The sequence below is a fragment of the Serratia sp. ID 25-353 genome (assembly GCF_054792795.1).
Window position 1 is genome coordinate 2,947,170 of the sequence record NZ_CM139236.1, and the last position, 56,464, is coordinate 3,003,633.

The 56,464-nt window shown below is 60.0% G+C and carries 50 protein-coding genes, 6 tRNA genes and 3 other RNA genes (2 of these 59 only partly in view); 14 read left to right on the forward strand and 45 right to left on the reverse strand.

All coding sequences use genetic code 11. From position 1 onward, the window contains the following. Window positions 1-1,863, reverse strand: partial view of a TonB-dependent siderophore receptor gene (locus tag ACYF6X_RS14240; protein WP_107227301.1) — the 5' portion only. The gene continues 300 nt to the left of window position 1, outside the view; only the first 1,863 of its 2,163 coding nucleotides appear in the window; the start codon lies at window positions 1,861-1,863; the stop codon falls past the left edge of the window. Window positions 1,864-2,051: 188 nt separating this feature from the next. Here ACYF6X_RS14240 and modE point away from each other — a divergent pair, with 188 nt between their 5' ends. From modE to gpmA, 9 genes are all read left to right on the forward strand, one after another. Continuing rightward, window positions 2,052-2,843 (forward strand): molybdenum-dependent transcriptional regulator, encoded by a 792-nt coding sequence (gene modE, locus ACYF6X_RS14245; RefSeq protein WP_130018682.1) that lies wholly within the window; start codon window positions 2,052-2,054, stop codon window positions 2,841-2,843. 90 nt (window positions 2,844-2,933) lie between these two features. Further along, complete coding sequence (gene modF, locus ACYF6X_RS14250; protein WP_130018683.1) at window positions 2,934-4,421, forward strand: molybdate ABC transporter ATP-binding protein ModF; 1,488 nt, start codon at window positions 2,934-2,936, stop codon at window positions 4,419-4,421. A gap of 91 nt (window positions 4,422-4,512) precedes the next feature. After that, window positions 4,513-5,085 (forward strand): cysteine hydrolase family protein, encoded by a 573-nt coding sequence (locus ACYF6X_RS14255; protein ID WP_063991127.1) that lies wholly within the window; start codon window positions 4,513-4,515, stop codon window positions 5,083-5,085. Window positions 5,086-5,252: 167 nt separating this feature from the next. Next, window positions 5,253-6,074 carry a CPBP family intramembrane glutamic endopeptidase gene (locus ACYF6X_RS14260; protein ID WP_063991126.1) on the forward strand — a complete coding sequence of 274 codons (822 nt, stop codon included), beginning with the start codon at window positions 5,253-5,255 and terminating at the stop codon, window positions 6,072-6,074. 285 nt (window positions 6,075-6,359) lie between these two features. After that, complete coding sequence (gene galT, locus ACYF6X_RS14265) at window positions 6,360-7,412, forward strand: galactose-1-phosphate uridylyltransferase (RefSeq protein ID WP_107227299.1); 1,053 nt, start codon at window positions 6,360-6,362, stop codon at window positions 7,410-7,412. Beyond that, entirely contained in the window at window positions 7,409-8,560 is a 1,152-nt protein-coding gene (galK, locus tag ACYF6X_RS14270) for a galactokinase (protein WP_130018684.1), read from the forward strand. The genes galT and galK overlap by 4 nt, the downstream gene beginning before the upstream one ends. Beyond that, the gene (galM, locus tag ACYF6X_RS14275; protein ID WP_130018685.1) at window positions 8,554-9,588 is read left to right on the forward strand and encodes a galactose-1-epimerase; all 1,035 of its coding nucleotides are present in this window, start codon (window positions 8,554-8,556) and stop codon (window positions 9,586-9,588) included. The genes galK and galM overlap by 7 nt, the downstream gene beginning before the upstream one ends. 197 nt (window positions 9,589-9,785) lie before the next feature. Beyond that, on the forward strand, window positions 9,786-10,133 hold the full coding sequence (locus ACYF6X_RS14280) for a PsiF family protein (protein ID WP_063991122.1): 348 nt from the start codon (window positions 9,786-9,788) through the stop codon (window positions 10,131-10,133). Between the two features lie 215 nt (window positions 10,134-10,348). Then, window positions 10,349-11,101, forward strand: a complete 753-nt coding sequence (gene gpmA / locus ACYF6X_RS14285; protein WP_033647147.1) for a 2,3-diphosphoglycerate-dependent phosphoglycerate mutase — start codon at window positions 10,349-10,351, stop codon at window positions 11,099-11,101. Between the two features lie 49 nt (window positions 11,102-11,150). Here the strand turns inward: gpmA and ACYF6X_RS14290 are convergent, their stop codons facing one another. From ACYF6X_RS14290 to aroG, 3 genes are all read right to left on the reverse strand, one after another. Further along, window positions 11,151-12,185 carry a M48 family metallopeptidase gene (locus tag ACYF6X_RS14290; protein WP_107227295.1) on the reverse strand — a complete coding sequence of 345 codons (1,035 nt, stop codon included), beginning with the start codon at window positions 12,183-12,185 and terminating at the stop codon, window positions 11,151-11,153. A gap of 7 nt (window positions 12,186-12,192) precedes the next feature. Further along, entirely contained in the window at window positions 12,193-13,383 is a 1,191-nt protein-coding gene (locus ACYF6X_RS14295; RefSeq protein WP_130018686.1) for a YjgN family protein, read from the reverse strand. A 271-nt stretch (window positions 13,384-13,654) separates the two neighbouring features. After that, window positions 13,655-14,707, reverse strand: a complete 1,053-nt coding sequence (aroG, locus tag ACYF6X_RS14300) for a 3-deoxy-7-phosphoheptulonate synthase AroG (RefSeq protein WP_047568857.1) — start codon at window positions 14,705-14,707, stop codon at window positions 13,655-13,657. A gap of 212 nt (window positions 14,708-14,919) precedes the next feature. On the opposite strand from aroG, the gene ACYF6X_RS14305 reads away from it, so the two are divergent. The 3 genes from ACYF6X_RS14305 to zitB are packed head-to-tail and all read left to right on the forward strand — an operon-like array spanning window position 14,920 to window position 19,684. Next, entirely contained in the window at window positions 14,920-15,525 is a 606-nt protein-coding gene (locus tag ACYF6X_RS14305) for a response regulator (protein WP_063991120.1), read from the forward strand. Next, window positions 15,522-18,722 carry an ATP-binding protein gene (locus ACYF6X_RS14310; RefSeq protein WP_130018687.1) on the forward strand — a complete coding sequence of 1,067 codons (3,201 nt, stop codon included), beginning with the start codon at window positions 15,522-15,524 and terminating at the stop codon, window positions 18,720-18,722. The genes ACYF6X_RS14305 and ACYF6X_RS14310 overlap by 4 nt, the downstream gene beginning before the upstream one ends. Then, the gene (gene zitB, locus ACYF6X_RS14315; RefSeq protein WP_063991118.1) at window positions 18,722-19,684 is read left to right on the forward strand and encodes a CDF family zinc transporter ZitB; all 963 of its coding nucleotides are present in this window, start codon (window positions 18,722-18,724) and stop codon (window positions 19,682-19,684) included. The genes ACYF6X_RS14310 and zitB overlap by 1 nt, the downstream gene beginning before the upstream one ends. Before the next feature lie 35 nt (window positions 19,685-19,719). Here the strand turns inward: zitB and pnuC are convergent, their stop codons facing one another. The 22 genes from pnuC to cydA form a co-directional block, all read right to left on the reverse strand. Beyond that, window positions 19,720-20,445, reverse strand: a complete 726-nt coding sequence (gene pnuC, locus ACYF6X_RS14320) for a nicotinamide riboside transporter PnuC (RefSeq protein WP_048232945.1) — start codon at window positions 20,443-20,445, stop codon at window positions 19,720-19,722. A 20-nt stretch (window positions 20,446-20,465) separates the two neighbouring features. Beyond that, entirely contained in the window at window positions 20,466-21,527 is a 1,062-nt protein-coding gene (nadA, locus tag ACYF6X_RS14325; protein ID WP_033642201.1) for a quinolinate synthase NadA, read from the reverse strand. 324 nt (window positions 21,528-21,851) lie between these two features. Further along, a non-coding RNA gene (locus ACYF6X_RS14330) (RtT sRNA) lies at window positions 21,852-21,976 on the reverse strand. Between the two features lie 74 nt (window positions 21,977-22,050). Next, window positions 22,051-22,126 (reverse strand) — tRNA-Lys (locus ACYF6X_RS14335). Window positions 22,127-22,132: 6 nt separating this feature from the next. After that, window positions 22,133-22,208: transfer RNA gene (locus tag ACYF6X_RS14340), tRNA-Val, on the reverse strand. A gap of 36 nt (window positions 22,209-22,244) precedes the next feature. Then, window positions 22,245-22,368, reverse strand: a non-coding RNA gene (locus tag ACYF6X_RS14345) — RtT sRNA. 13 nt (window positions 22,369-22,381) lie between these two features. Further along, window positions 22,382-22,457: transfer RNA gene (locus ACYF6X_RS14350), tRNA-Lys, on the reverse strand. Between the two features lie 156 nt (window positions 22,458-22,613). Next, window positions 22,614-22,738: non-coding RNA, RtT sRNA (locus ACYF6X_RS14355), on the reverse strand. Window positions 22,739-22,753: 15 nt separating this feature from the next. Further along, window positions 22,754-22,829: transfer RNA gene (locus tag ACYF6X_RS14360), tRNA-Lys, on the reverse strand. 7 nt (window positions 22,830-22,836) lie between these two features. Beyond that, window positions 22,837-22,912 (reverse strand) — tRNA-Val (locus tag ACYF6X_RS14365). A 131-nt stretch (window positions 22,913-23,043) separates the two neighbouring features. Further along, window positions 23,044-23,119 (reverse strand) — tRNA-Lys (locus tag ACYF6X_RS14370). Window positions 23,120-23,297: 178 nt separating this feature from the next. Further along, window positions 23,298-24,092, reverse strand: coding sequence for a cell division protein CpoB (cpoB, locus tag ACYF6X_RS14375; RefSeq protein WP_033647153.1), 795 nt, complete (start codon window positions 24,090-24,092; stop codon window positions 23,298-23,300). Window positions 24,093-24,101: 9 nt separating this feature from the next. Next, window positions 24,102-24,611, reverse strand: coding sequence for a peptidoglycan-associated lipoprotein Pal (pal, locus tag ACYF6X_RS14380; RefSeq protein ID WP_025160033.1), 510 nt, complete (start codon window positions 24,609-24,611; stop codon window positions 24,102-24,104). 44 nt (window positions 24,612-24,655) lie between these two features. Next, entirely contained in the window at window positions 24,656-25,948 is a 1,293-nt protein-coding gene (tolB, locus tag ACYF6X_RS14385; protein WP_033655159.1) for a Tol-Pal system beta propeller repeat protein TolB, read from the reverse strand. 136 nt (window positions 25,949-26,084) lie between these two features. Further along, window positions 26,085-27,314 carry a cell envelope integrity protein TolA gene (tolA, locus tag ACYF6X_RS14390; protein ID WP_107227293.1) on the reverse strand — a complete coding sequence of 410 codons (1,230 nt, stop codon included), beginning with the start codon at window positions 27,312-27,314 and terminating at the stop codon, window positions 26,085-26,087. 81 nt (window positions 27,315-27,395) lie between these two features. Then, the gene (gene tolR / locus ACYF6X_RS14395; RefSeq protein ID WP_004939859.1) at window positions 27,396-27,824 is read right to left on the reverse strand and encodes a colicin uptake protein TolR; all 429 of its coding nucleotides are present in this window, start codon (window positions 27,822-27,824) and stop codon (window positions 27,396-27,398) included. Between the two features lie 12 nt (window positions 27,825-27,836). Continuing rightward, the gene (gene tolQ, locus ACYF6X_RS14400) at window positions 27,837-28,520 is read right to left on the reverse strand and encodes a Tol-Pal system protein TolQ (RefSeq protein WP_004939862.1); all 684 of its coding nucleotides are present in this window, start codon (window positions 28,518-28,520) and stop codon (window positions 27,837-27,839) included. After that, entirely contained in the window at window positions 28,517-28,921 is a 405-nt protein-coding gene (gene ybgC, locus ACYF6X_RS14405) for a tol-pal system-associated acyl-CoA thioesterase (protein ID WP_025160034.1), read from the reverse strand. Before ybgC ends, tolQ begins: the two co-directional genes overlap by 4 nt. Before the next feature lie 130 nt (window positions 28,922-29,051). Beyond that, a complete protein-coding gene (ybgE, locus tag ACYF6X_RS14410; protein ID WP_019454032.1) occupies window positions 29,052-29,348 on the reverse strand; it encodes a cyd operon protein YbgE in 297 nt (98 codons plus the stop codon). Next, window positions 29,348-29,461 (reverse strand): cytochrome bd-I oxidase subunit CydX, encoded by a 114-nt coding sequence (gene cydX / locus ACYF6X_RS14415; protein ID WP_004939868.1) that lies wholly within the window; start codon window positions 29,459-29,461, stop codon window positions 29,348-29,350. The genes ybgE and cydX overlap by 1 nt, the downstream gene beginning before the upstream one ends. A 17-nt stretch (window positions 29,462-29,478) precedes the next feature. Beyond that, a complete protein-coding gene (cydB, locus tag ACYF6X_RS14420; protein ID WP_130018778.1) occupies window positions 29,479-30,618 on the reverse strand; it encodes a cytochrome d ubiquinol oxidase subunit II in 1,140 nt (379 codons plus the stop codon). 14 nt (window positions 30,619-30,632) lie between these two features. Beyond that, window positions 30,633-32,201 (reverse strand): cytochrome ubiquinol oxidase subunit I, encoded by a 1,569-nt coding sequence (gene cydA / locus ACYF6X_RS14425; protein ID WP_019454034.1) that lies wholly within the window; start codon window positions 32,199-32,201, stop codon window positions 30,633-30,635. Window positions 32,202-32,884: 683 nt separating this feature from the next. Here cydA and ACYF6X_RS14430 point away from each other — a divergent pair. Beyond that, window positions 32,885-34,783, forward strand: a complete 1,899-nt coding sequence (locus ACYF6X_RS14430) for a bifunctional metallophosphatase/5'-nucleotidase (protein ID WP_130018777.1) — start codon at window positions 32,885-32,887, stop codon at window positions 34,781-34,783. A 72-nt stretch (window positions 34,784-34,855) separates the two neighbouring features. Here ACYF6X_RS14430 and sucD read toward each other — a convergent pair whose 3' ends face one another. The 8 genes from sucD to sdhC all read right to left on the reverse strand — a co-directional run bounded on the left by sucD (window position 34,856) and on the right by sdhC (window position 44,611). Next, window positions 34,856-35,728: a succinate--CoA ligase subunit alpha gene (gene sucD, locus ACYF6X_RS14435; RefSeq protein ID WP_004939878.1), complete on the reverse strand. Its 873-nt coding sequence runs from the start codon at window positions 35,726-35,728 to the stop codon at window positions 34,856-34,858. Then, window positions 35,728-36,894, reverse strand: a complete 1,167-nt coding sequence (gene sucC / locus ACYF6X_RS14440) for an ADP-forming succinate--CoA ligase subunit beta (RefSeq protein WP_025301883.1) — start codon at window positions 36,892-36,894, stop codon at window positions 35,728-35,730. Before sucC ends, sucD begins: the two co-directional genes overlap by 1 nt. Window positions 36,895-37,016: 122 nt before the next feature. After that, window positions 37,017-38,234 carry a 2-oxoglutarate dehydrogenase complex dihydrolipoyllysine-residue succinyltransferase gene (gene odhB / locus ACYF6X_RS14445; protein ID WP_033637469.1) on the reverse strand — a complete coding sequence of 406 codons (1,218 nt, stop codon included), beginning with the start codon at window positions 38,232-38,234 and terminating at the stop codon, window positions 37,017-37,019. Window positions 38,235-38,297: 63 nt separating this feature from the next. Then, the gene (gene sucA / locus ACYF6X_RS14450; protein ID WP_025301881.1) at window positions 38,298-41,105 is read right to left on the reverse strand and encodes a 2-oxoglutarate dehydrogenase E1 component; all 2,808 of its coding nucleotides are present in this window, start codon (window positions 41,103-41,105) and stop codon (window positions 38,298-38,300) included. A 275-nt stretch (window positions 41,106-41,380) separates the two neighbouring features. Continuing rightward, the gene (locus tag ACYF6X_RS14455) at window positions 41,381-42,097 is read right to left on the reverse strand and encodes a succinate dehydrogenase iron-sulfur subunit (RefSeq protein WP_004939885.1); all 717 of its coding nucleotides are present in this window, start codon (window positions 42,095-42,097) and stop codon (window positions 41,381-41,383) included. A 16-nt stretch (window positions 42,098-42,113) separates the two neighbouring features. Beyond that, the gene (sdhA, locus tag ACYF6X_RS14460; RefSeq protein WP_063991113.1) at window positions 42,114-43,880 is read right to left on the reverse strand and encodes a succinate dehydrogenase flavoprotein subunit; all 1,767 of its coding nucleotides are present in this window, start codon (window positions 43,878-43,880) and stop codon (window positions 42,114-42,116) included. After that, window positions 43,881-44,228, reverse strand: coding sequence for a succinate dehydrogenase membrane anchor subunit (gene sdhD / locus ACYF6X_RS14465; protein ID WP_004939891.1), 348 nt, complete (start codon window positions 44,226-44,228; stop codon window positions 43,881-43,883). Further along, a complete protein-coding gene (gene sdhC, locus ACYF6X_RS14470; protein ID WP_004939893.1) occupies window positions 44,222-44,611 on the reverse strand; it encodes a succinate dehydrogenase cytochrome b556 subunit in 390 nt (129 codons plus the stop codon). The genes sdhD and sdhC overlap by 7 nt, the downstream gene beginning before the upstream one ends. A 730-nt stretch (window positions 44,612-45,341) precedes the next feature. On the opposite strand from sdhC, the gene ACYF6X_RS14475 reads away from it, so the two are divergent. After that, window positions 45,342-46,634: a citrate synthase gene (locus tag ACYF6X_RS14475; RefSeq protein WP_016928730.1), complete on the forward strand. Its 1,293-nt coding sequence runs from the start codon at window positions 45,342-45,344 to the stop codon at window positions 46,632-46,634. Between the two features lie 58 nt (window positions 46,635-46,692). On the opposite strand, the gene nei is transcribed toward ACYF6X_RS14475, so the two are convergent. The 11 genes from nei to ACYF6X_RS14530 form a co-directional block, all read right to left on the reverse strand. After that, window positions 46,693-47,484 (reverse strand): endonuclease VIII, encoded by a 792-nt coding sequence (gene nei, locus ACYF6X_RS14480; protein ID WP_130018776.1) that lies wholly within the window; start codon window positions 47,482-47,484, stop codon window positions 46,693-46,695. Window positions 47,485-47,537: 53 nt separating this feature from the next. Next, on the reverse strand, window positions 47,538-48,182 hold the full coding sequence (pcp, locus tag ACYF6X_RS14485) for a pyroglutamyl-peptidase I (RefSeq protein ID WP_033655163.1): 645 nt from the start codon (window positions 48,180-48,182) through the stop codon (window positions 47,538-47,540). A gap of 8 nt (window positions 48,183-48,190) precedes the next feature. Then, complete coding sequence (locus ACYF6X_RS14490; protein ID WP_406880099.1) at window positions 48,191-49,210, reverse strand: DUF979 domain-containing protein; 1,020 nt, start codon at window positions 49,208-49,210, stop codon at window positions 48,191-48,193. Continuing rightward, a complete protein-coding gene (locus ACYF6X_RS14495; protein WP_063991110.1) occupies window positions 49,207-49,938 on the reverse strand; it encodes a DUF969 domain-containing protein in 732 nt (243 codons plus the stop codon). Before ACYF6X_RS14495 ends, ACYF6X_RS14490 begins: the two co-directional genes overlap by 4 nt. A 54-nt stretch (window positions 49,939-49,992) precedes the next feature. Continuing rightward, window positions 49,993-50,733, reverse strand: a complete 741-nt coding sequence (gene pxpA / locus ACYF6X_RS14500) for a 5-oxoprolinase subunit PxpA (RefSeq protein WP_025301876.1) — start codon at window positions 50,731-50,733, stop codon at window positions 49,993-49,995. After that, a complete protein-coding gene (gene pxpC, locus ACYF6X_RS14505; RefSeq protein WP_406880100.1) occupies window positions 50,723-51,655 on the reverse strand; it encodes a 5-oxoprolinase subunit PxpC in 933 nt (310 codons plus the stop codon). Before pxpC ends, pxpA begins: the two co-directional genes overlap by 11 nt. Next, window positions 51,649-52,305: a 5-oxoprolinase subunit PxpB gene (pxpB, locus tag ACYF6X_RS14510; protein WP_071845083.1), complete on the reverse strand. Its 657-nt coding sequence runs from the start codon at window positions 52,303-52,305 to the stop codon at window positions 51,649-51,651. The genes pxpC and pxpB overlap by 7 nt, the downstream gene beginning before the upstream one ends. 158 nt (window positions 52,306-52,463) lie before the next feature. Further along, a complete protein-coding gene (locus tag ACYF6X_RS14515; RefSeq protein WP_130018775.1) occupies window positions 52,464-53,207 on the reverse strand; it encodes a type 2 GTP cyclohydrolase I in 744 nt (247 codons plus the stop codon). An 18-nt stretch (window positions 53,208-53,225) separates the two neighbouring features. Then, complete coding sequence (locus ACYF6X_RS14520) at window positions 53,226-54,206, reverse strand: MBL fold metallo-hydrolase (protein WP_130018774.1); 981 nt, start codon at window positions 54,204-54,206, stop codon at window positions 53,226-53,228. 22 nt (window positions 54,207-54,228) lie between these two features. Further along, complete coding sequence (gene phrB, locus ACYF6X_RS14525) at window positions 54,229-55,659, reverse strand: deoxyribodipyrimidine photo-lyase (RefSeq protein ID WP_130018773.1); 1,431 nt, start codon at window positions 55,657-55,659, stop codon at window positions 54,229-54,231. Window positions 55,660-55,674: 15 nt separating this feature from the next. Beyond that, window positions 55,675-56,464: the 3' portion of a YbgA family protein gene (locus ACYF6X_RS14530; RefSeq protein WP_033647169.1), read on the reverse strand. The gene runs 167 nt beyond the window's last position; only the last 790 of its 957 coding nucleotides appear in the window; its start codon lies beyond the right edge, outside the window; its stop codon occupies window positions 55,675-55,677.

Sequence of the window (56,464 nt, forward strand, 5' to 3'; positions counted from 1 at the left end):
GGCCGGGCGATTGCCGTTATAGCTGCGCAGCGGGCTGCCGCCGCGATAGTCGTCGTAGCGGGCGTGCGTGTAGGCGGCGTTGCCGGCCAGCTCCCAGCGCTCGTCGGGACGCAGCACCACGCCAAGCTCGATGCCGCGCGACGTCTGCCGGCCTACCGCGTTCAACGCATCCGGCCGCTGCGCGTCGGGCACAAACAGGTTGTCCTTGCGCAGTTCGTACAGCGCCAGCGTCGCCTCGCCCTTGTTACCCCAAAACTGCCCTTTGGCGCCGGCCTCCCACTGGCGCGCTCGCGTCAGCGGCAGATCGGTCTGCGTTGGGCTGAGGAAGAACAGATCGTTGCCCGGCTCCTGGCCGGTGGTGTAGTTGGCGTAGAGCGTGAGGTTATCGGTCAATGCATAACTGGGGCCCAGGCTCCAGGTGCTGAAAACGTAGGTGTGCGCGCGGCTCTCTTCCTGCGGCCCCTGGAAGCGCCAGTCCATGTTCATATGGTTGTAGCGCAACTGGCCCAGCAGCGCTAAACGCTCGGTCAGGCTGAAGCGATCCTCGAGAAAGGCGGCGTACTGGTTCTGGGTGACGTGGCGCACCGGCGCGCGTTGCCGGTCGGTACCCTGGGCGAACGGCTCTCGGGGCGGCGCGCCAAGCGGAACGTCTTCCGAGCCGGGGAAGCCGTTGGAATAATACTGAAAATGCCGCTTGCTCAGATCGAGGCCGACCAGCAACCGGTTATCAAAACCGGCGATGGCGCGGTCGAATACCAGCGAACTGCGGTTGCCGATCAGATCGTCGTCGTGCGCCAGAGCGCCGAAGGAGTCACGGTTGACGTCGCCGGGCCGGGCCGCCGCCGCGACGCGGAAACGCTCGACGTTGCGCCATTCGCGAAAGCCGCTGTAGTAATAGAATTGGTTATGCCATTCCACTTCGGGCGTCATAAACCAGTCCAGGCTGGCCTGAAATGCGGTGGCGTTGCTCTGGATGCGGCTGTCGGTCAGGTTGTTGTAATTGATGTCGCGCAGCTCACCGGCAATGCGCCCGTCCAGCAGCGGCGTGCCGTAGTAAGGGTTGTTGGTGCGATTGAGCATGCGGTCCAGGCTCAGCGTCAACAGCGCATCGTCCGTCAGCTTAAACAGCAGCGAGCCGGAAACCCGCTTCTGCCGATCGCGTTCATACTGCACGTTGCTGCCGCTGTCGTTGCCGCTGACGTCCAACCGGTACGCCACCGCATCATCCACCAGCGCGCCGCCGGCCCCCAGATGCAGACGCTGGCTGCGGTAGCTGCCGAAGCCATAATCGAGCTCGAGCGGCTGGCGGCTGAAGGTCGGTCGCCGCGAGATCAGGTTGACGCTGCCGCCTGCGGCGCTCAGGCCGTTCAAGGCCGATCCCGGCCCGCGCAGTATTTCGATGCTGTCGTAATGCGCCGGATCGCCCAGCTGCAGCGTGCTGCCGGGCATCTCCACGCCGTTATACAGCCAGGCGATCGGCCGAAAACCGCGCGCGGAAAAGTTGTTGGACAACGTTGGCGAAGCGACGCCGGACAAGCCGGTGGCGTGCTCGACGGCGGCGGCCAGCGAGCGATCGCCCCGCTGTTGGATCGCCCTTGCGCTGATGATATCGACGCTGCGCGGCGTCTCCCGAGTGGTCAGCCCGAGCTGCGAAGCGCTGCGGCTCACGGCGCTCAACGCATCGTAGCGCCCAGCGGGGGCCGCCGCCTCCACGGTGAGCTGTTCTTCGCACCCCGTGGCATTGCGGGCTTTATCGCAGTCGGCGGCGAAAGCCAGCGGCGCCGTCAGTGCGCCGCCGACCCAGGCGGCGGCAAGGCATAAAGATTTTCTGGGCGTGACAAGACGCCGGCGTGTCGTACTCATGTGAAGCATCCCTGTGGTGAAATAAAAACCGGCCGCAGCCGGCGTAAAGCCTTATCGTTTTTTAGTTATGTTATATTATAACAATAAAGCAATGCCAGTCTTTATTGCCCCGCGCTCCAGTGCACTGCGTTTGGCGCTTTGCCGCCAAATCGGCGACAATAAGATTTTTGCCGCCGACAGGATGCGCTATGCAGGCCGAAATTCTTCTGACTCTCAAACTCCAGCAAAAGCTGTTCGCCGATCCGCGCCGCATCGCGTTGCTGAAACAGGTGCAGCACACCGGCTCCATCAGCCAGGGCGCCAAACTGGCGGGTATCAGCTACAAAAGCGCCTGGGACGCCATCAATGAAATGAACCAACTGGCGGAACACACGGTGGTAGAACGCGCCACCGGCGGTAAAGGCGGCGGCGGCGCGCAGCTGACGCACTATGGCCAGCGGTTGATCCAGCTGTATGACCTGCTGGGCCAGGTGCAGCAAAAAGCGTTCGACGTATTGCAGCAGGACGATCTGCCGCTCGACAGCCTGCTGGCGGCCATCTCGCGCTTCTCGCTGCAAACCAGCGCGCGCAATCAGTTCTTCGGCACCGTCATCGAACGCGATCATCAGCAGGTGCAGCAGCACCTGGCGATTTTGTTGAACGACGGCACCACTCGCCTGATGGCGGCCATTACCCAGCAAAGTGCCGACCGGCTGCAGCTGACGCCGGGCAAAGAGGTGCTGGCGCTGATCAAGGCGCCCTGGGTGCGGTTAAGCGTCGAGACGGCGGATCATGCCGGTGCGGATAACGTGCTGGCGGGCGTAGTGGCCGGCATTCAGCCAGGCGCCGAACACAGCGAGGTGCTGGTAACGCTGGCGGGCGGAGAAACCCTGTGCGCCACCCTGACGACGGCGGAGTTGCAGCGTCTGCAACTGAGCGTCGGCGCCGCCGTACACGCCCTGTTCAACGCCGATCGCGTGATTGTCGCCACGTTGTGTTAAGCGCAACGTGACGTTGCGTTTTTGTTGATTGACATCCCCCTGCAATGCGCCTATTTCTAAGGCAAATAATTGCAAAAAAAGGAACAGGTGATGTCGTCGTTGCATATTTCGCAAGGTTCATTCCGCTTAAGCGATACCCGCACCCTGACGCTGGAGGCGCTGGAAATCCAGGCCGGCGACAGCTGGGCCTTCGTCGGCGCCAACGGCAGCGGCAAATCCGCCCTGGCGCGCGCGCTGGCGGACGAACTGGTTCTGCTGAGCGGTGAGCGCCGCAGCGATTTTCGGCACGCGGTGCGCATCTCTTTCGAACAGCTGCAAAAAATGGTCAGCGACGAGTGGCAACGCAACAACACCGATCTGCTCAGCGCGGACGAGGACGACACCGGCCGCACCGCGGCGGAAATCATTCAGGAAGAGGTGAAAGACGCCGCGCGCTGTGAGCGGCTGGCCGCGCAGTTCGGCATCACCGCCCTGCTGACGCGCCGCTTCAAATACCTCTCCACCGGCGAAACGCGCAAGACCTTGCTGTGCCGGGCGCTGATGCCCGAGCCTGACCTGCTGATCCTCGACGAGCCCTTCGACGGGCTGGACGTGCACTCGCGCGCGCAGCTCGCCGCGTTGCTGAGCGAGCTTTCCGCCCAGGGCCAAACCGTGGTGCTGGTGCTCAACCGTTTCGACGAAATCCCGGATTTTGTCCGACAGGTGGGCGTGCTGGCGGACTGCACCCTGACCAGCCGCGGGCCGCGCCGCCAAGTGATGGCGGACGCGCTGGTGGCACAGCTGGCGCACAGCGAAAACCTCAGCGGGCTGGCGCTGCCGGAAACCGAGGATCCGACGCAAAAAGTGGCCCTGCCGGCGGACCGGCCGCTGATCGTCCTGCGCGACGGCGTGGTCAGCTATAACGATCGGCCGATCCTCAATCATCTCGACTGGCAGGTTAACCCCGGTGAACATTGGCAGATCGTCGGCCCGAACGGCGCCGGCAAATCCACGCTGCTCAGCTTGATCACCGGCGACCATCCGCAGGGCTACAGCAACGATCTGACGCTGTTCGGCCGCCGCCGCGGCAGCGGGGAAACCATTTGGGAAATCAAACGCCATATCGGCTACGTCAGCAGCAGCCTGCATCTGGATTATCGCGTCAACACCAGCGTGCGCAACGTGGTGCTGTCGGGGTTCTTCGACTCGATCGGCATTTATCAGGCGGTCTCGGATCGTCAGCGGCAGCTGACCGAGCAGTGGCTGGCGCTGCTCGGGCTCGACGGCGCGCGCGGGGATGCCCCGTTCCATAGCCTTTCCTGGGGCCAACAGCGGCTGGCACTGATCGCCCGCGCGCTGGTGAAACACCCGGCGCTGCTGATCCTCGACGAGCCGCTGCAAGGGTTGGATCCGCTCAATCGCCAGCTGGTGCGCCGCTTCATCGACGTGCTGATCGGCCAGGGCGCCACCCAACTGCTGTTCGTCTCGCACCATGCCGAAGACGCGCCGCAGTGCATCACACACCGCCTCAGCTTCGTGCCCGACGACGAAGGCGGCTACGGCTACCAACAGCAACGGCTGGAGGCGGCCTCCGCCTGAAACGCGGCGTAAACATATCCGGCAACACTTCACCGCAGCACATCACATTTGGCCTTTTATCATAGAAAGAAGGCCATTTCCTGGAGACGCCATGTCCGCTGCGTTGATTATTATCGACCTGATCGAGGATCTGATCGGGTCCAAAGGGCGCGCCAATCACTGCCGCGAACAGGGGGTGGCGACCCACCTGCTCGCCAACGTCAATGCCGCCACGGCTTATGCCCGGGTGCGAAAAATTCCGGTGATTTGGGTGCGGGTGGGTTTCGCCGACGATTATCATGACATCCCGCCCCACTCGCCGCTGTTCAACCATCTCAAGCAGATAGGCGCGCTGCGTTTAAACAGCCCGGGCTGCCGCTGGGTGCCCGAACTGCATCAGGAAGAGACCGATCTGCAGTTTGAAAAAACGGCGGTCAGCGCCTTCTCCGGTAACAATTTGTTAGCCTGGCTGCGGCAACATCGGTGCCACCATTTGCTGCTGGCGGGCATCAGCACGCCGCTCGCCATTGAGAGCACCGCGCGTCAGGCGCACGACGCCGGCTTTCAGGTGACCGTACTGCACGATCTGTGCGCAGCCCCCACGCAAGAGATCCACCAGCAGAGCCTGGATACCCTGCAAAATCTGGCCGAAATCACCCGTTCGCAGGCCTGGATGAAAGGCTAACTCCCATCGCCGCCGGTCATGTGGGCCGGCATCATGCACGAATGCGTCACTGCCCCGACCTTTAGCGTCATCTTGGTGTGCTACTATCCGCTTTAGCGCTCAATCTCGCCATCATCGCACGCCGCAAAGGCGCTGAGCGCCGTGTACATATTTTAAAGGGACATATTATGTGGGGCGTACTGGCTGCTTCGTTATTTTTCTTGCCGTTTAACCGGCTGATCGCCTGGGTGATCCTGGCCGCCTCGGCGGGCATGGGGCTTTATCATGGGGTACTGACGCCACTCAGCCTGAGTTATCTGCTGGTGATCGTAGCGTTGGCGGGGCTGCGTCACCATTTTCGCGAGCAGCGTAATCTGGCGATCGCATTCGAAGGGTTGGTGGTCGCCGGCTGCGTCGCGCTGTTCTTGCATCTGGTGCCGGGCATCCACAACCAGCTGATGATCGACGGCGAAAAAGCCGGCCCGCTCAGCGCGCCGTTCACCATGTATTACAACTTCGACAAGGCGATGGTGCCCTTCCTGCTGTTCGCCTGCTTGCCCACGCTGTTCAGAACCGATAAAGCGGAAAAAAGCATCGCCTCGGGTTCCTGGATTGCATTGATCATCAGCGTACCGGCATTGTTGCTGCTGGCCGTAGCGCTGGGTGGCTTAAAAATCGAGCTGCATGCGCCCGCCTGGATGCTGCCTTTCGTGATGGCAAACCTGTTCTTCGTCTGTATGGCCGAAGAAGCGCTGTTTCGCGGTTACCTGCAACAGCGCCTCAGCCAATGGCTGGGCGCCTGGCCGGCGCTGATCGTCGCCTCTTTGGTGTTCGGCGCCGCGCATTTGGCCGGCGGCATGCTGATGGTGATCTTCGCGACGCTGGCCGGGGTGATCTACGGCCTGGCGTGGATGTGGAGCGGCCGCCTGTGGGTGCCGATTCTGTTCCATTTCGGGCTTAATCTGACCCATCTGCTGTTCTTCACCTACCCGCTGTATCAGCATCCTTAACGGCTGAAGCCGGCAGAGAGCCCCTCTTTGCCGGCTGGCTGGGTGAAAACGCTATCACCGTTATCTCATCGCAATGCCCTCAATTACGTTGCCTCCGGCTTTCCTTCGCCCATCCTGCGCATTTCAATGAAGTGTAAACGATTCCATTTTTCGCGTTAGATCACCTTTTTACCGTCGCGAGCGTGCTATCTTTTTGTGCAATGACCTCCCCCTGTTCAGCAACGGGCGTATTAAGACGGTAACTGGAAACGATTACACCCTCGTCGACGCCAAGAAAGGAACCGTATGACGGAATTTAACCCTATCGACCATCCGCACCGCCGCTACAACCCGCTGAGCGGCCAGTGGGTGCTGGTTTCACCGCACCGCGCCAAGCGCCCCTGGCAGGGCCAACAAGAGGCCGTCCCGACGGAAACGCTGCCGGCGCACGATCCCGACTGTTTCCTGTGCCCGGGCAATGCGCGCGTCACCGGCGATCGCAATCCGGATTATCGCGGCACCTACGTCTTCACCAACGATTTCGCCGCGCTGATGAGTGATACGCCGCCGGCGCCCGACAGCCAGGATCCTTTGATGCGCAGCCAGAGCGCGCGTGGCGTCAGCCGGGTGATCTGCTTCTCTCCCGATCACAGCAAGACCCTGCCCGAATTGCCGCTACCGGCGCTGGAGCAGGTGGTCGCCGCCTGGCAGGCGCAAACCGATGAGCTGGGCAGGCAGTACCCCTGGGTACAGCTGTTCGAAAATAAAGGCGCGGCGATGGGCTGCTCCAATCCGCACCCGCACGGGCAAGTCTGGGCCAACAGTTTTCTGCCGAACGAGGCCGAGCGCGAAGATCGCCTGCAGCACGAGTATTTTCAGGAGCATGCCTCCCCGCTGCTGTTGGACTACGCGCAGCGCGAGCTGGCCGCCGGCGAACGCATCGTGGTGAACACCGAACACTGGCTGGCGGTGGTGCCCTACTGGGCCGCCTGGCCGTTTGAAACGCTGCTGCTGCCGAAAGCCGCGGTGCAGCGCATTACCGATCTCAGCGCGGCGCAAAGCCAAGATCTGGCGCTGGCGCTGAAGAAGCTGACCAGCCGCTACGACAACCTGTTCCAGTGCTCCTTCCCCTATTCGATGGGATGGCACGGCGCGCCGTTCAACGGCGCCGACAACCGACACTGGCAGCTGCACGCCCATTTCTACCCGCCGCTGCTGCGTTCAGCCAGCGTGCGCAAATTTATGGTCGGTTACGAGATGCTGGCGGAAACCCAGCGCGATCTGACCGCCGAACAGGCCGCAGCGCGTCTGCGTGCCGTCAGCGATATTCATTACCGTGAAGCCGGAGCCCAAGCATGAGCCTGAAACCGCTTACCCATTCCCTGTTTACCGAACACTTCGGCTACGCGCCGGCGTTGACCCTCCAGGCGCCGGGGCGGGTGAACCTGATCGGCGAACATACCGATTACAACGACGGCTTCGTGCTGCCCTGCGCCATCGATTACCAAACCGTCATCGCCTGCGCCAAACGCGACGACCGCCAGATCCGCGTGCTGGCCGCCGATTATCAGAATCAGCAGGATCAATTCTCGCTCGACGATCCGATCGTCAGCCACCCCGATCAGCGCTGGTCCGACTATGTGCGCGGCGTGGTGAAACACCTTCAGCGCCGCAGCGCCGACTTTGGCGGCGCGGATCTGGTGATCGCCGGTAATGTGCCGCAAGGGGCGGGGCTCAGCTCCTCCGCCGCTCTGGAAGTGGCGGTGGGCCAGGCGCTGCAGGCGCTCTATCAGCTGCCGCTGGACGGCGTCGCGCTGGCGCTGAACGGCCAGGAGGCGGAGAACCAATTCGTCGGCTGCAACTGCGGCATCATGGATCAGCTGATCTCCGCGCTCGGCCGGCGCGACAGCGCTCTGCTGATCGACTGCCGCTCGCTGGAAACCCGTGCGGTACCAATGCCGGACAACGTCGCGGTGGTGATCGTCAACTCCAATGTGCAACGCGGGCTGGTGGACAGCGAATACAACACCCGCCGCAAACAGTGCGAAGCAGCGGCTCAGTTCTTCGGCGTCAAGGCGCTGCGCGACGTCAGCCCCGAACAGTTTGAGGCGCGCCAACACCAGCTCGATCCGTTAGTGGCCAAACGCGCGCGCCATGTGATCAGCGAGAACGCCCGCACGCTGGCAGCGGCCGACGCGCTGGCGGCCGGCGATCTGCAGCGCATGGGCCGGCTGATGGCGGAGTCGCACGCCTCGATGCGCGACGACTTTGAAATCACCGTGCCGCCGATCGATAAGCTGGTCGAGATCGTCAAAGCGGCGATCGGCCCACGCGGCGGCGTGCGCATGACCGGCGGCGGCTTTGGCGGCTGCATCGTCGCGCTGATGCCGCAGGATCTCGTGGAGACGGTGCGTGCCGCCGTGGCGTACGAGTATCCGCGGCAAACCGGCGGATTGCAGGAAACGTTCTATGTCTGCCAGGCTTCTCAAGGCGCCGGCCTATGCTGACGGCAGTCGCCCCCGATGGGCAGCCTTATCAGCTGACCCAGCTGCAAAACGCCGGTGGCATGACGGTGACGCTGATGGACTGGGGCGCCACCTGGCTGTCCGCCGTCTTGCCGCTCACATCCGGTGAAAAACGCGAGCTGCTGCTCGGCTGCGGCAGCCCGGCGGACTACCCGCGTCAGGGCGCCTATCTGGGCGCCACCGTCGGCCGCTACGCCAACCGCATCGCCAACGCCAGCCTGCCCATCGACGGAAAACCCCATGCGCTGGCTGCCAATCAGGGCGCCCACCAGTTGCACGGCGGCCCCGACGGTTTTCATGCCCGCCGCTGGCGCCGGGTCCAGCACGATGCGCAACAGGTCTGCTATGCGCTGCACTCGGCGGAGGGCGATCAGGGTTTCCCCGGCAATCTCGACGTGCAGGTTTGTTACCGCCTGACTCACGACAATCGTCTGGAAATCAGCTACCTGGCGCAGGTCGATCGCCCCTGCCCGGTCAACCTGACCAACCACGCCTATTTCAACCTGGACGGCGCCGGCACCGACGCACGCGCCCAGCGGCTGCAGTTGTTCGCCGATCGCTATCTGCCCGTCGACGCCGAGGGCATTCCCTGCGCCGATCTGACGCCGGTGGACGGCAGCGGCATGGATTTTCGTCAGCCGAAAACGCTGCTGCAGGATTTCCTGCGCGACAGGGACCAGCAACGGGTGAAAGGCTACGATCACGCATTCCTGCTGCATCGTACCTGTGGGGCGCTGGAGAGCCCGGCGGCCCATTTGTGGTCCGCCGACGGGCAAGTGCAAATGAGCGTGTTCACCGACGCGCCTGCGCTGCAACTCTACAGCGGCAATTACCTAGCCGGCACGCCGGCGCGCGATGGCGGCAGCTACGCCGACCATGCCGGCGTGGCGCTGGAGAGCGAGTTTTTGCCGGACAGCCCGCACCATCCCGAGTGGCCGCAGCCGGACTGCTGGCTGCAGCCGGGGAGCCGCTACCGCAGCGCCACGCATTATCAGTTTTATCCTATCTGACCCGCTACGCCCCTCGCCGTGCGGCCGGGGGCAATTTGTTATAAATGCTTACCTTTTAGCGCTATCCCCCCACCGGCGCCCACCTTCCCTTATTCCAAAGCGCACACTACACTCAGGCTACCGTGATAAGCACAACGCCTTGTGCAACGTCACCATTTTCGGCCGATGGCGGCCAATCAATAGCTGAAGGAACACCTATGCGTCTGATTACTGCACTTCCATTGCTGGCGGGCTTAATGCTGAGCACCAATCTGATGGCGGCCGACGCGACGACGGCGACGAAAACGCCTTCTCCGGCGCAGGCGGCCCAACAGAAACGCATGACCGATTGCAACCAACAGGCATCCACCAAATCGCTGAAAGGCGCCGATCGCTCCACCTTCATGAGCACCTGTCTGAAATCCGAAGGCTCCGCCGCGACGGGTAAAACCCTGACGCCGCAGCAGCAGAAAATGAAAAGCTGCAACGCCGACGCCAAGACCAAGGATCTGAAGGGCGACGCGCGTAAAACCTTCATGAGCAACTGCCTGAAAAAATCGGCCTGATTTTCCCCGCGCCACGGCGCGCCCGGAGCGATTTCGGCGCGCCATTTCCCCCTCGCAGTGCCAGCCTGAACGATTCAGCTTTTTCCTTTCGCCAGCCCTTACTTTGCGGCAAGAAATTGGCTATGGTTAGACACTATCGATTGCCGAGCCCCGGCCCGCGGCAATATAATGATTTTCGTTATCATTGAAATGTCAGATTATTAAGGAGTTAAGCTATGGCTGTAACTAAGCTGGTTCTGGTGCGTCACGGCGAAAGCCAGTGGAACCAAGAAAACCGCTTCACCGGTTGGTATGATGTTGATCTGTCCGACAAGGGCCGCACCGAAGCGAAAGCAGCAGGCAAGCTGTTGAAAGAGGAAGGTTTCACTTTCGACTTCGCTTACACCTCCGTACTGAAGCGCGCGATCCACACCCTGTGGAACATCCTCGACGAGCTGGATCAGGCCTGGTTGCCGACCGAAAAATCCTGGAAGCTGAACGAACGTCACTACGGCGCGCTGCAGGGTCTGAACAAAGCGGAAACCGCCGAAAAATACGGCGACGAGCAGGTGAAACAATGGCGTCGCGGCTTCGCGGTGACCCCACCTGAGCTGACCAAAGAAGACGAACGTTACCCTGGCCACGATCCACGCTACGCCTCGCTGACCGAGCAAGAGCTGCCGCTGACCGAAAGCCTGGCGCTGACCATCGATCGCGTTATCCCTTACTGGGACGAAGAGATCCTGCCACGCATCAAGAGCGGCGAGCGCGTGATCGTTGCAGCGCACGGCAACTCGCTGCGCGCGCTGGTGAAATACCTGGATAACCTGAGCGAAGACGAAATCCTCGAGCTGAACATCCCAACCGGCGTGCCGTTGGTGTATGAATTCGACGAGAACTTCAAGCCAATCAAACGTTACTACCTGGGTAACGCCGACGAGATCGCTGCAAAAGCGGCCGCCGTGGCAAACCAGGGTAAAGCGAAGTAATTTCGCCCGTTAACGAAAAAGCCCCCGGTGAAAACCGGGGGCTTTTTTATTACTGCTGCGCCATCGCCTCGTTCACCGCATCCAGCCGTTCCTGCATCGCCGGATGGGTGCTGAGCCAGGCCGGCAGCACCCAGCCGTCAGCCGTCTCGCGTTCAGGCGCCTGCGCCAACGCGCGGTAGATAGCCGCCATTTGCGCCAGCGAACGCCCCTGGCGCTGCATTTCCGCTATCGCGAACGCATCCGCCTCGCGCTCCATCCCGCGTGAAAACTGCATCTCATTCACGAAGGACGCAGACTGCAGCAGCGTGTCGCCGATGCCGCTGACGTCACCGGTCATCCACATCAGCGTCAACGCCACCAGTGACGAACGCACCAACATGCGCATCGGGTGACGATGAGCGTGATGCCCCATCTCATGCAACATCACCGCCGCCAGCCCATCGTCGTTTTTCGACAGGGCGACCAGACTATCGCTGAGCACCAGCGTGCCGTCCGGCAACATAAAGGCGTTCGGCGCACCGGGCACCGCCATCAGCTTCAACGACAGCGGCGTACGCTCCAGGCGCATCTCGGCCGGCATCACCTGCCGGAACAGCTGCTGCAACGCCTGCTGCCGCTCGGCCGGCAATGCGGAGGGTTCAAAACCGCTCTGGCTCAAAAACGTCTGCGTGTGTTCACCCAGCGTCTGTTCCACCGAAGTGGGGATGCGCATGGCGATTTCGTTGCTCGCCCACGGCAGCACGACGTTAACGTAGGCCACGGCGGCCAGCAGCGTCACCAACAGCGCCAGGGCGACGCCGCGTTTATGGCGCTCCAGGCGGTGCACCCAACCCGGCGAACGGCGCTGATAGAACCAGCGGCGAAAGGCCGCGTCGTCGTCCGGCACAAAGCGCGCGCCGTCCTTGAAGGTCAGCGTCAGCGGGATATTGCCCAGCGCCGCAGAGACGGTGATGTCCGCCAAGGGGATGTAACGTTGCTCATCCTGCCGCTGCAGCGTCACGCCCTCGCCGCTTTCGTTAACCAACAGGCGAGCCGCCTCACGTGCGGCCCGCCCCGGCAACTGATAGGCGCCCTCGAGGATCATCGGCGCCTCAGAAACTGCCGCCCAGATCCAGCGCCTGCACCGCTTCTTCGGCCACCGCGCTGTTGGCGGTTTCCTGATGCGCCGCGATGTCCAGCAACGCCAGATCGCCTTCGACCGCCGTGCAGTCCGCCAGATAACGGGCGTGGCGCACTTCCGCCACCGGCACGGCGAAACCGAGCGAGAACAGGGTGATCAGGGTATTGGTGATCAACAGCCCCATATACGGCAGCGTTTGCATGGAAGAGCGCAATTTTACGTTGCCGTTCAGCGTCGCCTGGTTAAACAGATAGTTGCGTTGGGCGACGACCTGATAGCTGCCGGCGATCAAGGCGCCAATCAGCAGCACCACCATCATCAGCAGCAGGCTGCCAATATTTTCCAACACCAGCAAATCGGCGGTTTCATCCGTCAGCATGCCCATCAATACCATTTGGTACAGGGACAGTATGAACGACCCCATACATACCAGCGCAGCCAACATAAACGGCAGGAAAATGAGCAGGCCGATCAAGGCAAATTTGATAAAGGCCGACTTTTTCAGCTCGGCAATAAACGGCGTTCGGCCGAAGAACAGATTATTAACGTACAGATCGTGCTGCAGCGCGCTAATAATACCGTTGACGGCGGCGAATGCCGGCACGGCCAACAGCAGCGTCAACACCAGCATCAGACCGATGGCGTTGATGCTGTCAAAACCGCTGCCAATGCTGAGCAAAATGATTAAGGCGACATAAAGCCCGATAATCAGTAATAGCGGGCAGAACAGTAACGCCCAATAAGCGCGCCCGGTGCGGCAAACATAATTAAAACGCACGCCGCGATAGCTCGACATAATCGCATTGTAGCGCCAGCTGCGGATAACGATCCACGGCAGCAGGGCAAGCAACACCAGCAAAGCCAGCAGCCCCAGCAGTGGCGTTACCGCCAACAGGATATAAAATACGATGAGGCCGCCGATCACCAACAGCCGCCCTTTCAGAATTTGCAGCGGTTGCGCATGGTAGTCGAAACGATCGCCATCCAATTCCGTGTTGCCGTAAAAATAGCGGCGGCGGCGTACCGTCGCCCAAGCGGAATAGATGCCCAGGGTCACGATGGTCAATAATGCGTTGACCAACCAAATCGCGAAGTACTCGCCACCTTTCCCATGGAATTTAATCCGGTGCAGCCCCAGCGGCTGCGAGGTATTGCTTGTCATAATTCTTTCGTCCTGAAAGTAATAGGTCATACCACTCCCCGCTTATTCGTCATGCGGGGTTTGCGGAATAAAAAAGCGTCTTATATAAGCACAATGCCGCGAGCAGTGACAATTATTCTTTTATTAAATAGGAATAATGCGAAGGTGGCCGCTTAATGATTTCATTGGCCTATTAATTGTAAGCCTTAAATTATCGGAAGGGGGAGATAGAGAAGTGCAATGATGAAAATTAAAACAAGGGCCCGCTGCCGGGCCCTTGTCATTTTCGCGATTAGCCGCGGCGCGCTTTCACCGCCGCCGCCAGATCGCGCAGCACGGTTTCGGTGTCCTGCCAGCCGATGCAGCCGTCGGTCACGCTCTTGCCGTAAACCAGCGGTTCGCCGCTTTCGAGGTTCTGGTTACCTTCCACCAGGTGGCTCTCAATCATCACGCCGATGATCGCTTTTTCACCGCCGCTAATCTGCCCGCAAACGTCAGCGCTCACGTCCATCTGCTTTTTGAACTGTTTGCTGCTGTTGGCATGGCTGAAGTCGATCATCACCTGCGCCGGCAGCCCGGCTTTGCTCAGGCCGGCTTTGACGTCTTTCACGTGCGCCGCGCTGTAGTTAGGCTCTTTACCGCCGCGCAGGATAATGTGGCAGTCGCCGTTGCCGCTGGTGTTAACGATCGCCGAGTGGCCCCACTTGGTCACCGACAGGAAGCAGTGCGGCGCACCGGCGGCGTTGATGGCGTCGATCGCCACCTTGATGGTGCCGTCGGTGCCGTTCTTGAAGCCCACCGGGCATGAGAGGCCGGAGGCCAGCTCGCGGTGCACCTGCGATTCCGTGGTGCGCGCGCCGATGGCGCCCCAGCTCATCAAATCCGCCAGGTACTGCGGCGTGATCATGTCGAGGAATTCGCCGGCGGCCGGCAGACCGCTGTCGTTGATCTCCACCAGCAGCTTGCGCGCCAGACGCAGACCGTCGTTGATGTTGAAGCTGTTGTCCATCTGCGGATCGTTGATCAGGCCTTTCCAGCCCACGGTGGTGCGCGGTTTTTCGAAGTATACGCGCATCACCACTTCCAGCTCGCCCTTCAGTTCTTCACGCAGCGCCAGCAGGCGCCCCGCGTACTCTTTGGCGGCTTGGGTATCGTGAATAGAGCAAGGGCCAATCACCACCAGCAGGCGATCGTCGCTGCCGCGGAGGATATTGTGAATTGCGCTGCGGGCCTGGGACACCGTCTTTGCTGCGCGTTCAGTGGCCGGGAATTTCTCCAGCAAAGCCACCGGCGGCAGGAGTTCCTTAATATCATTAATGCGTAAATCGTCGTTTTGGTAATTCATAGCTTTTCCATTCGGTATCGAGGGGTATTTCGCAGTGCGTAACGGTGTAGATCCCAACAATCTAGCCTGTGGGAATGGCGCTGTAAATCACCTTTGCCCCCCTCCGCTGGAACCGCCAAATTAACAGCAGATTGTGCTGTTTCATCAGGGGAGCGCAGAGCCTCCTTTTTCGCTATGCTAGCGATCGGAATATAAAGCGACCCGAGTTGAACATGCCCTCTCTGTTATTAGTTGATGACCACCCGGTGGTTCATGTCGCACTGGAAGCGGCGCTAATGAAATCATCCCGCCCCTACCGTCTGCAGGCGGCGCAGGACGACGTCCAGGCGCAGGCCCTGCTGGCCGAGGCCGCTTTCGGCCTGGTGATCCTGGATATCGGCCTGCCGCAGGTCGACGGGCTGCAGCTGTTGAAAAAAATTCGCCGCCGCTATCCGCAGCAGCCGATCCTGATCTATACCGCGCAGGAAGCCGAGGTGTATGCGCGCATGGCCCATGCCGCCGGCGCCAACGGTTTCGTCAATAAAGGCAGCTCGTTGGCAGAGCTGGTACAGGCGATCGAGCAGGTGCTGGACGGTGAAACCCACTTCCCCGCCGCCGCGCTGGCCGAAGAAGCGCCGACGGCGGACGGTGGGCTGCTCACTCCCAAAGAGCTCGAAGTGCTGGGCTTGCTGAGCCAGGGGCTGTCCAACCTGCAGATCGCCGATCGGCTGCACATCAGCAACAAGACCGTCAGCACGCACAAAAAGAACATCCAGCGCAAAACCGGCGCCGGCAACCTGCTGGAGCTGGTGGCGGTGTTTAAAGAGCTGGCGCCATGATGCGCCGCGCTCTGCTGCTGCTGATCCTGTGGTGCGGTTTGGTGCAGGCGGCGGCGCCGGTGCGCTATCAGTTGGTCAGCAATCTGAATACCCCCGAGAACATGCTGATCGTCGGCGAGAAAAACCCCTGGCGCGACCGAACGCTGCGCATCGGCATCATCAGTGAGAACACCAGCCCGTACAACATCATCGTGGATGACGATCTGTACGGGCTGAACGCCGACTACCTCGGCTATATCCAGCAGGTGACCGGCATTCGCTTCGCCATTTACGGCTTTGCCGATCTGACGCAGCTGGAGCAGGCGCTGCACGACGGCAAGATCGATCTGCTGTACGGCATCCCGCAGAGTGAGGCGCTGCACGGATTGGCGATATCTCAGCCCTATTACGTCAGCAACCTGCGCGTATTGCGCGATCGCAGCAACGATCGGCCGGTGATGCTCAACTCCGCCAACGCCCGCGTCGCGATCGGCGCGCTGACCGACATGCAGTCCGGCGGCGCTCTGCAGGCGGTGGCATCGCAGATCCAGCGCTACGACAACAATCTGCAGGCGGTCTACTCGCTGCTCAACGGCAGCAGCGACTACTTTATCGCCGACGAGGCCAGCGCCAGCTTTATCATCGACCAACTGCAGCTCGGCCAGCTCTATCAGATTGAAAGCAACGAGAATCTGGGCAACCTGTCCTTCGTGTTCGCCGCCGCCGACTCGCGGCTGATAGACACGCTGGACACCGCCATCGCCGACGCGCCGATGGAGCTGATGAACGCCCTGCAGAGCCGCTGGAGCAAAAAGATCCCCAGCTACCTCGACACCGGCAATGCCGATCTGACGACGATGGAGAAGAATTGGGTGGCGAGCCACCGCGTGGTGTACTACGCCGCCATCGAGAACAACTTCCCGTTCGCCTACCGCGGCTCCGACGGCCAGCCGCGCGGCTACGCCATCGACATTCTCAACATCATCGCGCAAAACACCGGGCTGCGTTTCGCGCCGCTGTGGGCACGCAACGCCGAGCAGGCCGATCAGCTGGTGCAGTCCGGCCAGGCCAGCTTCCGCGCCGCCCTGCCGCTGGCGCGCGGCGTCAAGGCGCGCTACGGCGCCAGCATGCCGATCCACCGTTCACTGTGGGGCGTTTACGTCGGCCAGCATGCTAACGGCATTTCCACCTGGAGCGATTTGGCCGGCCAGCGCATCGGCGTGCTGCAGGGCGATTTGGCGCAGGGGCTGGTGCCGGAGCGGGAGCAGACCGTCAGCTTCGCCGACAGCAAGTCGATGTACGACGCGCTGGCCAACGGCCAGTTGGATGCGCTGGTGGATAACGTCATCTCCGCCAACTTTTTGGCGCTGTCGCGCTATTCCGGCGCCATCAAGCTGGCCTTCGCCGCCAACAACATCCCCTATCCGGTGGCCTTCGGCGTGCGCCGCGATCAGCCGCTGCTCCTGGCGATCCTCGATAAGAACCTGATGCAGATCCCGGCGGACACCCTGCAATCGCTGCGCGACGAGTGGATCGTCGATCGCAGCAACCTGATCGACGCGGTGAACGACAACCGCATGCCACCGCAGACCACCTGGCTGCTGGCGCTGCTGGCCGCCGCCACCGTGCTGCTGCTGGCGCTGACGCTGCGCCGTTTCATGCTGCAGCGCCGTGAAAAACGCGAACGCGAAGAGCTCGAGCACGCGCGCCGCCGCGCCGAAGCGGAAAATCGCATGAAGAGCAAATTCCTCGCCACCGTCAGCCACGAGCTGCGCACGCCGATGCACGCCATCCTCGGCCTGCTGGAGCTGGAGCTCAAACGCCAACCCGCGCCGGAAGGCCTGCCGGTGATATACAGTTCGGCCTCTTCGCTGCTCAACCTGCTCAATGACCTGCAGGATCACGCTCGGCTGGAAACCGGTTCGCTGACGCTGGCGCCAAAACCGGTGACGCTACACCCCTGGGTCGCGCGCATCGACGCCCTCTACCGACCGCTGATCGGTGAACGGCCGTTGACGCTGAGCGTGGTGGCGGATCCGGCGCTGCCGGAGGCGGTGATTATTGATGGTGAGCGTTTACTTCAGGTGGCTAACAACCTGATAAACAACGCGATAAAGTTCACGCCGCGCGGCACCATTCAGGTCGAGATCGGCTGGCGCGCGCAGGATGAGCGGCAGGGGGAATTGCGATTAGCGGTGAACGACAGCGGCTGCGGTATCGCCGCCGATGAAATAGGCAAGCTGTTCCAACCGTTTTACCGCGCGCGCGGCGCACAACGCATCTCGGTGCAGGGCACCGGTTTGGGACTGTCTATCTGTAAAGAGATCGTCGAACAGATGGGCGGCCGCATCGAGCTGCACTCGCAGCCAGGAGTCGGCACCCGCGTCGAGGTCGCGATACCGGTCGAGCTGAGCGGCGCGGCCCCGGTTATCGCCCCGGAGGAAAGCCCCTTTGCTCTGCCGCCTCCCGTCTTGCGTACCGCGCTGATTGACGATCACCCCACCAATCTGTTGCTTATGGAACGCCAGTTGCGCCACTTCGGGCTGCAACCCGCCCGCTTCGAACAAGGCTATGCGCTGTTGAAAGCCCAGCGCCGTCAACCGTTCGATCTGCTGTTTATCGACTATAACATGCCGCGCCCGGACGGCCTGACGCTGGCCAGGCTGATCCGCCGCGACGAACAGCGGCTGCAACGCCCGCCTTGCCACATCGTGCTCTGCTCGGCAGACGTGCAGGAGTTTACCCGCATTCCTCCGGGGCTGGTGGCGATCGACCACTTCCTGACCAAACCGATTTCACTGGCGGCGATCGGCCAGGTATTGGCCCAGCAGCCGCAGGCCCAGGAAGAAAAGTCAGTCCTTACTGACCTGCGGCAAACGCTGGCCGAAATAGCAGGTGGCGATCGCGCCATGCTGCAGCGGCTGGCGCAGACGCTCGGCGATACGCTGCGTCAGGATCGACAGCGGCTCGCGGACGCCGTCGCCGCGAGCGACTGGCCGCACCTGGAGCAGGCGGCGCACCGCATCAAGGGCAGCCTGCTGATGCTGCAGCTGCCGGAAGCCGCGCAGCTGTGCCAGCAGCTGGTGGATACCGCACGTCGGGGCGAGCTTGCCGCCACCGCTTATACTAAATTAAAGGCGTTAGTGGCGCAGATAGAACCGGAGCTGGACGCCCTGCTCGCCGCCGCCCCCTCTTTCGCTATGCATAAGGATGAATAATGTCGGACACTCCACACGTACACCTGCCGAAAGACAGTAATAGTAAACGCCTACTGACCGCTTTTTTAGTCACCGCCGTCTTTATGGTGGCCGAGGTGGTCGGTGGCCTGTTGTCCGGCTCGCTGGCGCTGTTGGCCGATGCCGGCCATATGTTGACCGATGCCGCCGCGCTGCTGGTGGCGCTGATGGCGGTGCACTTCTCCCAGCGCAAACCCAACGCGCGCCACACCTTCGGCTATTTGCGCCTGACCACCCTGGCGGCCTTCCTCAACGCCGCGGCGCTGCTGGTGATCGTGGTATTCATCCTGTGGGAGGCGATACGGCGTTTCTTCGAACCGCAGCCGGTGATGGGTACGCCAATGCTGATCATCGCCGTAGCGGGGCTGCTGGCGAACCTGTTCGCCTTCTGGCTGCTGCATCGCGGCAGTGAAGAGAAAAATATCAACGTGCGCGCCGCCGCGCTGCATGTGTTGGGCGACCTGCTCGGTTCGGTGGGCGCCATCGTCGCCGCCATCGTCATTCTCGCCACCGGCTGGACGCCGATTGACCCGATCCTGTCGGTGCTGGTCTCCTGTCTGGTGCTGCGCAGTGCCTGGCGGCTGCTGAAGGAGAGTTTCCACGAGCTGTTGGAAGGCACACCGCAGGAGGTCGATATCGCCAAGCTGCAAAAAGACCTGTGCCTGAATATCCCGGAGGTGCGCAACATCCATCACGTGCACGTCTGGCAGATCGGCGAACAGAAGCTGATGACGCTGCATGCGCAGGTGATCCCGCCGCATGATCATGATGGGCTGTTGCAACGCATTCAGGGTTATCTGTTGGAACACTACAAGATTGGCCACGTGACCATTCAGATGGAGTACCGGCACTGCGAGACACCGGACTGCGGTATCAACCGGGCGCCGGAGCCGAGTGAACACTCACATGCCGAAGCGCACTCCCATCTGGGACATCGTCACTAAGCCAAGAGGGCGCCACCACGGCGCCCTCTGCGTTGTTACGGTGCGGAAGAGAGCGGGTTGGAACGGTTGCGCCCGGCGCTCTTGATCCACAGCCAGGAGCCGTTCAGGGCGATCAGCGTCAGAATGACGTATTCCAGCGCCATCGCGTATACCCCCTGGTAGGCGAAGATAGCCACGCTGATGACGTCGATAACCACCCACAGCAGCCAGTTTTCCACGTACTTGCGCGTCATCAGGATCATCGCCACGATGGAGAGCACCATCATCGCCGAATCCCAGAATGGGAACGCGTCCGGCTGCAGCTCAGGCATCTGCACGTTCAGCCCCAGCCCTTGCATCACCGCTACCGCGATCTGCGTCAGCCAAGCGAACACGCGGTCGATGTTAAAGGTCATCAGGCCAATGCCGATGACGCAAACCGCCGCCCAGGCCAACGCTTTCGGTAACGGCAGCCAGCGGATCTGCAGCTCAGCCTGATTATCCTGGGTTTGGCGGCTCCAGGCATACCAACCGTAAATGTTGGCGCCGAAAAAGAACAGCTGCAGCAGCAGGCTGGCGTACAGCTGGATCTGGAAGAAAATCACCGCGAACAGCGTGACGTTGATCAGGCCGAACAGGTAGTTGATGATTTTTTCCTTGCTGGCGTACCAGATGCACAGCAACCCGAACAGCGTGCCGATGGCTTCGATCCACGACAGATCGTAACCGCCCGCGCCAAGCGGAATATGCACCAGAATATTGCTGGTACTGAAGAAGCTCATGAGGTCATCCTTTTAAACGGTTAAGCGTTGCCTTTAACCTGCATCTTAAGCTGAGCGGCGAAATCCAGCATGCGGTTCAGCGGCACCAGGGCCTTCTCACGCAGCGCGGCGTCCACGTGGATCTCATGCTGCGCGCCCCCCTGCTCCAGCCCTTCAGCAATCGCCTTCAGGCCATTCATCGCCATCCACGGGCAATGCGCGCAGCTGCGACAGGTCGCCCCTTCTCCGGCGGTTGGCGCTTCGAACAGCTCCTTGTCCGGGCAGGCCTGCTGCATCTTGTAAAAGATACCGCGATCGGTGGCGACGATCAGCTGTTGATGCGGCAATGTTTTCGCCGCCTGAATCAGTTGGCTGGTCGATCCCACCGCATCCGCCAACTCAACCACCGCCTGTGGCGATTCGGGATGCACCAGGATGGCCGCCTGCGGATAAAGCGCCTTCATGCGCCGCAGCGCCTGAGTCTTGAACTCGTCATGGACAATGCAGGCGCCTTGCCAGCACAGCACGTCGGCGCCGGTCTGCTTCTGCACGTAGCTGCCGAGATGACGATCCGGCGCCCAGATGATCTTCTCGCCCAGGCTGTCCAGGTGTTCGATCAGCTCAACGGCGATGCTGGAAGTGACCACCCAGTCAGCGCGCGCTTTGACCGCCGCCGAGGTGTTCGCATAGACCACCACGGTACGATCGGGGTGTCTGTCGCAAAACGCATGAAACTCCTCTTCCGGGCAGCCCAGATCCAGCGAACATTCGGCAAACAGCGTCGGCATCAGCACCTGCTTTTCTGGGCTGAGGATCTTGGCGGTTTCCCCCATGAAGCGCACGCCGGCCACCAACAGCGTGGAAGCCGGATGGGCGCTGCCGAAGCGCGCCATTTCCAGCGAATCCGCCACGCAGCCGCCGGTTTCTTCCGCCAGCGCCTGGATTTCCGGATCGGTATAATAGTGGGCGACCATCACCGCATTGCGCTGCTTGAGCAGGGTTTTGATTTTCTCGCGATAAAAGGCTTTTTCGGCTACGTCCAGCGGAACCGGTTTAGGCGGGAAGGGGTACACCGCCGCATTGACATCAAACATTTCACTCATCGCTGCAATCTCATGCTAGGCTGGGCGCCTGCCGCGTGAATATCGCCTGCCGCAACGCCCTTCGTTTTATATACTAAACAAAATACCTAAAACCGCGCGAAAAGTCCGCTGATATTTTCATATTTGCGCACCTATTGTTTAATGAATTAAAAAACACAGACAGTGGCTGCACAGCTCACAGCGGATAATGGCCTGACGAGACCGTATAGCCGTTCAGAGAACAGCGTGAGGATGATCGGTGCGGTGTTGAAACGAGAAAGCAGCGGATTCAGATTGCGATGACGCAGATGCGAAAAAAGCGCCAAAAGGCGCTTTTCTCTGAATGGGTGGGTCGTGCAGGATTGATTCGGCCTGTGGCCTCACCCTGCGGGCAACGCTGCGCGTTGTCGTATCGCTGCGCGATGCTCGAACCTGAGCGCAGGATCTCACCCGCACGACTCGGTGAACTCTGTTAGCAAGAGGGTAAAGTAGAGTCTGGTGGCGCAGATGCGAAAAAAGCGCCAAAAGGCGCTTTTTTCTGAATTGGTGGGTCGTGCAGGATTCGAACCTGCGACCAATTGATTAAAAGTCAACTGCTCTACCAACTGAGCTAACGACCCGCAGTGTGGTGGGTGATGACGGGCTCGAACCGCCGACCCCCTCCGTGTAAAGGAGATGCTCTACCAACTGAGCTAATCACCCACTGCTGTGGTACTGCTATTTTTCACTCTCAAAGAGTGGTGGGTCGTGCAGGATAACTCGGCCTTTGGCCTCGCCCTTGCGGGCCATCACCGGAGTGATGTTGTCTCGCTTTGCGAGACTCGAACCTTTACGGTTCTCATCCTGACGATTTAACACCTTGCTCTATTAAAGCGTGGTGGGTCGTGCAGGATTCGAACCTGCGACCAATTGATTAAAAGTCAACTGCTCTACCAACTGAGCTAACGACCCACTGATGTGGTTTACTGCTGATGGCGAATAGGCTATTGGAACCGACTCGCGGAAAACAAGGATGGGGATGTTCAGGACAACTCGACGGGTACTCGACTCGGACCTTTACTTTGCCACATCAAACCGATTCTGAAGCTGCCATTCTTTCTTAAAGAATGGTGGCTCGTGCAGGATAACTCGGCCTTTGGCCTCGCCCTTGCGGGCCATCACCGGAGTGATGTTGTCTCGCTTCGCGAGACTCGAACCTTTACGGTTCTCATCCTTTACGATTCTCTATCGCAGCCATTCTTAAAGAATGGTGGGTCGTGCAGGATTCGAACCTGCGACCAATTGATTAAAAGTCAACTGCTCTACCAACTGAGCTAACGACCCATAACAGTGGTGGGTGATGACGGGCTCGAACCGCCGACCCCCTCCGTGTAAAGGAGATGCTCTACCAACTGAGCTAATCACCCACTGTTGTGGTTACTGCTACTTCAGAAATTGGTGGGTCGTGCAGGATGACTCGGCCTTTGGCCTCGCCCTGACGGGCCATCACTTCGTGATGTTATCCTTCCCGATTCCACTTCATTTCTTGCTTCAAAATTGGTGGGTCGTGCAGGATTCGAACCTGCGACCAATTGATTAAAAGTCAACTGCTCTACCAACTGAGCTAACGACCCAATTTCCCTGCCGCTTTAACATCTTGCAAGATGTCTTGGCAACGGCGGCATATATTACTAATTTATCTTGGCAGCGCAACCTAAATTTTTGACTGATGCGTTCAACTGCTTGTTCTTCACGCGAATGAGCCCAGAAATCGGTCAAATCGACTAACTTCTGGGCTCATTTTTCTGACTGTTAACCGCCTACGCGACTTTTCGCCTGTTTGGCCGCCGCACTGGTTGGGTATTGTTTAATCACCTGCTGGAACACGGCTTTGGCTTTATCGGCCTGCCCTTTCTCCTGCATGATGATACCCACCTTGTACATGGCGTCCGGCGCCTTCGGTGATTTAGCGTAATTCTTCACCACCACCGCAAAATAGTAGGCCGCGTCGTCTTTTTTACCCTTGTTGTAGAACAACTGGCCCAGCCAATAGTTGGCGTTAGGCTGGTAGGTAGACTTCGGGTACTGTTTTACGAAGGACTGAAAGGCGGAAATCGCCTGGTCATACTGTTTTTTTTCCAGCGCCAGAGAAACAGCGGCGTTGTAGTCGCTGTTCTCATCACCGCCGCTCGGCGTTGCAGAAGCGGCTGCAGGCGCGCTGCCGCCCGCATCGGAAGATGCGCCTGCGGCTGCCCCACCGGCAGCGCCCGCGGCCGCAGAAGCGCTCTGAGCGCCGCCCTGGCTGAGGCTATCCATCTGTTGATAGATTTGCTTCTGGCGTTCAACCACCTGATTCAACTGATACTGGCTTTCCTGGATTTGCCCACGGAGAGAATCAATGTCGCGTTGGTTATCAGAGAGTTGTTGCTGGAGTTGATTTAAAAGCTGGCCTTGAGCATTACTGATGCGCTCAAGCGAGGTGACGCGGTCTTCGACCGAGCCGGAGCCGACATTACTGATTGGCGCTTGGGCAGTAGCGGCCCAAGGGGCCGCTACGCCAACCAGTAACGACAGACTCAACAGGTGACGTCTGAAGTTACTGTTCATGCGATTCTCTTAGTAAACCAGAACGGCACGACGGTTTTTAGCATAAGCCGCTTCGTCGTGGCCCAGTACTGCTGGTTTTTCTTTACCGTAAGAAACGATAGAGATCTGGTCAGCGGAAACGCCTTTACCCTGCAGGTACATTTTAACGGCGTTAGCACGGCGCTCACCCAGAGCGATGTTGTATTCCGGCGTGCCGCGTTCGTCAGCGTGGCCTTCAACGGTCACTTTGTAAGACGGGTTGTTACGCAGGAATGCAGCGTGCGCGTCCAGCATCTGAGCGAATTCGGAGCTTACGTCATACTTGTCCAGGCCGAAGTAAACAATGTTGTTCTTCTGCAGTTCTTGCATCTGCAGACGAGCTTGTTCTTCGGAAGACAGGTTGCTGCTGCCGTTTTCCATACCAGTGCCAGCGCCCATACCAGATTGGTCGTTGTTCGCGCTTTTGTTAGAACTACAAGCTGCTACAGCCAGAACTGGCAGTGCCAGCAGAAGCCCTTTCAGCACTTTGTTCAGTTGCATTTCTTTGATCCTTTTATAGTTTGCCATACATATTTACACATGCATCACAGATACGGCGACCAGGCAGGGAATTTGACCTGTCCATCAGTTGCCGGAAGACGCGCTTTGAAACGCCCATCAGTTGACACCAACTGCAGCACGGAGCCCATACCTTGCGTGGAGCTATAGATCACCATGGTGCCGTTTGGCGCAATACTAGGCGTTTCATCCAGGAAGGTGCCGGTCAAAACCTGAACGGCGCCCGATCCAAGATCTTGTTTGGCGATGTGTTGTGCACCACTGTTGGTGCTCACCATCACCAGGAATTTACCGTCGGAGCTGACTTCAGAATCCTGGTTCTGAGCGCCTTCCCACGTCAGACGCTGTGCGGCACCGCCGCTGGCGCTGATTTTATAAATCTGCGGACGCCCGCCCTGGTCGGAGGTAAACGCCAGAGACTGGCCATCCGGGAACCAGGTCGGTTCGGTGTTGTTGTTGCGGCCATCGGTCAGTTGCGTGATCTGGCCGGAGCCGAGGTTCATCACGTACAGGTTCAGGCTGCCGCTCTTGGACAGCGCGAAGGCCAGCTTGCTGCCGTCCGGCGAGAACGCTGGCGCACCGTTGTGGCGCGGGAACGAGGCGATCTGGCGGATAGCGCCGTTAGCCAGGGTCTGCACCACCAGCGCGGAACGGCCGCTCTCGAAGGTCACGTAAGCCAGTTTGCTGCCGTCCGGCGACCAGGCCGGTGACATCAGCGGCTCAGGCGAACGGTGCACCGTGAACTGGTTATAACCGTCGTAATCCGCTACGCGCAGCTCATACGGGAATTTCCCGCCGTTGGTCTGCACGACGTAGGCGATACGGGTACGGAACGCGCCCTTGATGCCGGTCAGCTTCTCGAACACTTCGTCGCTGGCAGTATGGGCAGAATAACGCAACCATTGTTTGGTCACTTTATACTGGTTCTGCGCCAAAACGGTGCCCGGCGAACCCGAGGTATCCACCAGCTGGTAGGAGATCAGGTAGCTGCCGTCAGCGCCAGGTTGAACCTGGCCGACAACCACGGCGTCGATGCCCAGCGCAGTCCAGGCCGCCGGCGTCACTTCAGACGCGGAGGTCGGTTGCTGCGGCATGCGCGCCACGTCGATCGGGTTGAATTTGCCGCTGTTGCGCAGATCCGCGCCGACAATCTTGCCGATATCCTCCGGCGGCGTGCCTGGGCCCGCCCATTTAAACGGCACCACGCCAATCGGACGAGCGGAGTCGACCCCTTGGGTGATTTCAATGCGAACTTCCGCGTGCAGCACGGACGCCCACAGAATTAAAAAACCTAGCGCTACTCGAAATGCCTGCTTCATCTCATCTCCCTTATCCAGGCGGGATGCCTGCGATAAATTAGCAGAATTTTAACAAACCAACTTACGTAAAACTACATAATCCCTGTTGGTTACCTTAGTACATCCCTGTGATATCACTCACTCACTCAATCAACCGTTATTGCGGCTTGAATTCAAGGATAGAATTCTTAAAGTGCTGATAAACGGCATCGCTCGGCGGCTTCGGTATATGCGCCAACTTGGCGGCAGACACCGCTGCTTGGCACAGTGCAGGATCGCCCCCCGCCGCTTGTACGCTTATCAGCAGGCCGTCCGGCGCCAGCTTGATACGCAGATCGCAGGTTTTGCCGGCGAACGAACTGGCGTCATAGAACTTGCTCTGAATCGCCCCTTGAATCTGCCCCATATAACCGCTGATATCCGCCCCGCTGGCCCCAGCCGCTTTGGCATTGCCCTGCCCGGTCGGTTTACCGTCGCCCTTCGATTTGGCGCCGCCGCCTTTCGGCGCGTTCTTGCCGTCCGCCAGGCCGCCAAACAGATCGCTAACTTCATCCGATTGTTTCGCAGCCTCAGCGGCGGCCTTCTTCTTGGCATCCGCAGCGGCTTTCTTGGCTGCCGCAGCTTTCTCAGCGGCGGCCGCTTTCTTCTCTGCCTCGGCGGCAGCCTTCTTCTCGGCTTCCGCTGCGGCTTTCTTCTCGGCTTCAGCGGCCGCTTTCTTCTCTGCGGCCTCTGCGGCTTTTTGCTCTGCGGCGGCGGCAGCAGCTTTCTTCGCCTCTTCCGCCTGTTTCTTGGCGGCGGCAGCGGCGGCCGCTTCTTTCTTGGCTTCCGCTTCGGCTTTCTTCTGCGCGTCCGCCTGCGCCTTGGCGACCTTGTCCGCTTCGGCCTTCGCCTTAGCGGCGGCGGCTTCGGCGACCTTCTGTTGCTCTTTGGCCTTGGCTGCGGCGGCTTCCGCCGCTTTTTGCTGCTCGGCGGCCTGTTTCTGCTGCTCCGCTGCCTTCTGCTGTTGCTCAGCCTGCGCTTTGGCGTCCTGCGCAGCTTTCTCCTGCGCCGCCAAACGCTCTTTCTCCAGCTCTTTCAGGCGCTGTTGCTGCTCCGCCTGCTTCTGCTGAAGCTCTTCGGCCTGTTGCTCCGCCTTTTTCTGGCGCTGCTTCTCGGCACGCTGCGCATCGTTGCTCTGCTGCTGCTGGCGGTTGTATTGCTCCACCACCGCGCCAGGATCGACCATCACTGCGCCCACCACGGTGCCATCACCGCCACCGCCGGCGCCCATGTCGACCTTTTCCTGCAGCGATCCCCAAATCAGCAGGGCAATCAATATGAAGTGCAGAACGACCGAAACAATAACGGCGCGGTTCAGCTTATCGTTTTGCTCAGTTGCCTTTACCAAAATAGATTCCCAAAAACTGGTGTTGCTTATACGGGGTTCCTGGGCCGCAGCGCAGGAACCGGGTTGCCGTTCGCCTTACGGTCAGATCGGCTGGGTCATCAGCCCCACGGAAGCCACGCCCGCCTGATGGAGAATATTCAATGCCTTGATAATCTCATCGTAAGGGACTTCCTTCGCACCGCCGATCAAAAAGACCGTTTTCGGGTTAGCCGCCAAACGCGACTTGGCTTCGGCCGCGACTTGCTCAGGCGGCAGCAGCTCCATACGGTTGTGATCCACCACCAGGGTGTATTGACCTACGCCGGAAACCTCGAGGATCACCGGCGGATTGTCATCGCTGGACACCGTTTTGGAATCGGTGGCGTCCGGCAGGTCAACTTCCACGCTCTGCGTGATGATTGGCGCGGTTGCCATAAAGATCAGCAGCAGCACCAGCAACACGTCGAGCAGCGGAACGATGTTAATTTCGGACTTCAGCTCGCGCCGACTACGTCCACGTACTCTCGCCATGCTACCTCCTACTTATTTGCTGTCGCTGGAGAAGGCCTGACGATGCAGAATAGCGGTGAACTCTTCCATAAAGTTGTCGTAATTCTGCTCAAGCTTGTTGACGCGCTGGTTGAGACGGTTATAGGCCATTACCGCCGGGATGGCGGCGAACAGACCGATCGCGGTGGCGATCAGCGCTTCGGCGATACCCGGCGCCACCATCTGCAGCGTGGCTTGCTTCACCGCGCCCAGCGCAATAAAGGCGTGCATGATCCCCCACACGGTGCCGAACAGGCCGATGTACGGGCTGATCGAACCGACGGTGCCGAGGAACGGAATATGGGTTTCCAGCGTTTCCAGCTCGCGGTTCATAGAAATGCGCATCGCACGCGACGCCCCTTCGATCACCGACTCCGGCGCATGGTTGTTGGCGCGGTGCAGGCGGGCGAACTCTTTGAATCCGGAATGGAAGATCTGCTCGGAACCGGTCAGGCTATCGCGACGCGCCTGACTTTCCTGGTACAGACGGGAAAGCTCGATACCGGACCAGAATTTGTCTTCAAAGGCTTCGGCGTCACGCGTCGCCGCATTGAGGATGCGGGTACGCTGAATGATGATCGCCCAAGAGGCTACCGAGAAGCATATCAAAATCAACATGATAAGCTTAACCAGCAGGCTCGCCTTCAAGAATAAATCTAGGATGTTCATGTCAGTCACTGCTTAAACTCCGCGACAATAGACTTAGGAAGCGCTCTTGGCTTCATTTGGTGTGGATCAATACAGGCAATCAGGACATCAGCCTGGCTCAGTAGGGCCCCGTCAGAATTGACAATGCGTTGAGCAAACGTGAGAGAAGCCCCGCGCAGACAGGTGATTTCGCTCTGGACCTCCAGTTGCTCGTCGAGACGAGCCGGAGCCAGATAATCCACCGTCATGCGCCGGACGACAAAAGCGACTTGTTCACTGAGCAGCTGCTGTTGATGAAAGTTGTGCTGACGCAGCATCTCTGTGCGCGCTCTTTCAAAAAAGGCGACGTAGCGGGCGTGATAGACCACACCACTGGCATCGGTATCCTCGTAGTAAACGCGAACCGGCCATCGAAACAACGTATTACTCACTCTACTTCCCAGCAATGCAATTTAACGCTGCTACTATACGCAAGACGGATCGGGTTGGGAATGGGTTACAAGATGGGAATGAAAATAATTATGGGCCGTGAGGGCCCATAACATGGGGACATCGGGGAGATTATAAAGAAACGTAAAGTAATCCTGCGCACAAGATCACAATTGCGGGAAGCGGCGCGAAAAAGGCGCGCCAGACGCTGCGCTGCGGGCGGAATCCGAAACCGTGGATCACCCCGGCGCACACCGCCCAAATCAGCAACAGCCCTTCCCAAATCTCCAGCGAGCTGGTTTTGGCGGCGAAACGCGTCGGATCCCAGAACACGCATCCCGCCAAAATCAACGCCAGCACCAGGGAAAGGGCCCGGATCGGGCCCTTGTCGGTGACAGCGTACAGCTTGTCAATCACGGACGAGCTCATCACTTACCGTCTTGCTGAGCTTTGGTCGCTTCGCTCTGCTCAAGCGCCAGCGCCGTGATGATGCCGAAGGCGCAGGCAAGAAGCGTTCCGAGAATCCAGGCAAAATACCACATGGTTTAGCTCCTTATCCTTAGTACAGCGAATGCTTGTTGTTTTCGATGTAGTTCTTGTCGAGGCGACCGAACATTTTGTAGTACGACCAGCTGGTGTACGCCAAAACGATAGGCACGAAGATCGCCGCCACGACGGTCATCACTTTCAGCGTCAACAGGCTCGACGTCGCGTCCCACATGGTCAGGCTGACGTTAGGCACGGTGCTGGACGGCATCACGAACGGGAACATGGTGACCCCGGCGGTGAGGATGACGCAGGCGATGGTCAGCGACGAGGTGACGAACGCCAGCGCGCCTTTCTCCAGACGCGAGAACAGGATGGTGAACAACGGCAGCACCACGCCCAGCGCAGGCAGCGCCCACAGCAGCGGATACTTGTTGAAGTTGATCAGCCAGGCACCGGCCTGATGCGCCACTTCTTTACGCATCGGGTTGGATTCCGCCAGGGTGTTCAGCGCCGACGTCACGACGAAGCCGTCGATGCCTTTCACCAGCCATACGCCCGCCAGCAGGAAGCACACCGCCATGATCAGCGTCGCGATCTGTGCCGCAGCGCGTGAACGCAGGTGGATCTCGCCGGTGGTGCGCATTTGCAGGTAGGTCGCACCCTGGGTGACCAGCATGGTCAGGCTGACCACGCCCGCCAACAGACCGAACGGGTTCAGCAGTTGGAAGAAGTTGCCGGTGTAGAACAGGCGCATATACTCGTCCATGTGGAACGGCACGCCCTGCAGCAGGTTGCCGAACGCCACGCCGAATACCACGGCAGGCACGAAGGAGCCGATGAAGATGCCCCAGTCCCACATGTTGCGCCAGCGGCTGCTCTCCAGCTTGGAACGGTAGTCGAAACCGACCGGGCGGAAGAACAAGGCGGCCAGCACCAGGATCATGGCGACGTAGAAGCCGGAGAAGGCCGCTGCGTAGACCATCGGCCAGGCGGCGAACAGCGCACCGCCGGCGGTGATCAGCCACACCTGGTTACCGTCCCAGTGCGGGGCGATGGAGTTGATCATCACCCGGCGCTCGGTATCGGTTTTCCCGATGATGCGCACCAGAATGCCGACGCCCATGTCGAAACCGTCGGTGACGGCGAAGCCGATCAGCAGTACGCCAACCAGGACCCACCAAATAAATCGTAGTACTTCATAGTCAAACATACGTGGACTCCTGTTTAGCGCGCTTCCTGCACGGCGGCAGTCGGTTGTTCAAAGTGATAGCGGCCGGTTTTCAGGCTGCTTGGACCCAGACGCGCAAACTTGAACATCAGGTACAATTCAGCCACCAGGAACAGGGTGTACAAGCCGCAGATCAGCCCCATCGAGAACAGAATGTCGCCCGCGGTCAGCGAAGAGTTGGCGACCGCCGTCGGCAGCACCTCACCAATCGCCCACGGTTGACGGCCGTATTCCGCCACGAACCAGCCGGACTCGATCGCGATCCAAGGCAGCGGCAAACCGTACAGCGCCGCGCGGTGCAGCCATTTTTTCTGGCCAATGCGGCCGCGGATCACGTTCCAGAACGACAGGCCGATGATCAACAGCATGATCACGCCACAGGCCACCATGATGCGGAAGGCGAAGTACAGCGGCGCCACGCGCGGAATGGAGTCCTTGGTCGCCAGCTGGATCTGCGCTTCCGTCGCGTCGGTGACGTTCGGGGTATAGCGCTTCAGCAGCATACCGTAGCCCAGGTCTTGCTTGGTTTTGTTGAATTCGGCGCGCACCGCAGGATCGGTGTTACCGCCGCGCAGCTCTTCCAGCAGCTGGTAGGCTTTCATCCCGTTGCGGATACGCACTTCATGCTGAGCCATCAGATCTTTCAGGCCGGTGACCTGAGTGTCCGTGGAGCGGGTGGCGATCAGGCCAAGCGCATACGGGATCTGAATAGAGAAGGAGTTTTCCATCTTGTCCTGATCGGGAATGCCGAACAGGGTGAAGGAGGCCGGCGCCGGCTGGGTGTCCCATTCTGCTTCGATAGCGGCCAGTTTGGTTTTCTGCACGTCGCCCATTTCGTAGCCGGATTCATCACCCAGAACGATAACGGACAGAATGGCAGCCATACCGAAGCTGGCAGCGATGGCGAAGGAGCGCTTGGCGAAGGCGATGTCGCGGCCTTTCAGCAGGTAGTAGGAGCTGATGCCCAGAACGAACATCGCGCCACAGGTGTAGCCGGAAGCCACGGTGTGAACGAATTTCACCTGCGCAACCGGGTTAAGCACCAGTTCGGAGAAGCTGACCATCTCCATGCGCATGGTTTCGAAGTTGAAATCCGAAGCGATCGGGTTCTGCATCCAGCCGTTGGCGACCAGGATCCACAGCGCGGACAGGTTGGAGCCGAGGGCCACAAACCAGGTTACCGCCATGTGCTGCACCTTGCTCAGACGATCCCAGCCGAAGAAGAACAGGCCGACCAACGTCGATTCAAGGAAGAACGCCATCAGACCTTCGATAGCCAGTGGGGCCCCGAAGATATCGCCGACGTAGTGAGAGAAGTACGACCAGTTAGTCCCGAACTGGAACTCCATGGTCAAACCGGTGGCCACACCCAGAGCAAAGTTAATCGCAAATAACTTTCCCCAGAATTTGGTCATGTCTTTATAGATTTGTTTGCCAGACAGGACATATACCGTTTCCATAATTGCCAGCAAGAACGCCATACCGAGCGTTAATGGGACAAATAAGAAATGGTACATCGCCGTTAAAGCAAACTGTAAGCGCGACAGTTCGACAATATCAAACATCTTGACTCCTTGCTCCTCGCAGGAAGACTCCGACACGCGGTTATCGGCACGCCTTTTTCAAAGCCGCCAGTAACGCCCCGCAGTGAATGCCCTAAAACACAACAAATTTGATCCAGCTTCTCCGCTTTCAACCGCACACTCGGCCAATAGCCTCTCGGGCCGTCGACAAGCGCGCCACTGAAAACCGACAACGGGTAACAAATGCAACAAGATCAACCATCCATAATCACAACATGGATGATACTCGCCCAATCCCACACAATAAATAGGTTTTTACGTGACGTGGGTTAGACTTTTGGTTACAGGTCAAATCTTAGCCGAAAGAGGTACTTCGGGCTAATTTGATCTGAGACAATTTAAGCCTATCCGCATCTTATTTCCATATTCATCAGCACATTTCGCATAATTTTCTTAGGGTCATGTTGCGCAATGGTTTAATTGTTTTTTAATGATATTTTTGTGTTAAATAAATGTAATTTAAAAGAGCCGCCATTGTATTATTACGCGCTTATTATGCGACATAATTAACCTTTTATTTCCAATAAGCCGTGACAGTGATAGCAGTCACAAAACAACAAATCTCTCTCCAATATTAGTCTATTTCTCGCGATGGGATCGTAAAGGTTGCGATTTTGTAGCAGAATGACCACTTATGTTAAAATTGCATTGAGTGACAATAACTTATGAAAAAAATCATCTTTGCCTCTGTCTTGGGACTCTCGGGAAACGCCATGGCCGCCGAAACGGTAAATATCACCCTACTGGGCACCTCCGATCTGCACGGCACCTTCGTGCCCTGGGACTACGCCAGCGACACGGAGAATCTGGCGGGCAGCCTGAGCCAGATAGCCACCCAGGTCAAAAAGGTGCGGGCCGAGCAGCCAAACCTGATCCTGGTGGACGCCGGCGACACCATTCAGGGCAACTTCGTCGAAACCTTCAAGCATGAGGCCGTCAGCCCGATGATGCTGGGCCTCAACGCGCTCAATTATGACGTCTGGGTGATGGGCAACCACGAGTTCGACTTCGGCCTGCCGGTGCTGGCTACACCGCTTAAGCAGTTCAAGGGCGCGGCGCTGGCGGGCAATATCGTCTGGGACAACGGCAAGCCCTATCTGCCGGCCTACACCATCGTCGAGCGCCAAGGCGTGAAGATCGGCATTATCGGCATGGACACGCCGATGACCGCCGAATTCGCCAAGGGTACCGATCGCATCAAAGGGCTGAACTTCACCGATCCGGTGCAGGCGGTGAAACAGGTCATCAGGCAAATCGACGGCCAGGTCGACGCCATCGTGCTGGTGGCGCATATGGGCATCGACAACGAGAACCAGCGCCCCGGCACCGGCGTAGCCGACATCGCCAACGCCAACCCGGAGCTGGCGGCGATCGTCGCCGGTCATATGCATGTGAAGATCGACAAAGCGGTGGTTAACGGCGTCATCATCACCGAGCCGGATAAATACGGCCGCGCGCTGTCGCGCATCGATCTGCAATTTGAACGCCGCGACGGCAAATTCACGCTGATCGACAAAAACAGCTACACCTACCCCATCAAGGGGATGACGCCGGACAGCGCCCTGCAGGCTCTCTACCAGCCATACCATGACATTCTGCGCGCCAACGCCAACCGGGTCGTGGCGAAGCTGAGCGGCAGCGATCTGGTGCCCGGTGACGAATTCCGCGGCATTCCCCAGGTGCACGTGCAGGATACCGGTATCAGCGCGTTGTTCCAGCAGGCCGCCCGCCACTATGCGCCGCTGGCGCAGGTGATCGCCCTGCAGATCGACAACGATCGCGCCAAACTGGACGTCGGCGACATCAAGGCCAAGGATATCGCCTTTAACTACCAATACGCCGGCGGCGAGATCACCGTGTATCAGCTCAACGGCAAAGCGCTTAAACGCTACATGGAGTGGTCCGCCGACTATTTCAATCAGCTGCAGCCGGGCGACGTCACCTACAGCTTTAACCCGGCGCGGCGATCGTCCAAATATTCCACCAACGATTTCTTCGATGGCGTCACTTACACCATTGACCTGCGCCAACCCGCCGGCTCACGCATCGTCGATCTGCGCCTGGCGGATGGCACGCCGGTCACCGACGATATGCCGATCCGCCTGGGCATGAACAGTTACCGCATGGGCCACCTGACGCAAAAGGGTGGCGCGCTGGAGGGGCAATCCTTCCCGGTGCTGTTCGACAGCAAAGCGCAATACGGTGAAGAAGAAGGTACTATCCGCCACCTGACTCTGCGCTACCTGACGGAGGTGAAACACGGCCACTATCAGGGCGTGCCGCCACAGCGCTGGAAGCTGATCGGCATGGAGGGTTACGAACCGCAGCGGGCGATCGTCAAACAGCTGCTCAACGAGGGCGTCATCCAGGTGCCGACCACCGACGACGGCCGCTACACCAACGTCGCGTCGATCAACGTCAAAGACGCGCTGTTCCGCAACGCCGACGATTACCGCGCCGCCCTCACCTCTCTGGATCAACAGCGGCAAGCCGCCGCGGATCCGGTGCAACAGCGTCGCCTGCAGGATCGGATCGCGTTGATCAAGGCGCTCAACGACTTCTGATCTTCGCCCATAAAAAAGGCCACCCTATGGGTGGCCAAACATGTCGAGATATTGTTATTTCGTACTAAATTCTTAGCGCTTCAGCACCGCTTTTACCGCGTCGCCGATGTCCGCCAGGCTGCGAACGGTTTTCACGCCCGCCGCTTCCAGCGCAGCAAACTTCTCGTCCGCCGTGCCTTTGCCGCCTGCGATGATGGCGCCCGCGTGGCCCATACGCTTGCCTTTCGGCGCGGTCACGCCGGCGATGTAGCCGACAACCGGTTTGGTGACGTGTTCTTTGATGTAAGCTGCCGCTTCTTCTTCAGCGCTGCCGCCGATCTCACCGATCATCACGATCGCTTCGGTCTGCGGATCCTGCTGGAACATCTTCAGGATATCGATGAAGTTAGAGCCCGGGATCGGGTCGCCGCCGATGCCCACGCAGGTGGACTGGCCCAGACCGGCATCGGTGGTTTGTTTCACCGCTTCATAGGTCAGGGTGCCGGAGCGGGAAACGATGCCCACTTTGCCCGGCAGGTGGATGTGGCCAGGCATGATGCCGATTTTGCACTCGCCCGGGGTGATCACGCCAGGGCAGTTCGGCCCGATCATGCGCACGCCGGCTTCGTCCAGCTTCACTTTCACGGTCAGCATGTCCAGGGTCGGGATGCCTTCGGTGATGGTGATGATCAGTTTGATGCCGGCATCGATCGCTTCCAGGATGGAGTCTTTGCAGAACGGCGCTGGAACGTAGATGACCGAGGCAGTGGCGCCGGTCGCTTCAACCGCTTCGCGCACGGTGTTGAACACCGGCAGGCCCAGGTGCTGAGTGCCGCCTTTGCCCGGGGTTACGCCGCCAACCATTTTGGTGCCGTAAGCGATAGCTTGTTCGGAGTGGAAAGTCCCCTGGCTACCGGTGAAGCCCTGGCAAATTACCTTGGTGTTCTTATCGATTAAAATGGACATTATTTACCCTCCACTGCTGCAACAACTTGCTGAGCCGCATCAGTCAGGCTGGTCGCAGCAATGATATTCAGGCCGCTGTCCGCCAGTTTCTTGGCGCCCAGTTCGGCGTTATTCCCTTCCAAGCGCACCACCACCGGGACGTTAACGCCCACTTCGGCCACTGCGCCGATGATGCCGTCGGCGATCAGATCGCAACGTACGATACCACCGAAGATGTTAACCAGAACCGCTTTCACCTTGTCGTCGGACAGGATGATTTTGAACGCTTCGGTCACGCGCTCTTTGGTCGCGCCGCCGCCAACGTCCAGGAAGTTGGCCGGTTCGCCGCCGTGCAGTTTAACGATGTCCATGGTACCCATCGCCAGACCGGCGCCGTTAACCATGCAGCCGATGTTGCCGTCGAGGGCAACGTAGTTCAGCTCCCACTGAGCCGCACGGGATTCACGCTCGTCTTCCTGGGAAGGGTCACGCATTTCACGCAGTTCCGGCTGGCGGAACAGGGCGTTGCCGTCGGCGCCCAGTTTGCCGTCCAGGCACACCAGATCGCCCTGCTTGGTGATCACCAGCGGGTTGATCTCAACCATCGCCAGGTCACGCTCCAGGAACAGCGTCGCCAGGCCCATGAAGATCTTGGCGAACTGGCTGACTTGCTTACCGGTCAGGCCCAGTTTGAAGGCCAGCTCACGGCCCTGATAAGGCTGTGGACCCGCCAGCGGATCGATGGTCATTTTGTGGATCAGTTCAGGGGTTTCTTCCGCCACCTTCTCGATCTCCACGCCGCCTTCGGTAGACGCCATGAACACCACGCGACGGGTAGAACGATCCACGACCGCGCCCAGGTACAGTTCCTTATCGATGTCGGTCGCCGCTTCTACCAGGATCTGGTGAACCGGCTGGCCCAGCGCATCAGTCTGGTAAGTCACCAGACGCTTGCCCAACCAGGCTTCCGCGAAGGCACGGATATCTTCTTTGCTGTTGACGACTTTAACGCCGCCCGCTTTACCGCGGCCGCCAGCATGAACCTGACATTTCACCACCCACGGGCCGGAGCCGATTTTGGATGCGGCTTCTTCTGCTTCACGCGGAGTGGTACAGGCGTAACCGGTTGGTGCCGGCATGCCATACCGAGCAAACAGCTGTTTTGCCTGATATTCGTGTAAATTCATGATGTTCTATCCATTCAGTTCTGAAGGTTTTTAGCCGGACCATTATTACGCGGTAAACCGCATGGTTTTCCGGCCACATAGCACAGAGTGCGGGCGCGGCATGCCGCGCCCGGCAAGGGTTACTAGACGTCCAGCAACAGACGAGCCGGATCTTCCAGCATCTCTTTGACCGTCACCAGATAACCGACGGATTCTTTACCGTCGATCAGGCGGTGGTCATAAGACAGCGCCAGATACATCATCGGCTGGATCACCACCTGACCATTGACCGCCATTGGGCGATCTTTGATGGCGTGCATGCCCAGGATGGCGCTCTGCGGCGGGTTGATGATCGGGGTGGACATCAGGGAGCCGAATACGCCGCCGTTGGTAATGGTGAAGTTACCGCCGGTCAGCTCTTCCACGGTCAGTTTGCCGTCGCGGCCCTTAACGGCCAGCTCTTTGATTTTCTTCTCGATGTCAGCCATGCTCATGGCGTCCACATCGCGCAGTACCGGCGTCACCAGGCCGCGCGGGGTAGAAACCGCGATGCTGATGTCGAAGTAGTTGTGGTAAACCACGTCGGAACCGTCGATCGACGCGTTCACTTCCGGGAAACGCTTCAGCGCTTCAACCACCGCCTTGATGTAGAAGGACATGAAGCCCAGACGCACGCCGTGACGCTTCTCGAAGGCTTCGCCGTACTGCTTGCGCAGATCCATGATCGGCTGCATGTTGATTTCGTTGAAGGTGGTCAGCATCGCGGTGCTGTTCTTCGCTTCCAACAGACGTTCGGCGACGCGTTTGCGCAGGCGAGTCATCGGCACGCGTTTTTCGCTGCGGCCGGCCAGAGCAGGCTGCGGTGCAGCTTCAGCGGCGGCGGCCGGTTTGGCGGCGGCGCCGCCTTTGGCCAGGTGCGCTTCCACGTCTTCACGCGTGATGCGGCCACCCACGCCGGTGCCTTTGATGGCGCCGGCATCGAGATCGTGTTCGGCGATCAGGCGGCGAATCGCCGGGCTGAGCGCGTCATTGCTTTCTTCTTCCAGGCTCGCGGTAGCGCGCTGTGCAGGCGTGGCCTCTTTCTCCTGGCTCTTCTCAGCGGTCGGCTTGCCGGAGCTGTCGCCCGGACGGATGCGGCCGAGCAGCTGGCGAGACAGTACGGTCGCACCCTCTTCTTCCACGATAGCATCGAGAATGCCCGCTTCACTGGCCGGCACTTCCAACACCACTTTGTCGGTTTCGATTTCAACCAGGACTTCATCACGCTGCACGCTGTCGCCCGGTTTTTTGTGCCAGGTGGCTACGGTCGCATCGGCAACCGATTCAGGAAGGTCAGGAACCAGAATATCTACGCTACTCATTTAGCTTTCCCTTAAGTTTTTTATCATCTGCTTGCCGGCTCTCGGCCGGCAAGCGAGCGAACATTAGTCAATATTCAGCGCGTCGTTCACCAGAGCCTGCTGCTGCTTCTGGTGTACGGACATATAGCCCACCGCCGGAGAAGCGGAGGCCGGACGTCCTGCGTAACGTAAAGAAGCCCCGAACGGCACCACTTCACGGAAGTTGTGTTGGCTGCAGTACCAGGCGCCCTGGTTCAGCGGCTCTTCCTGACACCAGACGAAATCATGCACGTGCGAGTATTGCTCCAGCACGGCCTGCACGGCCTGATGCGGGAACGGATACAGCTGCTCGATACGCACGATGGCCACGTCTTTCTGCTCGTTCTTGCGACGCTGTTCCAGCAGGTCGTAGTAGACCTTGCCGGAGCACAGCACGACGCGCTTGACCGCTTTCGGATCCAAGTCGTCGATCTCGCCGATCGCCGGCAGGAAGGTGCCGTTGGCCAGTTCGTCCAGCGAAGAAATCGCCAGCGGGTGACGCAGCAGCGACTTCGGCGACATCACCACCAGCGGACGGCGCATACCGCGCAGCGCCTGACGACGCAGCATATGGTAAACCTGCGCCGGCGTGGACGGGACGCACACCTGCATGTTCTGCTCTGCGCACAGCTGCAGATAACGCTCCAGACGCGCGGAAGAGTGCTCAGGGCCCTGGCCTTCATAGCCGTGCGGCAGCAGCATCACCAGGCCGCACATACGGCCCCATTTTTGCTCGCCGGAGCTGATGAACTGGTCGATAACAACCTGCGCGCCGTTGGCGAAGTCGCCGAACTGCGCTTCCCAGATGGTCAGCGTGCGCGGTTCCGCCGTGGCGTAACCGTATTCGAACGCCAGCACCGCTTCTTCAGACAACACGGAGTCCCAGACCTTGAATTCGCCCTGGCCGCTATGGATGTTCGCCAGCGGAACGTAGACGGAACCGTTTTTCTGGTTATGCACGACCGCGTGACGGTGGAAGAAGGTACCGCGGCCGGCGTCTTCACCGGAGATGCGGATCGGGATGCCTTCATCCGCCATGGTAGCGTAAGCCAGCGTTTCGGCAGCGCCCCAGTCGAACGGCTTGTTGCCCGCCGCCATCTCGGCGCGGTCAGCGTAGATTTTCGCCACGCGCGACTGCATTTCGATCGCTTCCGGCACGGTGCTGATGCGACGTGCCAGCTCCTGCAGACGCTTCATCTCAACCTTACTCGGGTACTCTTCGTCCCACTCGTGGTTCAGGTACGGAGACCAAGTGAAGGAGTGCAGATTCATCGGACGCCATTCTTCAACCACGCAATCGCCGCGGTCGAGCGCGTCGCGGTACAGGTTGACCATTTCCGTGGCATCTTCCAGGCTGGCCACTTTCTGCTCGGTCAGAACGTCAGCGTAGATTTTGCGCGGCGTAGGGTGTTTCTTGATCTTCTGATACATCACCGGCTGGGTGGCGCTCGGCTCGTCGGCCTCGTTGTGCCCATGGCGACGGTAGCAGACCAGATCGATCATCACGTCACGCTTAAAGGTGTTACGGAAATCCAACGCCAGGCGGGTGACGAAGGCCACGGCCTCCGGATCGTCCGCGTTAACGTGGAAGATCGGCGACTGAACCATTTTGGCGATGTCGGTGCAGTATTCGGTAGAGCGCGCATCCAGCGGGTTGGAGGTGGTGAAGCCAACCTGGTTGTTGATGACGATACGCACGGTGCCGCCCACTTCGTAGCCGCGAGCCTGAGACATGTTCAGGGTTTCCTGAACCACGCCCTGGCCGGTGATGGCGGCGTCGCCGTGGATGGTGATCGGCAGTACCATGTTGCTGCGCGCTTCGTCCAGACGATCGCGACGGGCGCGTACCGAGCCCATAACCACCGGGCTGACGATCTCCAGGTGCGACGGGTTGAACGCCAGCGCCAGGTGAACCATGCCGCCTTCGGTTTCCACGTCGGAAGAGAAGCCCTGGTGATATTTCACGTCACCGGTGCCGAGGTGTTCTTTATGCTTGCCGGCGAATTCGTCGAACAGGTCGGCCGGCTTTTTGCCCAGCACGTTGATCAGCACGTTCAGACGGCCGCGGTGGGCCATGCCCAACACCACTTCGCGCGTGCCGTTCTTACCGGCGTGGCGCACCATCTCTTTCAGCATCGGCACCAGCGCGTCGCCGCCTTCCAGCGAGAAGCGTTTGGCACCCGGGAATTTGGCGCCCAGGTAACGCTCCAGGCCTTCTGCCGCGGTCAGCTCGTTCAGGAAACGGCGTTTTTCGTCGGCGGTAAAGCTGGCGCGCCCCACCACCGACTCGATGCGCTGCTGGATCCAGCGTTTCTCTTCGGTGTTGGTGATGTGCATGTACTCAGCGCCGATCGACCCGCAATAGGTCTGCTTCAGCGCGGCGTACAGATCGCCCAGCTTCATGGTTTCTTTGCCGATGGCGAAAGAGCCCACGTTGAAGGTTTCCTGGAAATCGGCTTCGGTCAGGTTGTGGTAAGCGGGATCAAGGTCAGGAACTTGCTCGCGCTGCCATAGGCCGAGCGGATCGAGGTTGGCATGCTGATGCCCGCGGAAGCGGAAGGCGTTTATCAGCTGCAGTACCTTGACCTGTTTGGCGTCGGTTTCCGGATCGGTGATGGTGGTATTGTAGCGCGCAGAGTCTTTCGCCAGGCGGCGGAAGTAATCGCGCGTTTGAGAGTGAAGCTGATCGGGTTTGACACCCGCGGTTGGTAGCTGTTGAAAAATGGAACGCCAGCTATCTTCAACGGAACCCGGATCGGTTAAGAAGTCTTCATAGAGCTGCTCTATGTAAGACTGGTTCGCGCCCGCCAGATAGGAGGAATCCAGCCAGGCCTTCATTGCGCCGTTCTGCATCATGATCCCTTAAGCTTTGAAGCTTTAGTTTTCGCCGTGGTTAACATAATTACCGTGATGAATACGGTTTGCCGTAAAACGGTTCACTCGACGTACTTGCGGCCATGACGGCCCGATACGTTCTGTTATGGACCTTGCGGTCCCTTACAAGGAACCTCTAAAAACCGGCGGAAGAACCAGGCTGCATAGCGCCGCAGCCGCGGGTCAGTTTTTAGAGGTTCCCTCCCCTATGGGATGTGCGCCGGAAAAGAGCCCGGCGCAGCATCTCATTCCGTTTATGCGCCGCGTTGCAGCAGCATGGACTTGATATGCCCGATCGCACGCGTCGGATTCAAGCCTTTAGGACATACACTGACACAATTCATAATGCTATGGCAGCGGAAAACACTAAAAGCGTCGTCCAGATCATCTAAACGTTCTTGCGTTTCCGTGTCACGGCTGTCGATCAGGAAGCGATACGCCGCCAACAGACCGGCTGGGCCGATGAACTTGTCCGGGTTCCACCAGAACGATGGGCAAGAGGTCGAGCAGCAGGCGCACAGAATGCACTCGTACAGGCCGTCCAGCTTGGCGCGCTGCTCCGGCGACTGCAGATGCTCGCGCGCCGGCGGGTTCTTGCCGTCGTTCAGCAGGTATGGCTTGATCTTTTCATACTGGGTGTAGAACTGGCCCATATCCACCACCAGATCGCGCACCACCGGCAGGCCCGGCAGCGGACGGATCACGATCTTGCCGTTGCCTTTGCGCAGCGACGAAATCGGGGTGATGCACGCCAGGCCGTTTTTACCGTTCATGTTCAGGCCATCGGAACCGCAGACGCCTTCGCGGCATGAGCGACGGAACGACAGGGTTGGGTCTTTTTCTTTCAGCTGGATCAACGCATCCAGCAGCATCATGTCGCGACCTTCTTCCGCTTCCAGGGTGTAGTCCTGCATGTGCGGCGCGTCATCGACATCCGGGTTGTAGCGATAAATGGAAAATTCGAGTTTCATCTGTCGATCTCCGCAATTAGTAAGAACGCACTTTCGGCGGGAATGCCGGGCGCAGCTTCGGTTGCATGTTCACTTCACGACGCGTCATGCTTTCCGATTGCGGCAGATACAGCGAATGGCACAGCCAGTTGGCGTCATCGCGTTCCGGGTAGTCGAAGCGGCTGTGTGCGCCACGGCTCTCGGTACGGAAGTTGGCCGACACGGCGGTGGAATACGCGGTCTCCATCAGGTTATCCAACTCCAGGCATTCGATGCGCTGGGTGTTGAACTCGCTGGAGGTATCGTCCAGGCGTGCGTTCTTCAGACGTTCACGGATCACTTTCAGTTCTTCCAGGCCCTTGGCCATCGCATCACCTTCGCGGAATACCGAGAAGTTGTGCTGCATGCAAGACTGCAGCGCTTTGCGAATTTCGACAGGGTCTTCGCCGGAACGGGTGTTGTTCCAACGGTTCAGACGGTCCAGCGAGGCTTCCACGTCGGAGTCGCTGGCGTCACGGCTCTCGCCCTGCTCTTCCAGCGATTCCTGCAGGTGCATGCCGGCGGAACGGCCGAACACCACCAGGTCGAGCAGCGAGTTGCCGCCCAAGCGGTTGGCGCCGTGCACCGATACGCAGGCGATTTCCCCCACGGCGAACAGCCCCGGGATCACCACGTCTTCGCCTTTCTCGTTCACGGTCAGCGCCTGGCCGGTCACTTTGGTCGGAATGCCGCCCATCATATAGTGACAGGTTGGGATAACCGGGATCGGCTCTTTCACCGGATCGACGTGCGCGAAGGTGCGGGACAGTTCCAGAATGCCCGGCAGACGGGATTCCAGCACGTCTTTACCCAGGTGATCCAGCTTCAGCTTGGCGTGCGGGCCCCAAGGGCCGTCGCAGCCGCGGCCTTCGCGGATTTCGATCATGATCGAACGGGCAACCACGTCGCGGCCCGCCAGATCTTTGGCGTTCGGCGCATAACGCTCCATGAAGCGCTCGCCGTGTTTGTTCAGCAGGTAACCGCCTTCGCCGCGGCAGCCTTCGGTCACCAGCACGCCCGCGCCGGCGATGCCGGTCGGGTGGAACTGCCACATTTCCATGTCCTGCACCGGCACGCCGGCGCGCAGCGCCATGCCGACACCGTCGCCGGTGTTGATGTGGGCGTTGGTGGTGGACTGATAAATACGGCCTGCGCCGCCGGTCGCCAGCACGGTGGCCTTGGCTTTGAAGTAAACCACTTCACCGGTTTCGATGCAGATAGCCGTGGTGCCGACCACCGCGCCGTCCTGGTTTTTCACCAGATCAAGCGCATACCACTCGGAGAAGATGGTGGTGTGGTTTTTCAGGTTCTGTTGGTACAGGGTGTGCAGCAGCGCGTGGCCGGTACGGTCAGCTGCGGCTGCGGTACGCGCCGCCTGCTCGCCGCCGAAGTTCAGCGATTGGCCGCCGAACGGGCGCTGATAGATGCGGCCGTCGTCCAGACGAGAGAACGGCAGGCCCATGTGTTCCAGTTCCAGAATCGCTTCCGGGCCGGTTTTACACATATATTCGATGGCGTCCTGGTCACCGATATAGTCGGAACCTTTCACCGTGTCGTACATATGCCATTCCCAGTTGTCCTCGTGGCTGTTGCCCAGCGCGACGGTGATGCCGCCCTGTGCGGACACGGTATGGGAACGGGTCGGGAAAACTTTGGACAGCAGAGCACAGGTCGAGCCCGCTTGGGAAATTTGCAGCGCGGCACGCATGCCCGCACCGCCGGCGCCGATTACGACGGCATCAAACTCTCTGACTGGCAGTTTCATTTAAGCACCCCACACTACGATTGTTCCGTACAGTAAATAGACCAGTAACGCGACCACGACAGCCAGCTGCAACACCAGGCGAACCGCCAGCGGCTTGACGTAGTCCGTCAGCACCTGCCACAGCCCGATCCAGGCGTGCACCAGAATCGACAGCAAGGTCAGCAGAGTGAACACTTTCGTAATGGAAGTGGCGAAGAAACCGCGCCAGATGTCATAAGTGAGTTCCGGGGCCGTGACGAAAAAGCCCAGGATATACAGGACGTACAGGGTGATGATGATAGCGGAAGCGCGCAGCAGCAGCCAATCGTGCACGCCGTTGCGCCCTAATGCAGAAACGTTGTTTACCATACGAGGACTCCAGCCAGAACTGACAGCACGACGGTCAGACCGATCGCCACCTGGGCGGAACGGGTACCGGCGGCCAAACTCTCTTCGATGTAGCCAAAATCCATTAACAAGTGACGGATGCCACCGCAAATGTGATAGGCCAGCGCCGTGAGGATGCCCCAGAATATGAATTTGACGATGAAGCTATTCATGATGGCGGCCGCCTGCAGGAACCCCTCTTGGGAAGAGAGTGACAGGCCCAGCAGCCAGAGGAGGATACCCACGGCAACGAAGGTAATTACGCCAGAGACTCGGTGTAAGATAGACGCTATCGCAGTTACAGGGAACCGGATCGTTTGCAGATCCAAGTTGACAGGTCGTTGTTTTTTCACGTATTTGCCCACACAGCTCTTATTATTTTCCTTCCTCCGGGCCTGGGCGGGGATCAGACAGCGTTAAGAGCCTAAAACCCTTACACGTCACGCGCTCAAACATCAACATCCTCTGTGCTCAAACGGCGCGCATTTATAACGCTGGGTGCTCCTACTTCAGGGTAATCCGGAGACCTGGCGGCAGTATAGGAGGATCACATTCTGATTACAATTCTCATACAACCGCTTTGATAACATTTCCCCCGAACAGTGATTCAGATCACGGATTTCACAATTAGTGCAAAATTAATTATCTGATTTGACAAGAGATCAACATTTCCATTACATATAGGGGCACAAACGGTCCTATGATGCGCTATGGGTCAGCAGATACACTTCCCCCCGGGTTCGAGTTATGCAACAGTGTATTTGACGAACCTATCCCAATAGCCGTTGTTTCCCGCTCGATTTTGCCGGCGTCAAAAAGCAAATAAAGCAAATAAAAACAGATTATTGGGATAGGTTCACATCTCTTCGAACAGCTCATAGGTAAGATTAACAGACTATAACGAATTACTATGAATCGTTAACAACTGGTCACCCGTCTCGTTCGCCTGGTCAGCACTCTGTACCCTACCCGCGCACAGTTGCGCAGTCGCTCACAGAGTTAGCGTCCGCACCATTTTTTTGCGGGCAACCTGCAGAGATTTAAGGTATTTCAGTTGTTAGTGGTTTTTAAAATAAGGCGCTAAGGAGACAGTAAATGACTGATAAGAAAGCGACGCTAACCATTAACGACAGCGAAGCTCCGATCGAACTGGGCGTATTGACACCGACACTGGGCCCTGATGTCCTCGATGTCCGCGCTCTGGGTTCCAAAGGTTATTTCACATTTGATCCCGGCTTTACCTCCACCGCTTCTTGCGAATCCAAGATTACCTTCATCGACGGCGACAAAGGCGTGCTGCTGCACCGCGGCTTCCCTATCGAGCAACTGGCGAAAGAATCTTCCTATCTGGAAGTGTGCTACATCCTGCTGTACGGCGAGACCCCAACGCCGGAAGAGTTCGAGACCTTCAAGACGACCGTCACCCGCCACACCATGATCCACGACCAGATCACCCATCTGTTCCGTGGCTTCCGTCGCGACTCGCACCCGATGGCGGTGCTGTGCGGCGTGACCGGCGCGCTGGCGGCGTTCTACCATGATGCGCTGGACGTCAACAACGAGCGTCACCGTGAAATCACCGCGTTCCGCCTGCTGTCCAAAATGCCGACAGTGGCCGCGATGTGCTACAAATATTCCCTGGGCCAGCCGTTCGTTTACCCGCGCAACGATCTGTCCTATGCCGGCAACTTCCTGCACATGATGTTCGCTACCCCGTGCGAAGAGTACGTGGTGAACCCGGTACTGGAACGCGCTATGGACCGCATTCTGATCCTGCACGCCGACCATGAGCAGAACGCCTCTACCTCGACCGTGCGCACCGCCGGCTCTTCCGGCGCCAACCCGTTCGCCTGCATCGCGGCCGGTATCGCCTCCCTGTGGGGACCGGCGCACGGCGGCGCCAACGAAGCGGCGCTGAAAATGCTGGAAGAGATCAAGACCGTCGAGCACATTCCGGAATTCATCAAGCGCGCCAAGGACAAGAACGACTCCTTCCGCCTGATGGGCTTCGGCCACCGCGTGTACAAGAACTACGATCCGCGCGCCACCGTGATGCGCGAAACCTGTCACGAAGTGCTGAAAGAGCTGAACAAGAAGGACGACAATCTGCTGCAGGTCGCGATGGAGCTGGAACACATCGCGCTGAACGACCCGTACTTCATCGAGAAGAAACTGTACCCGAACGTCGACTTCTACTCCGGCATCATCCTGAAGGCGATGGGCATTCCTTCTTCCATGTTCACCGTGATCTTCGCCATCGCGCGCACCATCGGCTGGATCGCCCACTGGAACGAAATGCACGACGAAGGCATCAAAATTGCCCGTCCGCGTCAGCTGTACACCGGCTATGCCGAGCGTGATTTCAAATCCCAGCTGAAAAACAAGTAAGCCGCTTTCCCGGCTGAAACCGCACAGCGCCGCCCCTTCGGGCGGCGCTTTTTTTTGGTTATCTCTGGCAGCCCGGGCACCAATAAAACGGCCGCGACGACAGTTCGGTACGCACGATCATCCCACCGCAGCGTTCGCAGGGCTCGCCGCTGCGATGAAATACCTTGAAGCGAAACAGCGCGCCGTGATGCCGGTTGTCATCCGCCTGCCCGCGCGTCTGGTAGGAAAGGCGCGGCACCGCCAGCAATGCCTCCGCCAGGCGGCGCAGCGCTTCTGGCGTCAGATCCTGCGGTTTGTGCTGCGGCGCCAGTTCGGCCTGCCACAGGATTTCGGCGCGCAGATAATTGCCCAATCCGGCAAGAAACGCCTGGTCGAGCAGCATGCCCCCCAGCTGCCTGCGGCGAAAACGCGGCGTCAGCAACCGCTCCGCCACATCGTCTACCGTCAGCGACATGTCCAACACGTCAGGGCCGATGCGTTGCAAAAACGGGTGTTGCTCTATTTCCACGCGCGGCCCGACGGTAATGTCGGAAGCGCTGTAGAGCAATATCGCGCTGCGGGCGGTTTCCAGCCGCACCCGCAGATCGCGCTTGGTCTCCGGCGTCTCCCCTGCCGCCGCCACTTTCCACACGCCGTACAGCTGGTTATGGCTGTACATTGTCAGCCCATTGGAGAAATGGGTCAGCAGCGCCTTGCCGCGCGGCTCAATGGCGACGATACGCTCGCCGAGCAGACGCTGGCGATAGTGTTTCAGCTGGGGAAAAGCGAAATCGACGGCGGTCAGCGGCTGATCGATCACCGCCGCCGCCAGTTTGTCCGCCGCCCGGCGAATCTCCGGTCCTTCCGGCATAGACCACTCCTTGCATAGACCCGGCGCAGCCCGATGCGCCGGGGATGACATGATTAATGTGTCGCGCCGCCCACCACTTTCAGATCGTGTTCCACCTGCAAAGCGATGGAAACGGCCAACTCCAATGCAAACAGCACCGTCGAGGCCGCCATGCTCGGCGCACCGGGGTGTGCCGCCGCCTGTTCCGGCAGGTACGGGATATGGATAAACCCGCCCTTGACCTCGCGCTGGCCGCTCAAACGGTGCAGCAGGCCATACATGACATGGTTGCACACATAGGTGCCGGCAGTCTGCGAAACGGCGGCCGGAATGCCGGCCTCGCGCATCGAACTGACCATCGCTTTAATCGGCAAGGTACTGAAATAGGCCGCCGGACCGCCGGCGACGATCGGCTCGTCCACCGGTTGCTGCCCCTGATTGTCGGGGATACGCGCGTCGTCGACGTTGATCGCCACCCGTTCAATCGTGATGTCGGTACGGCCGCCGGCCTGGCCGATAGCCAGCACCATCACCGGCTGCACCTCGTCGATCGCCGCATTGAGCGCGTCCAGCGCCGCGCCGAACACGCACGGCAGCTGGCGCGCCACGATGCGCGTGCCGACCAGCTCCATATCATTGAGCTGCTTCACCACTTCCCAGGAGGGATTGAGGCGCTCGCCGCCAAACGGCTCAAAGCCGGTAATCAATACTTTTTGCATCCTTACTCCTACAGGAACATCAGGAAATACAGCAGGAACACGTTAACCAACAGCAGCAGCACGCCGGTCGGCACCTGTGCCTTGATCACCGCATTCTTGTCCGGCAGCTCCAGCAGCGCCGCCGGCACGATGTTGAAGTTCGCCGCCATCGGCGTCATCAGGGTGCCGCAATAGCCGGAGAACATGCCGATCGCCGCCATCACCGCCGGGTTACCGCCGTGTTGCAGCACCAGGATCGGAATGCCGATACCGGCGGTAACGATCGGGAAAGCGGCGAAGGCGTTGCCCATCACCATGGTCAGCACCGCCATACCGATAGCGTAGACTGCCACGGCGATAAAGCGGTTATCGACCGCCAGATACTCCTGGGTCAAATGCGAGATCGCGGTGCCGACGCCCGCGACGGTAAACAGCAGCCCCAACGTGGCGAGGAGCTGCGGCAGAATGAACGCCCAGCCGATCGAATCCAGCAAACGCCGCGCTTCCTGCACCGGCTGCAGCGCCTTCTCGTGGGTCATTTTCACCGCGATCGCCAGGCCAATCAGGCAACCAACGGTCATCGAGAACAGGGTGATCAGCGTCGCGTGGTTGCCGCTGCCGAACACCGCGCTTTGCAATGCCGGCACGTTGTTGAACAGCAGCACGCCGATCACCGTCACCACCGGGATCGCCAGAGCGGGGATAAACAGCTTGTTGCCCAGGCGCTTGGCGCTGGCCTCGCGCTCCTGCGGCGTCCGCTGGTGATAGCTGCCGAGGCGCACGCCGCCGAAGCCGGCAATCAGGGCCATCACCACCACCACCCCGCCAACGATGATATGCAGCACGCGTTTTTCGTTGCTGCCCTCGCCCAGCACGTCGCCCAACAGGCGGTAAGTCCAGTCGCCGACCAGGAACACCAGGCCGTACAGCCCCCAAAACAGCCCGGTGGTGATGCGGCGCGGGTTGGCGCGATCGCGGAAGGACATCACCGCCACAATCAGCAGCACCGCACCGGCCAGCCAGTAGAGGTATTGTTGCTGGAAGTTCATCGTGCCTCCCCCTTCGCCTGCAGCGCCGCCTGATTCAGCTGCGCCAGCTCAGCGCTCAGCCGTTTATCCATTCGATACAGCCGGAACGCGTGGATCAGGAAAGCGAAAATCGCGGTCGGAATGCCCCACAGCGCAATATGCAGCGGCTCGGTCTGAATGCCGCCGGACTCCAGCATAAAGTTGTGCATGAAGATGATCGCGCCGAAGGCCACGAAGATATCTTCGCCGAAGAACAGCCCGACGTTGTCGGTCGCGGCCGACATGGCGCGCAGACGGTGGCGCGTGCGCTCCGGCAGCTCGCCGTAGCGGTTTTCCGTCGCCCCTTCCGCCATCGGCGCCAGCAGCGGCCGCACCATCTGCGGATGCCCGCCCAGGCTGGTCAGTCCCATCGCCGCGGTAATCTCGCGCACGAACAGGTACACGATCAGCAAACGGCCGGCAGTGGCGCTTTTGATCTTGGCGATCCACGCCTGCGCCCGCTCTTTCAGCCCGTGGCGTTCCAGCAGGCCAATCACCGCCAGCGGCAGCAGCAGGATCAGCGGCAGGTTACGGGTGTTGAGAAAGCCCTCGCCGAGCTTTTCCAGAATGACGTCCAGCGGCATCAGCGCCGCCAAACCGGTGATGATGCCGGCGGCGATCACCACCAGCACCGGGTTGAAACGCAATACAAATCCGACCACGATGGCGGCGATGCCAATCAGTGGCCAGAGATTCACGGCCTGTTCCATAGTCTTCCCTCGATATTTTCTAATAGTTTTTTGCTTGTGATGTTGTGTCTTGCTTTACTGCTCCGCGCTGACGCGGATCCCCTGCTGAACAAAACTGTCCCGCAGCTTGCGCGCATACGCCAGCGCATGCTCGCCGTCCCCATGCAGGCAGACGGTTTCCGCCTGAACGGCGGCCCAGACGCCATCCACGCTGCGCACCCGGTGATGGCGCACCATCTCCAGGGTTTGCGCCAGCGCCTGTTCGTCATCTTCGATCAACGCCCCCGGCAAACCGCGCGGCACCAGCGTGCCGTCGGCCTGATACCCGCGATCGGCGAATACCTCCTGCCGGGTGGTCAGACCGAGTTTTTCCCCGGCGCGGATCAGCTCACTGCCGGCCAGCCCCACCAGCCGCAGTGCCGGATCGACCGCCTGCACCGCCCGGGCGATCGCTTCCGCCAGCGCCGGCTCAACCGCCGCCTGGTTGTACAGCATGCCGTGCGGCTTAACGTGCACCATCACCCCGCCCTCGGCGCGGGCGATGGCCGCCAGCGCCCCGAGCTGATACACCACCTGTGCGTACACCGTTTCCGGCGGCAGCTGCATGCGGGTGCGGCCGAAGTTCTCCCGATCGGGAAAACTCGGGTGGGCGCCGATCGCCACGCCGTACTGCAATGCCCAGCGCACCGACTGACGCATGGTCTGCGCATCGCCGGCGTGAAAGCCGCAGGCGATGTTGGCCGAGCTCACCAATTGCAACAGCGCCTGGTCGTTGGCGCAGCCTTCGCCGAGATCGGCGTTCAAATCAACGATCATGTAACCCCCAGGCAATCTGTCGAAGGAAGAGATCCTGCTCAGCCTTGGCGCGCTGCGCCTCCGTCAGTGAGCAGAGAACGAAGTGGATCGGTTCGCCGAGACGGATCTGCGCCAAGTGGTAGAGATCGGCCTCGATCACGCAGGCGATACGCGGGTAACCGCCGGTGGTTTGCGCATCGGCCATCAGCACGATCGGCTGGCCGTTGTGCGGCACCTGCACCACGCCGGGCAGCAGGCCGTGCGACAACATCTCGCGATCGGTGGTGCGCTCCAGCGGCGTGCCGCCGTGCAGACGGTAGCCCATACGGTTGCTCTGCGGGCTGAGCGGCCAAGCGGTGCGCCAGAACGTGTCCTGCGCCTCTTCGCTGAATTCGGCGTACTCCGGCCCCGGCAGCGCGCGGATGCGGTTGGTGAACAGCAGCTGCTTCACGCCACAGCGGTGTTGCGGCAGCGCGGTGGATTTACCCAGCGGCAGCCGATCGCCATCCTTCAGGTTACGGCCTTCGTGGCCGCCAAAGGCGGCTTTCATATCGGTGCTGCACGAGCCCAGCATTTCCGGCACGGCGATGCCGCCCGAGATCGCCAGGTAGCTGCGCATGCCGCGTTTCGGTGTGCCCAGCGCCAACCGCTGCCCCTTTTTCACCGGGTAGCGCCAGCCGGTCCACAGCGGCTTGCCGTCCAACTGCGCGTCGCAGCCGGCGCCGGTCAGGGCGATCCAGCCAGGGCGAGTAAACTCGGCGCTGAACTGGCCGAGGGTGATCTCCAGCCCGGCGGCCTCAGGCGCATTGCCCACCAGCAGGTTAGCGATCTTCAACGCCGGTTGATCCAGCGCCCCGCCGGTGCTGATGCCCAGGCGGCGGAATCCCTCGCGGCCCAAATCCTGCACCGTGGTATAGATGCCGGCACGCAGAATAATCAGCATACGCCCTCCTTCTGCGGCACGAAGCGCACGTTATCGCCCGGGCGCAGCAGCGTCGGCGGCATTTCATGCGGATTGAACAGCGCCAGCGGCGTGCGGCCGATCAGCTGCCAGCCGCCGGGCGTCACCAGCGGATAGATGCCGGTCTGGCCGCCGCCGATGCCGACGGAGCCGGCCGCCACCGCCAGACGCGGCTCAGCGCGGCGCGGCGTCGCCAGCTGTTCCGGCATGCCGCCCAAATAGGAGAAGCCCGGCTGAAAGCCGAGGAAATAGACCACGTAGGCTGCCGCCGCGTGGCATTCCACTACCTGCCGCGGCGTCATGCCGGTATGGCGCGCCACGTCATCCAGATCGGGGCCTTGCTCCCCGCCGTAGACCACCGGAATATCCACCTGGCGCGATTCCGGCGTCAGGCTCTCTTTGCTTTCCCAACCTTGCTGCAGCAATGCGAGCATCGCTTCGGCGTCGGCCTGCGGCGTATGCAGCAACAGCGTCAGGTTATTCATCCCCGGCACCACTTCCCGCACGTCGGGGTGGTGATTCAGCTTTTCCGCCAGCGCCCAGATGCGCTGCTGGCTCGGTAAGGTCACCGGCGGCGACAGTTCAAGCACTACCGCTCTTTCACCCAACAGGTAATAACGTGCTTGTTGCACCCTTATTCTCCTTATTATTATCGCGATGAAAAACACACCAGTTATGCGTGACGCGGCCCCGGCTGTCAATAGAACGCAACCATAAGGAAAATAAGGAAATAGCGCGGTAAAAGGATTCAGCCGGCGCACAGGCCGGCTGGATCCGGGGAAGAAAAAAATCAGGCGGGATTCGGGATATCGATAAAGGTCACATCAAAGCCGTGGTGCTGCGCCAGCCAGTCGCCCAGCGCCTTCACGCCGCCGCGCTCGGTGGCGTGGTGGCCGGCGGCGAAGAAATGCACGCCCATTTCGCGCGCGCTGTGAATGGTCTGCTCAGACACTTCACCGCTGATGAACGCATCGACGCCGAAGCGCGCCGCGCTGTCGATAAAACCCTGGCCGCCACCGGTGCACCAGGCCACCCGGCGAATGTGCTCAGGCGCGTTATCGCCGCAGTGCAGCACCGCGCGCCCCAGCCGGCTCTCGATACGCTGCTGCAGCGCTTCGCCGGTCAGCGGCTGTTCAAATTCGCCGTGCGGCACCAGCGGCTCGACGTCGCCAATCACCCGAATGCCCAGCGCCTGCGCCAGCTGCGCGTTGTTGCCCAGCACCGGATGCGCGTCCAGCGGCAGGTGGTAGCCGTACAGGTTGATATCGTGGGTCAGCAGCGTTTTCAGGCGGTTGCGCTTCATGCCGCGCACCGTCGGCGCCTCGTTTTTCCAGAAATAGCCGTGGTGCACGATAATCGCGTCGGCCTGATGCGCCACCGCGGCGTCCAGCAGCGCCTGACAGGCGGTGACGCCGGTCACGATGCGCTGCACGTGCGGGCGGCCTTCTACCTGCAATCCGTTGGGGGCGTAGTCCTGAAACGCCGCGGCGTTCAGTTCCGTGTTGATCAGTTGTTCCAGATCGAGGTTACGCATTCTCTTCTCTCTTCATAGTCAAAATGTCCGCCGGTCGCCCTGCGCCATCAGGATGAATTTCACGCCCAGATCATTGCCCTGCGCCAGCTGCTGCGCAATGGCGGCGCGCGTGTCTTCGCCCTGTTTCAGGCTGGGCTTGATGTGGCTGATCACCACCGGCAAACCGTTCAGCGAGCCATCGCCGCCGCTGTACTGCGTCAGGTTCTTCAGCTCCTTCAGCAGCCAGGCCGGCGTCAAATGGCCGTACAGATGTTTATCTTCCACCCCGTTAGGGTAAGAGGTTTCAATAATCATGCCTTTGAGCTTCTTCTGCTCGACAAGCGGCCCCAGCGCGCGCCAGACGGTATCGAGATCGCGCGACTGCTCCACCTTGTCCGGCCCGGTATCGCCGAAGTAGGCGAAGAACTCGTTGCCGTTGGAAATCAGCAGCATCGACGACGGATAGCGATCGTGGCTGAGCGGGTACATCACGCCGGTCAACCCGGTCAGGCCGAGGGTAAACCGCTGCTGCGGCCGCACCGTTTGCAGCCGGTAAGTGCCCAGCCGCGAGCCGTTGCCGGCATCGGTAAAGTTCGGCCACGCCTTCCAGTTGAAGTAGTGATTACGCAGGGTCAGTACGGTGTCCGCCTGGGCGTAAACGGTTTTTTTATTGTCCTCGGGCGAGCCGACGATCAGCCCCGCCACATGGTCCAGATGACCGTGGCTGATAAAGTAGCTGCCGATCAACTGCCGGAACACATAGCCCTGCGGCGTGTAAGGCGCGGCCAGCTCGGGCGTCACCTGCGGGAAGCTGCCCTTCTCCAGCCCTTTGGCGATGCCCGGCAGCAGCGAACCGGCGTCCAGCGCCACATACCGTGGCTGATTGTCGCTGCGGATCAGGTAGGAGGTCAGGTTGCCGTCGCTGACGCCGCCGTCGACGCCGAGCGCCACCACGTCAAAGCCGGCGATCACCAGCGCCGAATAGCCGCTCAGGCACAGGGCCAGCACCTTTTTCATCATTGCATCGCTCCTTGCAGTTGCCTCAAGACTCTCCCCGTTTTGCCGCCTCGAACGCCGCCAACGTCTCCAGGCGGGCTTGCTTATGGTCGACGATCGGCAGCGGGTAGTTCAGCGTGCATCGCTGCTTTTCCGCCCAGCGATGGGGATGATGGATGTCATTGTCAGGCACATCCGCCAGTTCCGGCAACCATTTACGGATAAAAGTGCCTTGTGGATCAAAACGTTCACCCTGAGTCGTCGGGTTGAAGATGCGGAAATACGGCGCGGCGTCGGTGCCGGTGGAGGCCGCCCACTGCCAGCCGCCGTTGTTGGCCGCCAGATCCCCATCCAGCAGTTGCGACATGAAATAGCGCTCCCCGGCGCGCCAGTCGATCAGCAGATCCTTCACCAGAAAACTGGCGCTGATCATGCGCAGCCGATTGTGCATCCAGCCGGTGGCATTCAGCTGGCGCATGGCGGCATCGACGATCGGGTAGCCGGTCTCACCCCGCTGCCAGGCCTGCAGCTTCACCACGTCATCGCACCAGCGCACTTTGTCCGTCCAGGCGATAAACGGCCGATGGCGGCACAGATCGGGATAGGCCACCAGCAGATGGCGATAGAACTCGCGCCAAATCAGCTCGTTGAGCCAGGCGAAGGCACCGCTTTCGCGATCTTCCAGCAGCTGCGGGCATTCGGCGCGCAGGCGATTGAAGCACTGGCGCGGCGACAGCACGCCGATCGCCAGATAAGGCGACAGGCTGCTGGTGCCGGCGAGGGCCGGCAGATCGCGCTGCCGGAGGTAATCCTGCACCTGCTCGCGGCAAAAGGCGCGCAGCCGCTGCAACGCGGCCTCCTCGCCGGCGGGATAGCCATCCCCAGTCTCCGCCGTGGGGTAATCGAACGCCGCCGGCGCCTCAGGCGCAGGCAACGCGCCACCGGCGCGGATCTTCGGCGCCGGCAGGCAACTCACGTCGGACTCGGTCAGGCGCTGAAGAAAGGCGTTGCGAAACGGCGTATAGACCTTGTACATCTCGCCGCCGCCGGTGAGCACGCTGCCCGGCGGCAACAGCAGGCTGTCATCGAAACCGTGGCACCTCACCCGGCCGCTCAACCGCTGTTCCAGCCTCGCATCGCGCCGCCGTTCGTTCAGTTCGTATTGGCAATTGTAAAACAGCGCATCCACCTGCTCTCGCTCGCAATAGTCCGCCAGCCAGTCAATCGACGCGGCAAAGTCCGCACAGGAATGGCAATGCAGTGCAATGCCCTTGTGCGCCAACGCTTGCTGCACCGCCTGCAGGCTGGCGTGGATCAGCGCCGCCTGCCGCGGCGCCATCTCATGTTGCCGCCACTGCTGCGGGGTGGCGATAAACACCGCCAGCACCCGGGCTTCAGGATCGCTGCAGGCGGCGTGCAGTGCTTTGTTGTCGGTGATACGCAGATCGTTACGCAACCAGACCAGATGCGTGGTCATAAAACTCCTTGTCAATCAATGGCCGTAACGCAAACGCAGCGCCTCCGGATAAGGTTCGAAATAGCGTTGTTCTGCCAGATAGCGATCGGGGTATTCCGCCATGTAATGCTTGAGCAGCGCGATCGGTGCCAACAGCGGCTGCATGCCCTGCCGGTAGCGGTCGATCAGGTGCGCCAGCTCCTGACGCTGCGCCGTACTGAGTTGACGGCGGAAATAGCCCTGCACGTGCATCAACACGTTGGTGTGATTGCGGCGCGTCGCCTTGTGCGCCAACAGCGCCATCAGGCGGCTGCGGTATTCCACGGCGAAGGCCTCCAGCGAATCCCAGCGGTGAATATCGGCGACGAAGCGCCCCAGCTCGCGGTACGCCGGCTGCGAATGCGCCAGCAGCGACAGCTTGTAGCGGCTGTGAAACGCGATCAGCCCGCCGCGGGTCAGCCCCTGACGCCACAGCATGTTCAGTTCGTACAACGCGTACACCCGCTCGATAAAGTTTTCCCGCAATGCCGCATCCTGCAATCGTCCGTCCTCTTCCACCGGCAGCCACGGCATCTGGCGCAGCAGTTCGGCAGTAAACAACCCGACGCCGTTTTTACGCGAGTCCTTGCCGTTTTCGCTGTAGACCCGCACCCGCTCCAGGCCGCAGCTCGGTGACTTGGCGCAGACGATGTACCCGCACAGATGCTGCAAGGCCGCCACGCGCTGCGCGGAGAAGCCGCGCATCTCCTCGGTCAAATCCACGCCGGCGTCGTTGCTGTAGCGCATCGCCGGCCACGGCTGCGCCTGTTTCACCAGGCGCAGCGCC

What these genes read in the sequence shown, in the direction of transcription:
- modE (WP_130018682.1), top strand. Translation starts at nt 2,052, where the DNA reads ATGCAGGCCGAAATTCTTCTGACTCTCAAACTCCAGCAAAAGCTGTTC.
- modF (WP_130018683.1), top strand. Translation starts at nt 2,934, where the DNA reads ATGTCGTCGTTGCATATTTCGCAAGGTTCATTCCGCTTAAGCGATACC.
- ACYF6X_RS14255 (WP_063991127.1), top strand. Translation starts at nt 4,513, where the DNA reads ATGTCCGCTGCGTTGATTATTATCGACCTGATCGAGGATCTGATCGGG.
- ACYF6X_RS14260 (WP_063991126.1), top strand. Translation starts at nt 5,253, where the DNA reads ATGTGGGGCGTACTGGCTGCTTCGTTATTTTTCTTGCCGTTTAACCGG.
- galT (WP_107227299.1), top strand. Translation starts at nt 6,360, where the DNA reads ATGACGGAATTTAACCCTATCGACCATCCGCACCGCCGCTACAACCCG.
- galK (WP_130018684.1), top strand. Translation starts at nt 7,409, where the DNA reads ATGAGCCTGAAACCGCTTACCCATTCCCTGTTTACCGAACACTTCGGC.
- galM (WP_130018685.1), top strand. Translation starts at nt 8,554, where the DNA reads ATGCTGACGGCAGTCGCCCCCGATGGGCAGCCTTATCAGCTGACCCAG.
- ACYF6X_RS14280 (WP_063991122.1), top strand. Translation starts at nt 9,786, where the DNA reads ATGCGTCTGATTACTGCACTTCCATTGCTGGCGGGCTTAATGCTGAGC.
- gpmA (WP_033647147.1), top strand. Translation starts at nt 10,349, where the DNA reads ATGGCTGTAACTAAGCTGGTTCTGGTGCGTCACGGCGAAAGCCAGTGG.
- ACYF6X_RS14290 (WP_107227295.1), bottom strand. Translation starts at nt 12,185, where the DNA reads ATGATCCTCGAGGGCGCCTATCAGTTGCCGGGGCGGGCCGCACGTGAG.
- ACYF6X_RS14295 (WP_130018686.1), bottom strand. Translation starts at nt 13,383, where the DNA reads ATGACAAGCAATACCTCGCAGCCGCTGGGGCTGCACCGGATTAAATTC.
- aroG (WP_047568857.1), bottom strand. Translation starts at nt 14,707, where the DNA reads ATGAATTACCAAAACGACGATTTACGCATTAATGATATTAAGGAACTC.
- ACYF6X_RS14305 (WP_063991120.1), top strand. Translation starts at nt 14,920, where the DNA reads ATGCCCTCTCTGTTATTAGTTGATGACCACCCGGTGGTTCATGTCGCA.
- ACYF6X_RS14310 (WP_130018687.1), top strand. Translation starts at nt 15,522, where the DNA reads ATGATGCGCCGCGCTCTGCTGCTGCTGATCCTGTGGTGCGGTTTGGTG.
- zitB (WP_063991118.1), top strand. Translation starts at nt 18,722, where the DNA reads ATGTCGGACACTCCACACGTACACCTGCCGAAAGACAGTAATAGTAAA.
- pnuC (WP_048232945.1), bottom strand. Translation starts at nt 20,445, where the DNA reads ATGAGCTTCTTCAGTACCAGCAATATTCTGGTGCATATTCCGCTTGGC.
- nadA (WP_033642201.1), bottom strand. Translation starts at nt 21,527, where the DNA reads ATGAGTGAAATGTTTGATGTCAATGCGGCGGTGTACCCCTTCCCGCCT.
- cpoB (WP_033647153.1), bottom strand. Translation starts at nt 24,092, where the DNA reads ATGAACAGTAACTTCAGACGTCACCTGTTGAGTCTGTCGTTACTGGTT.
- pal (WP_025160033.1), bottom strand. Translation starts at nt 24,611, where the DNA reads ATGCAACTGAACAAAGTGCTGAAAGGGCTTCTGCTGGCACTGCCAGTT.
- tolB (WP_033655159.1), bottom strand. Translation starts at nt 25,948, where the DNA reads ATGAAGCAGGCATTTCGAGTAGCGCTAGGTTTTTTAATTCTGTGGGCG.
- tolR (WP_004939859.1), bottom strand. Translation starts at nt 27,824, where the DNA reads ATGGCGAGAGTACGTGGACGTAGTCGGCGCGAGCTGAAGTCCGAAATT.
- ybgE (WP_019454032.1), bottom strand. Translation starts at nt 29,348, where the DNA reads ATGAGCTCGTCCGTGATTGACAAGCTGTACGCTGTCACCGACAAGGGC.
- cydX (WP_004939868.1), bottom strand. Translation starts at nt 29,461, where the DNA reads ATGTGGTATTTTGCCTGGATTCTCGGAACGCTTCTTGCCTGCGCCTTC.
- cydB (WP_130018778.1), bottom strand. Translation starts at nt 30,618, where the DNA reads ATGTTTGACTATGAAGTACTACGATTTATTTGGTGGGTCCTGGTTGGC.
- cydA (WP_019454034.1), bottom strand. Translation starts at nt 32,201, where the DNA reads ATGTTTGATATTGTCGAACTGTCGCGCTTACAGTTTGCTTTAACGGCG.
- ACYF6X_RS14430 (WP_130018777.1), top strand. Translation starts at nt 32,885, where the DNA reads ATGAAAAAAATCATCTTTGCCTCTGTCTTGGGACTCTCGGGAAACGCC.
- sucD (WP_004939878.1), bottom strand. Translation starts at nt 35,728, where the DNA reads ATGTCCATTTTAATCGATAAGAACACCAAGGTAATTTGCCAGGGCTTC.
- sucC (WP_025301883.1), bottom strand. Translation starts at nt 36,894, where the DNA reads ATGAATTTACACGAATATCAGGCAAAACAGCTGTTTGCTCGGTATGGC.
- odhB (WP_033637469.1), bottom strand. Translation starts at nt 38,234, where the DNA reads ATGAGTAGCGTAGATATTCTGGTTCCTGACCTTCCTGAATCGGTTGCC.
- sucA (WP_025301881.1), bottom strand. Translation starts at nt 41,105, where the DNA reads ATGCAGAACGGCGCAATGAAGGCCTGGCTGGATTCCTCCTATCTGGCG.
- ACYF6X_RS14455 (WP_004939885.1), bottom strand. Translation starts at nt 42,097, where the DNA reads ATGAAACTCGAATTTTCCATTTATCGCTACAACCCGGATGTCGATGAC.
- sdhA (WP_063991113.1), bottom strand. Translation starts at nt 43,880, where the DNA reads ATGAAACTGCCAGTCAGAGAGTTTGATGCCGTCGTAATCGGCGCCGGC.
- sdhD (WP_004939891.1), bottom strand. Translation starts at nt 44,228, where the DNA reads ATGGTAAACAACGTTTCTGCATTAGGGCGCAACGGCGTGCACGATTGG.
- ACYF6X_RS14475 (WP_016928730.1), top strand. Translation starts at nt 45,342, where the DNA reads ATGACTGATAAGAAAGCGACGCTAACCATTAACGACAGCGAAGCTCCG.
- nei (WP_130018776.1), bottom strand. Translation starts at nt 47,484, where the DNA reads ATGCCGGAAGGACCGGAGATTCGCCGGGCGGCGGACAAACTGGCGGCG.
- pcp (WP_033655163.1), bottom strand. Translation starts at nt 48,182, where the DNA reads ATGCAAAAAGTATTGATTACCGGCTTTGAGCCGTTTGGCGGCGAGCGC.
- ACYF6X_RS14490 (WP_406880099.1), bottom strand. Translation starts at nt 49,210, where the DNA reads ATGAACTTCCAGCAACAATACCTCTACTGGCTGGCCGGTGCGGTGCTG.
- ACYF6X_RS14495 (WP_063991110.1), bottom strand. Translation starts at nt 49,938, where the DNA reads ATGGAACAGGCCGTGAATCTCTGGCCACTGATTGGCATCGCCGCCATC.
- pxpA (WP_025301876.1), bottom strand. Translation starts at nt 50,733, where the DNA reads ATGATCGTTGATTTGAACGCCGATCTCGGCGAAGGCTGCGCCAACGAC.
- pxpC (WP_406880100.1), bottom strand. Translation starts at nt 51,655, where the DNA reads ATGCTGATTATTCTGCGTGCCGGCATCTATACCACGGTGCAGGATTTG.
- ACYF6X_RS14515 (WP_130018775.1), bottom strand. Translation starts at nt 53,207, where the DNA reads ATGCGTAACCTCGATCTGGAACAACTGATCAACACGGAACTGAACGCC.
- ACYF6X_RS14520 (WP_130018774.1), bottom strand. Translation starts at nt 54,206, where the DNA reads ATGATGAAAAAGGTGCTGGCCCTGTGCCTGAGCGGCTATTCGGCGCTG.
- phrB (WP_130018773.1), bottom strand. Translation starts at nt 55,659, where the DNA reads ATGACCACGCATCTGGTCTGGTTGCGTAACGATCTGCGTATCACCGAC.